Annotated in this window: 45 protein-coding genes (2 of these 45 only partly in view); 20 read left to right on the top strand and 25 right to left on the bottom strand. The window is 60.0% G+C overall.

Going from position 1 to position 57,671, the window contains the following annotated elements; translation table 11 throughout:
• From NG895_RS18335 to NG895_RS18325, 3 genes are all read left to right on the top strand, one after another.
• Positions 1-1,182: the final stretch of a LamG-like jellyroll fold domain-containing protein gene (locus NG895_RS18335; RefSeq protein WP_252853970.1), read on the top strand. 3,540 nt of this gene lie to the left of the window's left edge; only the last 1,182 of its 4,722 coding nucleotides appear in the window; its start codon lies beyond the left edge, outside the window; it ends in the stop codon at positions 1,180-1,182.
• Positions 1,183-1,371: 189 nt separating this feature from the next.
• Entirely contained in the window at positions 1,372-3,417 is a 2,046-nt protein-coding gene (locus NG895_RS18330) for a PEP/pyruvate-binding domain-containing protein (protein ID WP_252853969.1), read from the top strand.
• A gap of 247 nt (positions 3,418-3,664) precedes the next feature.
• Positions 3,665-4,450, top strand: coding sequence for a cyanophycinase (locus NG895_RS18325; protein ID WP_252853968.1), 786 nt, complete (start codon positions 3,665-3,667; stop codon positions 4,448-4,450).
• Here NG895_RS18325 and NG895_RS18320 read toward each other — a convergent pair.
• Together NG895_RS18320 and NG895_RS18315 are read right to left on the bottom strand one after the other, a co-directional pair.
• Positions 4,439-4,903, bottom strand: a complete 465-nt coding sequence (locus NG895_RS18320; protein ID WP_252853967.1) for a LamG domain-containing protein — start codon at positions 4,901-4,903, stop codon at positions 4,439-4,441. The genes NG895_RS18325 and NG895_RS18320 overlap by 12 nt on opposite strands.
• A 19-nt stretch (positions 4,904-4,922) precedes the next feature.
• Positions 4,923-5,600, bottom strand: a complete 678-nt coding sequence (locus tag NG895_RS18315) for an amidohydrolase family protein (RefSeq protein ID WP_252853966.1) — start codon at positions 5,598-5,600, stop codon at positions 4,923-4,925.
• Positions 5,601-5,842: 242 nt separating this feature from the next.
• Between NG895_RS18315 and NG895_RS18310 the strand changes: the two genes are divergently transcribed.
• Positions 5,843-6,874 (top strand): 3-deoxy-7-phosphoheptulonate synthase, encoded by a 1,032-nt coding sequence (locus tag NG895_RS18310; protein ID WP_279676528.1) that lies wholly within the window; start codon positions 5,843-5,845, stop codon positions 6,872-6,874.
• A gap of 52 nt (positions 6,875-6,926) precedes the next feature.
• On the opposite strand, the gene NG895_RS18305 is transcribed toward NG895_RS18310, so the two are convergent.
• Complete coding sequence (locus tag NG895_RS18305; RefSeq protein WP_252853965.1) at positions 6,927-7,499, bottom strand: DUF6985 domain-containing protein; 573 nt, start codon at positions 7,497-7,499, stop codon at positions 6,927-6,929.
• 502 nt (positions 7,500-8,001) lie between these two features.
• Here NG895_RS18305 and NG895_RS18300 point away from each other — a divergent pair.
• Positions 8,002-8,553: a hypothetical protein gene (locus NG895_RS18300; protein ID WP_252853964.1), complete on the top strand. Its 552-nt coding sequence runs from the start codon at positions 8,002-8,004 to the stop codon at positions 8,551-8,553.
• A gap of 28 nt (positions 8,554-8,581) precedes the next feature.
• On the opposite strand, the gene NG895_RS18295 is transcribed toward NG895_RS18300, so the two are convergent.
• From NG895_RS18295 to NG895_RS18280, 4 genes are all read right to left on the bottom strand, one after another.
• On the bottom strand, positions 8,582-10,009 hold the full coding sequence (locus tag NG895_RS18295) for a serine/threonine-protein kinase (RefSeq protein WP_252853963.1): 1,428 nt from the start codon (positions 10,007-10,009) through the stop codon (positions 8,582-8,584).
• Between the two features lie 76 nt (positions 10,010-10,085).
• Positions 10,086-10,877 carry an RNA polymerase sigma factor gene (locus NG895_RS18290; protein ID WP_252853962.1) on the bottom strand — a complete coding sequence of 264 codons (792 nt, stop codon included), beginning with the start codon at positions 10,875-10,877 and terminating at the stop codon, positions 10,086-10,088.
• A gap of 75 nt (positions 10,878-10,952) precedes the next feature.
• Positions 10,953-12,629, bottom strand: coding sequence for a Na/Pi cotransporter family protein (locus NG895_RS18285; RefSeq protein ID WP_252853961.1), 1,677 nt, complete (start codon positions 12,627-12,629; stop codon positions 10,953-10,955).
• Positions 12,630-12,908: 279 nt separating this feature from the next.
• Complete coding sequence (locus tag NG895_RS18280) at positions 12,909-13,616, bottom strand: protein kinase domain-containing protein (protein WP_252853960.1); 708 nt, start codon at positions 13,614-13,616, stop codon at positions 12,909-12,911.
• 259 nt (positions 13,617-13,875) lie between these two features.
• On the opposite strand from NG895_RS18280, the gene NG895_RS18275 reads away from it, so the two are divergent.
• Positions 13,876-14,604 (top strand): PEP-CTERM sorting domain-containing protein, encoded by a 729-nt coding sequence (locus NG895_RS18275; protein ID WP_252853959.1) that lies wholly within the window; start codon positions 13,876-13,878, stop codon positions 14,602-14,604.
• Between the two features lie 184 nt (positions 14,605-14,788).
• On the opposite strand, the gene ggt is transcribed toward NG895_RS18275, so the two are convergent.
• Both ggt and NG895_RS18265 read right to left on the bottom strand, forming a co-directional pair.
• Positions 14,789-16,447, bottom strand: coding sequence for a gamma-glutamyltransferase (gene ggt / locus NG895_RS18270; protein ID WP_252853958.1), 1,659 nt, complete (start codon positions 16,445-16,447; stop codon positions 14,789-14,791).
• Between the two features lie 159 nt (positions 16,448-16,606).
• On the bottom strand, positions 16,607-17,146 hold the full coding sequence (locus tag NG895_RS18265; protein WP_252853957.1) for a hypothetical protein: 540 nt from the start codon (positions 17,144-17,146) through the stop codon (positions 16,607-16,609).
• A 438-nt stretch (positions 17,147-17,584) separates the two neighbouring features.
• Here NG895_RS18265 and NG895_RS18260 point away from each other — a divergent pair, with 438 nt between their 5' ends.
• Genes NG895_RS18260 through NG895_RS18250 form a run of 3 tightly spaced genes read left to right on the top strand, consistent with a single transcriptional unit; the run spans position 17,585 to position 18,641 of the window.
• Positions 17,585-18,121: a DUF4365 domain-containing protein gene (locus tag NG895_RS18260; RefSeq protein WP_252853956.1), complete on the top strand. Its 537-nt coding sequence runs from the start codon at positions 17,585-17,587 to the stop codon at positions 18,119-18,121.
• Positions 18,099-18,371 (top strand): hypothetical protein, encoded by a 273-nt coding sequence (locus NG895_RS18255; protein ID WP_252853955.1) that lies wholly within the window; start codon positions 18,099-18,101, stop codon positions 18,369-18,371. The genes NG895_RS18260 and NG895_RS18255 overlap by 23 nt, the downstream gene beginning before the upstream one ends.
• Before the next feature lie 12 nt (positions 18,372-18,383).
• Positions 18,384-18,641 (top strand): hypothetical protein, encoded by a 258-nt coding sequence (locus tag NG895_RS18250; RefSeq protein WP_252853954.1) that lies wholly within the window; start codon positions 18,384-18,386, stop codon positions 18,639-18,641.
• A 25-nt stretch (positions 18,642-18,666) separates the two neighbouring features.
• On the opposite strand, the gene NG895_RS18245 is transcribed toward NG895_RS18250, so the two are convergent.
• Positions 18,667-20,337: a phytoene desaturase family protein gene (locus NG895_RS18245; RefSeq protein WP_252853953.1), complete on the bottom strand. Its 1,671-nt coding sequence runs from the start codon at positions 20,335-20,337 to the stop codon at positions 18,667-18,669.
• A 160-nt stretch (positions 20,338-20,497) separates the two neighbouring features.
• On the opposite strand from NG895_RS18245, the gene NG895_RS18240 reads away from it, so the two are divergent.
• Positions 20,498-21,628, top strand: a complete 1,131-nt coding sequence (locus NG895_RS18240) for a glycoside hydrolase family 18 protein (protein ID WP_252853952.1) — start codon at positions 20,498-20,500, stop codon at positions 21,626-21,628.
• Positions 21,629-21,715: 87 nt separating this feature from the next.
• On the opposite strand, the gene NG895_RS18235 is transcribed toward NG895_RS18240, so the two are convergent.
• From NG895_RS18235 to NG895_RS18220, 4 genes are all read right to left on the bottom strand, one after another.
• On the bottom strand, positions 21,716-22,198 hold the full coding sequence (locus tag NG895_RS18235) for a SixA phosphatase family protein (protein ID WP_252853951.1): 483 nt from the start codon (positions 22,196-22,198) through the stop codon (positions 21,716-21,718).
• Positions 22,199-22,461: 263 nt separating this feature from the next.
• Positions 22,462-23,457: a hypothetical protein gene (locus tag NG895_RS18230; protein ID WP_252853950.1), complete on the bottom strand. Its 996-nt coding sequence runs from the start codon at positions 23,455-23,457 to the stop codon at positions 22,462-22,464.
• Positions 23,458-23,555: 98 nt separating this feature from the next.
• Positions 23,556-27,620 carry a M56 family metallopeptidase gene (locus tag NG895_RS18225; protein WP_252853949.1) on the bottom strand — a complete coding sequence of 1,355 codons (4,065 nt, stop codon included), beginning with the start codon at positions 27,618-27,620 and terminating at the stop codon, positions 23,556-23,558.
• The gene (locus NG895_RS18220) at positions 27,617-28,033 is read right to left on the bottom strand and encodes a BlaI/MecI/CopY family transcriptional regulator (protein WP_252853948.1); all 417 of its coding nucleotides are present in this window, start codon (positions 28,031-28,033) and stop codon (positions 27,617-27,619) included. The genes NG895_RS18225 and NG895_RS18220 overlap by 4 nt, the downstream gene beginning before the upstream one ends.
• Before the next feature lie 705 nt (positions 28,034-28,738).
• Between NG895_RS18220 and NG895_RS18215 the strand changes: the two genes are divergently transcribed.
• Positions 28,739-29,254 carry a PH domain-containing protein gene (locus NG895_RS18215; protein WP_252853947.1) on the top strand — a complete coding sequence of 172 codons (516 nt, stop codon included), beginning with the start codon at positions 28,739-28,741 and terminating at the stop codon, positions 29,252-29,254.
• A gap of 134 nt (positions 29,255-29,388) precedes the next feature.
• Here NG895_RS18215 and NG895_RS18210 read toward each other — a convergent pair whose 3' ends face one another.
• Positions 29,389-29,643, bottom strand: a complete 255-nt coding sequence (locus tag NG895_RS18210; protein ID WP_252853946.1) for a hypothetical protein — start codon at positions 29,641-29,643, stop codon at positions 29,389-29,391.
• Between the two features lie 76 nt (positions 29,644-29,719).
• Positions 29,720-30,358: a hypothetical protein gene (locus NG895_RS18205; RefSeq protein WP_252853945.1), complete on the bottom strand. Its 639-nt coding sequence runs from the start codon at positions 30,356-30,358 to the stop codon at positions 29,720-29,722.
• A 411-nt stretch (positions 30,359-30,769) separates the two neighbouring features.
• On the opposite strand from NG895_RS18205, the gene NG895_RS18200 reads away from it, so the two are divergent.
• The 5 genes from NG895_RS18200 (at position 30,770) to NG895_RS18180 (ending at position 38,640) form a co-directional block, all read left to right on the top strand.
• Entirely contained in the window at positions 30,770-33,931 is a 3,162-nt protein-coding gene (locus NG895_RS18200; RefSeq protein ID WP_252853944.1) for a protoglobin domain-containing protein, read from the top strand.
• A 120-nt stretch (positions 33,932-34,051) separates the two neighbouring features.
• On the top strand, positions 34,052-35,104 hold the full coding sequence (gene rsgA / locus NG895_RS18195) for a ribosome small subunit-dependent GTPase A (RefSeq protein WP_252853943.1): 1,053 nt from the start codon (positions 34,052-34,054) through the stop codon (positions 35,102-35,104).
• Positions 35,105-35,916: 812 nt separating this feature from the next.
• Complete coding sequence (locus NG895_RS18190; protein ID WP_252853942.1) at positions 35,917-36,468, top strand: 3'-5' exonuclease; 552 nt, start codon at positions 35,917-35,919, stop codon at positions 36,466-36,468.
• Positions 36,469-36,474: 6 nt separating this feature from the next.
• On the top strand, positions 36,475-36,990 hold the full coding sequence (locus tag NG895_RS18185; RefSeq protein WP_252853941.1) for a zinc-ribbon domain containing protein: 516 nt from the start codon (positions 36,475-36,477) through the stop codon (positions 36,988-36,990).
• Positions 36,991-37,275: 285 nt separating this feature from the next.
• Positions 37,276-38,640 carry a YybH family protein gene (locus tag NG895_RS18180; protein WP_252853940.1) on the top strand — a complete coding sequence of 455 codons (1,365 nt, stop codon included), beginning with the start codon at positions 37,276-37,278 and terminating at the stop codon, positions 38,638-38,640.
• A gap of 234 nt (positions 38,641-38,874) precedes the next feature.
• Here NG895_RS18180 and NG895_RS18175 read toward each other — a convergent pair whose 3' ends face one another.
• The 4 genes from NG895_RS18175 to NG895_RS18160 all read right to left on the bottom strand — a co-directional run bounded on the left by NG895_RS18175 (position 38,875) and on the right by NG895_RS18160 (position 46,676).
• A complete protein-coding gene (locus NG895_RS18175; RefSeq protein WP_252853939.1) occupies positions 38,875-40,116 on the bottom strand; it encodes a Gfo/Idh/MocA family protein in 1,242 nt (413 codons plus the stop codon).
• 200 nt (positions 40,117-40,316) lie between these two features.
• Positions 40,317-42,035, bottom strand: coding sequence for a caspase family protein (locus NG895_RS18170; RefSeq protein WP_252853938.1), 1,719 nt, complete (start codon positions 42,033-42,035; stop codon positions 40,317-40,319).
• A gap of 383 nt (positions 42,036-42,418) precedes the next feature.
• A complete protein-coding gene (locus tag NG895_RS18165; RefSeq protein WP_252853937.1) occupies positions 42,419-42,853 on the bottom strand; it encodes a hypothetical protein in 435 nt (144 codons plus the stop codon).
• A gap of 778 nt (positions 42,854-43,631) precedes the next feature.
• Positions 43,632-46,676, bottom strand: coding sequence for a YCF48-related protein (locus NG895_RS18160; RefSeq protein WP_252853936.1), 3,045 nt, complete (start codon positions 46,674-46,676; stop codon positions 43,632-43,634).
• Between the two features lie 264 nt (positions 46,677-46,940).
• Here NG895_RS18160 and NG895_RS18155 point away from each other — a divergent pair, with 264 nt between their 5' ends.
• Positions 46,941-48,530 carry an HDOD domain-containing protein gene (locus tag NG895_RS18155; RefSeq protein ID WP_252853935.1) on the top strand — a complete coding sequence of 530 codons (1,590 nt, stop codon included), beginning with the start codon at positions 46,941-46,943 and terminating at the stop codon, positions 48,528-48,530.
• A 55-nt stretch (positions 48,531-48,585) separates the two neighbouring features.
• Positions 48,586-49,671 (top strand): site-2 protease family protein, encoded by a 1,086-nt coding sequence (locus tag NG895_RS18150; RefSeq protein WP_252853934.1) that lies wholly within the window; start codon positions 48,586-48,588, stop codon positions 49,669-49,671.
• 57 nt (positions 49,672-49,728) lie between these two features.
• On the opposite strand, the gene NG895_RS18145 is transcribed toward NG895_RS18150, so the two are convergent.
• The 5 genes from NG895_RS18145 to lpdA form a co-directional block, all read right to left on the bottom strand.
• Positions 49,729-50,397, bottom strand: a complete 669-nt coding sequence (locus NG895_RS18145; protein ID WP_252853933.1) for a lipase family alpha/beta hydrolase — start codon at positions 50,395-50,397, stop codon at positions 49,729-49,731.
• A 77-nt stretch (positions 50,398-50,474) separates the two neighbouring features.
• The gene (locus tag NG895_RS18140) at positions 50,475-50,732 is read right to left on the bottom strand and encodes a GlsB/YeaQ/YmgE family stress response membrane protein (protein WP_252853932.1); all 258 of its coding nucleotides are present in this window, start codon (positions 50,730-50,732) and stop codon (positions 50,475-50,477) included.
• 27 nt (positions 50,733-50,759) lie between these two features.
• Positions 50,760-52,124: a 2-oxo acid dehydrogenase subunit E2 gene (locus NG895_RS18135; protein WP_341871468.1), complete on the bottom strand. Its 1,365-nt coding sequence runs from the start codon at positions 52,122-52,124 to the stop codon at positions 50,760-50,762.
• 101 nt (positions 52,125-52,225) lie between these two features.
• Positions 52,226-54,961: a pyruvate dehydrogenase (acetyl-transferring), homodimeric type gene (aceE, locus tag NG895_RS18130; protein ID WP_252853931.1), complete on the bottom strand. Its 2,736-nt coding sequence runs from the start codon at positions 54,959-54,961 to the stop codon at positions 52,226-52,228.
• A 194-nt stretch (positions 54,962-55,155) separates the two neighbouring features.
• Positions 55,156-56,577, bottom strand: a complete 1,422-nt coding sequence (gene lpdA, locus NG895_RS18125) for a dihydrolipoyl dehydrogenase (protein WP_252853930.1) — start codon at positions 56,575-56,577, stop codon at positions 55,156-55,158.
• 679 nt (positions 56,578-57,256) lie between these two features.
• Between lpdA and NG895_RS18120 the strand changes: the two genes are divergently transcribed.
• Together NG895_RS18120 and NG895_RS18115 are read left to right on the top strand one after the other, a co-directional pair.
• A complete protein-coding gene (locus tag NG895_RS18120; protein WP_252853929.1) occupies positions 57,257-57,634 on the top strand; it encodes a hypothetical protein in 378 nt (125 codons plus the stop codon).
• Positions 57,635-57,636: 2 nt separating this feature from the next.
• Positions 57,637-57,671 carry the 5' end (the start) of a methyltransferase family protein gene (locus NG895_RS18115; RefSeq protein WP_252853928.1) on the top strand. The gene runs 505 nt beyond the window's last position, so 35 of the gene's 540 nt are visible here — the first part of the coding sequence; its start codon is at positions 57,637-57,639; its stop codon lies beyond the right edge, outside the window.

Below are 57,671 nucleotides of genomic sequence, written 5' to 3'. Positions count from 1 at the left end.
CCCTCCGACACGTTGATCGCCACTGGCACGTCGATGCAGCTTGCCGCCTACGACGTGGACCAGTTTGGAAGTCCGATTGAATTGACGGCGAATCCGGAGTGGTCCATCGTTGGCAGCGGTGGCAATGTCGACATGGCGGGAAAGATCACGGCTTCCGGCACAACGGACACCTTGACGGTGCGCGTCGAATCGAACACCGGCAGCGACGAAGCCTCGTTCGATGTCCTCTCGCCCGCCAACTGGTACCAGGCCGATGCGAGCTTTGGGACAACGCTTACCGATTCGGCTGGTGGACAAGATGGCGTCTTGGTCGGTTCGGTGGGCTGGCAACCTGGCATCGACGGGAATGCGCTGGATCTGAACGGAGGTCATGCCGAATTGCCCACGGGAATTGTCCGTGGTCTGAATCAGGCGACTATTGCCACGTGGTTCTATCTTGACTCGGTCGATACCTGGTCGCGGGTGTTTGACTTTGGTTCTGGAACTGCCGTTAACATGTTCCTCACCCCGCAGGCCAGCAATTTCGGCGGGCCACTGCGGTTCTCGCTCAAGACCGCCACTAGCGGTGGCGAGCAACAGATCAATGGACCCTCGCTCGACGCCGGTCAGTGGTATCACGTCGCGATCACCCTCACCGGCAGCAGCGGCACCATGTACATCGATGGCGTGCCTGTGGCTACCAACAACAGCATGACCGTCAGTCCCGCCGACATGGGGAGAACCACGCAGAATTACCTGGGCGACTCGCAGTTCCCGGCCGACCCGCCCTTGCGAGGCAGGATCGACGACTTCCGCATCTACTCCCAAGCGTTGCCTGCCGAACAGATCCTGAGCCTCGTGCAAGCGTCTTCCGCTTCGCTGCTGGCCCCGCTAGTTGCGATGTCGTCATCTTCCACCGATTCGGGGCAGGCCACGGAGACTCAAGCCGCTGACATCCAGGACTCGGCCTTCGCACTGCTCGCCGCCGAGGACGAGCCCGAGTCGGTCGCAACCGCAGGCAAGGCACTCGACCAGTCCGTTGCGACGGACGATGCGTTGCTGCTATTGCTTACCACCGCTCGCCCCACGAGAGGGACCAGCACCCTGGCCAGCGAACAGCCATGGGAAACCGCCGAAACGGAATCTTCGAGTTACGTACCGGTCGGCGAACTGCAGGAAGACGGATTGGGAGACCTGCTCTAGAGTCTTACGTTGCCTGCCGGCACGTCCAGCGTCCGCTGTAAAGCCGCCCTGCGTTGTGGTCCTCCCATGTGACGCGACCACATTTGCTCCACCACGGAGTTGTGACGTTCGCGAGTCAACGGGTAGGATGGGGCCTCGTTCGTCTTGTCATCGGTGGGGCACCGGCGGCTACTAGGGGAGGAGGGACCAATGTCTGTGTGCTATGCGCTTCGTCTGGACGAAATCGACTACAGCAAGGTCGCCTTGTGTGGAGGCAAGGGGGCGTCGCTGGGCGAACTGGTCCGCTCCGGCATTCCCGTGCCGTCCGGTTTTGTCGTGACACGGCTGGCGTTCGATGCCTTCATGGCCGCGGCCGACCCCGAGGGCAGGGTCACCGAGTGGCTTGCTGAACTCGCCGCGGGGCGAACTACGGCCGGCGAAACGAGCAAGGCGATTGTCGAATACTTGGCCGACAAACCAATGCCACTCGACGTTGCCGCAGCGATTGAGTCGGGAGTCGATGATCTCGCGGCGAGCAAGGTCTCCGTGCGTTCGAGTGCCACCTGCGAAGATGGCACCGCCAGCGCCTGGGCCGGCCAGCTCGACACGTTTCTCGACGTTGCTCCCAACGATGTTGCCACCCAAGTGAAGGCATGTTGGCTATCGATCTACCATCCCCGGGCATTGGCCTACGGGGTGGCCCATGGCTATGGCCATAACCAATTCGGCGTGGCGGTGGTGGTTCAGCAGATGATCTCCAGCGAGGTCTCCGGCATCGGCTTCTCGGTGCACCCCGTCACGCAAGAGCCCGATCTGCGATTGATCGAAGCCTGTTTTGGTTTGGGCGAGGCGATCGTCTCCGGCGCCATCGTGCCTGATCAGTTTGTAGTGCGGCGTGGCGCGGCAGAGATCGTCGAGGCCACGCGCGGCGATCAGCGGCGGGGGCTGTTTCTGGAAGCCGACCGGCCCGAACCCGAGTGGCGGGAACTGGGGCAGCGTGGAGCCGAAGCGAAGTTGACCGACGCGCAGGTGCTGGAGTACGCGCGGCTGTTAGACCAGATCGAAGCACATTACGGCTTTCCTGTCGACACCGAATGGGCCTGGCAGGAAGAGCGGTTCCATGTCTTGCAGTCTCGGCCGATCACGACGCTGGCCAAGGAGTATCGCGAAGCGATTGTCGACACCAGCGAGCCTTGGTGCCGGGGCATGCGTCGTCCCTTGTCGCTGCTGGAGGCCTCGATCATCGCCCATTGGGCCGATAGCCGGCACTCAGGCGGCGACTTTGGTTTTCATGCCGATCGATTTCTGGCCATCGAAGACGCTGCTGGTTTGACGAACATGTTTTTTGGGGCCAGAGCGTTCGAAGCCTCGGCCGAGCACATCCGCACGCTGGAGCGAACCGATCGCGCCCGACTGGTGGCGCTATTGGAGCGTGGCCTGGAGATCTATCGCCGCGGTCATGAACAGATCGAGCTAGGCGAGAGTTTCGCGAGCTTCGATGAGGCCGCCGAGCGGCTCGTCGAGATCGGAAGGTACACCACCAGTTTTCCCGCCATGACGCTGATGGCCTTGGAGGCAGGCCACATTGCTGATCCTCGCGTCTGCGAATTGGCGGAGCAGTTGCGATCGCATTCCCTCTATCCGCCATTCGTTGGCAAGCTACTCGATCCAATGGTCGAAACCTGGGCCGCGGAACTCGGGTTCTCGGCACCGAGTCGTGCGCCGCAGTTGGTCACTTGGCGCGAATTGCATCAAGGCAGCGTTGACCGCGCGACGCTCGAAGGACGCCTGAGCACCGTCGAGGACGGCTATCGCTTTGTGTACCAGGTGTTGGCGGACGAGGAGCGAGTCGATTTCGTCTCCGAGACGGGCTACTTGATCATGCGCGAGGCGGGCGCGCGTCAATTGGTGCCACCCGATGAACCTGACTGCATCTCAGGCATGGGAGCCTGGCCGGGCGTTCATCGAGGGCGGGCCAGGGTGGTCCTCTCTTCCGAACCCGAGGGCTACGAACTGGAGGACGGTGACGTGCTGGTCTCCATCCAATCGAACCCCAACCTGATGCCACTGTTGCGTCACGCCGGAGCCATCGTCACCGACGAGGGCGGAGTCGCCTGCCATGCGGGCATCATCTGCCGCGAGTTGATGATCCCAACCCTCATCGGCACCGGCCGGGCAACCTCTGTGATTCGCGATGGCGATTTGGTGGAGGTCGACACCATTGCGCAGGTGGTGAGGATCCTAGAGCGGGCGTGAAGATCAAAGGTCGGTGGACCAACGAATCGGCCTTCATTAGGCCGATCGCTTCGTAAAGTCCCACCTCGATGCGCCGCGGTTTGTGTAAACATCGGCTGGACCGACGCCGATGCCAACTATTGCGACGGCAGCGTAGCGGCTTCATACTATTCGCCGAGATGTTGGCCACCATCGAAATCCACAACACCTGCGGATCCATTGGCCTTCAAGTAAGTGGATGAGCCAGGGATTGCTAAGGGGAGACGCAATGCAACCATATCGACTGCTGGGCATCGTCCTGGCGCTTGCATCGCTGGTATTGACCAGCGCCGCCCGAGGGAACTCGCCATCCGGGACGCTGCTCATCTGTGGTGGGGGGAAACTGCCGCCGGTGATATACCATAAGTTTCACGAACTCGCTGGCGGCGACGACGCCCGGTTGGTGGTGATTCCCACCGCGGGCGAGAAGGAACCCGACGTCGAATCGATTGTCGAGGCCTGGCGGGGCAGGGGATTCGTTTCGGTACAGGTGCTGCATACTCGCGACCGAGAGTTGGCCGATACCCCTGAGTTTGCCGAGTCGCTGCGGCAAGCGGATGCGGTGTGGATCAGTGGCGGGCAGCAGTCGCGGCTGGCAAAGGTCTACGCCGGTGGGCCCGTGGAACGCGAGCTTCAGGCCTTGGTTGGGCGGGGCGGAGTGATTGGAGGCACTTCGGCTGGTGCGGCGATTCAATCTCGTGTGATGATCGCCAGTGGAAATCCAGATCCCAAGATCAGCACGGGATTCGACCTCGCACCAGGCGTGGTTATCGATCAGCACTTCCTGGTCCGCAACCGCGTGAATCGCTTGCTCACGGCGCTATCCCAGCATCCCGATAAGCTGGGAGTGGGCATCGACGAAGGCACCGCCATCGAAGTACACGGCAACACGGCCACCGTGCTGGGAGAGTCGTTTGCCATCGTGGCAAAGCGATCAATCGATCCACCCGCCTTGTCGATGGAGTCGTTATCGGCGGGCGAGAAGTTCGAGCTGATGGACGCATCAGCAAAATAGCCAGGGCCAACGCCCTGGCCGGGGCAACGCTGCCTGTGGGGGCGAATCAACCGGAGGGCACACGCACCTGCGACGCCCAGCCGTAGGGCCGTGGGCGTCGTTGCCGGACTTCGGCGACAGAAACATGTAGGTCGTCGTAACGTTGCCGAAATCAAACACCCGCTGCCAGTCCCCACTGCCGTCCCACTTCACCCAACTGGCGATAGTGATGTCGGCGCTGCTGGGCAGGCTCACACCATTGTCCAAGCCATCCAGCTCGATGGCCTTGTTGGGTGCGCCGGTGCCGTAGGTTGGGCCGCCGATTGCCGAGCCCTGGTTGGAACCGGCTGAGTCGTTCGCGCCGCCCTGCCACTGAATGAATGTTGTTGCTGCCGAGATTGGCGTCCAGGTGTGCTTGTTGTTTTGGCGCTGCGTACGTAGCAGGCGCTGCTCCCCGCCTGATCGATGAACCACTGCTGGCCCCGGAACCTGGTCACTCCCCAATAGCCGCGGCGTCCATCAATCGGCTCAACGCACCGCACGCGCAGGAAGCGCAGGGGGGCGATGTGAAGGCTCCGCCCGCGCTGGCGGATGGCAAGTTCGCTCCACTCATTTCGAGTAGCAGGTTGGTGAAGACCGCATCTAAATCTTCGCGGTTTGGATGGCGAAGTTCGGCGAGTTGGGAATTGTCGTAACCAAAGCCAACCACCAGCTGAATCTTGTCGACCGCCTCCTTGTTCGCTTCCATCCAATCTTTCAGGGTCTGCTGCAAAGCAGCAATGTCCTTGACCTCTCCGTCCGGCGGCGCCAGCAAGTTCGCCGAGAGTGCCTGCAGTCCACCTCCCATCACGTGCCCATGCGCATCGACGAAGCCTGGCAGCATCGTTCGACCTTCGAGGTCGATCAGCTTGGTGGCGTCGTCCTGGAGCTTGAACACTTCCTCCTCCGTGCCGACCGCGATGACGATCCCATCCTTCACCGCCACGGCTTCCGCAGCTGGCACCGAGTCGTCGATCGTCAGGATTGGCCCGTTCTGGTAAACGATGTCCGCCGATTCGCCCCACGCTACGCCGGAAATTGTTACCAAGCAGGTAGCCACTAGAGACCTGGATACGAGCCCGTTCATGGTGCCGACCTTATCGGAAGAGGAGTTATCATAGAGGGCGGTCATGCGGCCCCTGTCGCGTGCGGCCTGGTACTTTGCAGTATATGGCACAGAGCACCGGCCCACAGTTTTACTGGAATGCCCGGTTCCCCCCCGGAGTAGCCGACCCTACACAAGCCGGTGGGCTCTGCCGTAGGATTTGGCCTGTCCGACCCATAAACCGGGGCGGAATGAAGACTCGCTGCGGAGATTTCGGCTTGTGGGCGGAAGTCGTCGTGGAGCACCCGCTATAACCAGGCGAACTGAAAATGCAGACCGACGACCTTCGCATCACCAAGATTCACCCGCTGCTCACCCCAGCGCTATTGGAGGAAGAGATTCCCTCCACCGAGGCGGCCGGCCGGTTGGTCACGGACAGTCGGCGGGCGATTGAGCAGATCTTCGACGGCACCGACAACCGCTTGCTGGTGGTGGTGGGGCCCTGTTCGATTCACGATCTCCAGGCGGCGGAGGAATACGCCGAGCGGCTTCGCCGGCTGACTGAGGAGGTCGAATCGAAGCTGCTGGTGATGATGCGGGTGTACTTCGAGAAGCCGCGGACGGTGATCGGCTGGAAAGGCCTGATTAACGATCCCGATTTGGATAGTTCCTACCACATCAACAAGGGGTTGCGCCTGGCGCGGCGGCTGTTAGTCGACATCGCCGAGATGGGGCTGCCCGCCGGTACCGAGTTCCTCGATACCACGCTGGGGCAGTTCTACACCGACCTGATCAGTTGGGGCGCCATCGGCGCCCGTACGGCCGAGAGCCAGACCCATCGCGAGTTGGCCTCTGGGCTGTCGATGCCGGTGGGTATCAAGAACCGCACCGATGGCGATATCCAGGTGGCGGTCGACGCCATTCGCTCCGCGCGGCATCGGCACTTGTTCCCTTCGCTCACCAAGGGCGGCATGCCGGCCATTCTCGAAACGGCTGGCAATCCCTACTGCCACCTGGTGCTTCGTGGTGGTCGCGAAACGGGGCCCAACTACTCCGCCGAGGCGATCTCGGCGGCCTGCGAGAAGCTCGCCAGCGCCGGACTGCCGGAGGTGCTGATGATCGACTGCAGCCACGGCAACAGCGAGAAACAACCCGAGCGACAACCGCTCGTAGCCGTCGAGGTGGCCAAACAGCGGGCCGCAGGCCAATCGGCGATCAAGGCCTTGATGATCGAAAGCCACTTGGTCGCCGGTCGGCAGGATGTCGGCAAAGGCGAACTCGTCTACGGCCAGAGCATCACCGACGCGTGCCTCGGCTTCGAAGAGACGGCCGACTTGCTGCGTCGGTTGGCGGAAGCGTAACTCTCACGTGCGATTGCAGGCCTTTTCCCTAACGTAGGCACCAAGCGTTGGGTCACGTGATATTAAAGGGTCTTGCGTCCGATGCGTAGCCCGTGCCGATGATCTTGGTGCCGTCGGTCAAAATGCCGATACCGTGTTCCATCTCGAACACAGCGTCGAAACAGATTTCCGCCAGTGGTTTGTTGTCGTAGTCATAGACTTCCTGGTGAACCAATATCGTTGGACTTCCCAGCAGTCGAGCAAGGTTCTCGGGGGAATCGATCTTCAGGTTCTTGAGCGATCCCGTCTCCAGTGACAGATCTTCGTAGATGCTGGCCACATTGCCATGCCACCACATGCCCGATGCGGGTCCCTCGCCTTGCACATCTCTGAACAACGCCTTCAGCAACTTGGCTGGCAGCACCTCTTGGTTTTTGATGACGCGTTTGGCAATCGTCACAGCAGGCTTCGTAGGTAACTCCTCCTCGTCTTCGACTTCGAACTGCAATGGTACGCGCGAAGTCCCTGCGTTTCTCTTGCCAGGTCCATACTTGAAGGCCTTGAAGGCGGGCAATGTCAGTGTCTTCGTCCAGCAGAACTCGTCGAACGTGAAGATACCCAAGTCGGCGTGAGACCACGTAGCCAATTTTCATCTCCCAAAAACTACCAAGTAGCGTCATGGCGACCAGTGTTGGGATGAGTTCCTGAATCCGTGTGGCTATCAAGATATCCCCTCCGCGCCGACCGGTCTAGCAAGCGACCAGGTCCGAAGGCTCTAACGAATCGACGCGTGCAGCTGTCTTGCGTGCAGGATTGCTGAATGGGAATGATTCTAGCTCACTTTTCGATGACACTCCTCCGCGCGTGCTCAAGATGCCCAGGTGTCTTCTGGGCCGCGGCCTCTTCTATGCGTTTCTGAAATCAAAGAAGCCGTCGAATAATCCCTTGGGCACGCACAACCGGGGTGCCAGGCACCTCGCCAAGAGGCGTGGCAGGTGACCGGCCTCACTGCCGACTGGTAGAATGCGCTGAAACAATCGTAAGCGTGTGCCTCGCGGCGGGGTGCCTTACCCGAGAGCGGGTTGATGCACGCAGTCAGCAGTAGGGACCGCTTCGTATACAGTCGCGGGCCAAATTGAGGGGGAGCGATGAGTGGCACTCTCCGTCCAATCTATTCCTATCAGGTCGACGCTCGTGACATCATGACGAGCGTAAACGCCGAGTGGCTGGCCTTCGCGGCCGAGAACAACGCCCGCGAACTCCAGGAGTCAGCCGTGCTGGGCCGCTCGCTGTGGGATTTTGTGGCAGGTGGAGAGACGATTCGGCTGTATCAAACCCTGCTCACGCGGATCCGAAAGACTCAGCATGCGGTTGTGTTGCCGTTTCGGTGCGACTCGCCCACGCTTCAGCGACACATGAGGATGACAATCACCCCCGAAGATTCAGAGGAAATTCGATTCGACTGCGTGATCGACAAAGTCCGTCCCACGGCTCACCTGGCCGTATTGGATCCGGCGCAAGCGCGTTCGCGAGACCATCTCGACATGTGCAGTTGCTGCAAACGGATTGACATCGAACCTTTAGGCTGGCTGGAGGTGTCCGAGGTCGTGGGCCGTTTGAATCTGTTCGAGGCAGTGCAAGTACCGACGATGCGGCAGACGGTTTGTCGCGAGTGCCAACAGCAGGCGGGAGTGCCGTAGGTTGCGAATCGCACGCGCAGTTGCCTGTTCATGCGTGGCGAAAAGCAGCTCTTACCTTGGAGTTTGTCATCACGGCGAGTACCCAGATTCCGATGGGGGCGGTCAGCGGAACGAATATCGATAGGGGCACTAACGCCATGACCGCGCCAAACAAGGCGAGCCGGCGTGATTCGAATTGCAGCATCTTCAGGCCACTGAATAGCATCGGTATGCCGGCTGCTCCCGTCAGAAAAAATATCCAAGCAGTCGCCTCAGGATTATGGCCGATCAGCAGCGGGAAGTCGTGCCAGTAGTTTCCTCGGCTCAACAGCCAGATCCACAGCAAAAATCCGGTGAGGTTCACTCCGCCACCTACCAGCATTGCGATCGCTGGCCATCGCACCGTGTTGTATAGGTGCTCGTCACCAGCTGCTGGCGGGTCGACAAGGCTTGCTGAATGGTCGGTGGGCGGCGCGGCGTGAACTCCACAGACCTGTTCGACGCCCGTTTTCACTTCGCTGGCATGTTGATACCGACGTGCCGGTTCACGAGCCAGTGATCGCAGGACCACTTCGTCCAATCGAACATCCACTTCTACCTTCTTGGATGGCGGATCAAAGTGCCCCATCGGCGCCTCGCCGGTAAGCATCTCGTAGAACACGACCCCCAACGAATAGATATCCGCACGGTGATCAACGCCATGAGTGCTTTCCAGCTGCTCGGGTGCCATGTATCGGGGCGTGCCCATCACTTGGTGGGTGCCGGTGAGCCTGAACTCTCCTTCCTTTTGGGTGGACAATTTCGCAAGACCGAAGTCCGCAATCTTCACCCGGCCCCGTTTGTCGATCAGGATGTTTTCGGGCTTGATATCTCGGTGCACCACGCCCTCGTCGTGGGCATACTGGAGGGCATCGCAGATTTGCGGCACGATGGCCAACGCCTCGTTCGGCATCAGTTTCCCATCGCTTATCAACTGTCGCAGATTGACGCCGTCGACGTACTCCATGATGAAGTAAAAGAGCGGGCGATTCGGTTGGTCTTCCGCGGTTGGCCATGCTACCTCACCAAAATCGAACACATTGACGATGTGTTGATGGCTTAGCCGCGCAAGTGTTTTGGCCTCGCGGTTGAACCGCGAGGCAAACGTCCGATCGAGCGTGGCCTCGGGGCGGATGATCTTGAGCGCTACCAGTCGATCGAGATTTGTCTGCCGTGCCTTGTAGACGGCTCCCATGCCGCCGTAGCCGAGCAGACTCAAGATCTCTAACTGTGGAAACTCACCGGCGAGCTGCTCGGTTGAGGGAGGCACGAACCCAGAAGCTGCGGGGCTGTCGATCGTTGGTGCCTCGGGGGCCGACTCCGCCAGGACGGCATGGCTCTCCAGTCCAGCCGCCACCAGGCACCTGGGGCAGAGTCTGGCCGGGGCGTCGTCGGGCAATTTAGCACCACAGTTTGGGCATATCTGCGGGTTACTCATCTCGGTTCTCCAACTGAAAGGGCGGTTCTACCCCTCAGTACAGGAATGCTGACCGGGCGTAACACAGTTTTTTGCTCTATTCCCTCAGGGTGGCCAGCAGCCGTCCGATTTCCTCATCCACTTCCGCCTCATCCGCCACGGTGCGGGCAACTTCCTCACGAAAAAGTTGACGATACCGCTTCCGCAGTCGGTAGGCGGCCTGCTTTGCCGCAGCCGGCGTCATTCCCAACGCCGCAGCCGCCTTCTGATAGTCGACGGCTTCAGAATCGCCTGCCAAACCCACCTTCAGGTGTTCGAAGTGGTCTTGCTTGCCAGCGTCCACCAGTTCGGCCCGCACTCTTTCCAGGACGTGCTCCAGGAGTGTTGTCACCCACCTTCGTTCGAATAGTTTCTCAGGTGTGCACTCGTGACTTGGCTCCAGGCGGAACTTCGACTCTCCCGCGTCGAGGTCGAGCGAGAGCTTAAGCCTTTGGCCGCCACGTTTCAGTGCTTGTTCCTTGTGCCACTGGTTGGCGAGAAAGTTTCTTAAAGCAGTGAGCAGAAACGCCCGGAATCGTCCCCGACAGCGATCGGCACGGGCAACAGCACCCGATTCCAGCAGGTGAGCAAAGAACGCCTGCGTCATGTCCTGTGCATCGTCAACGTTCTCTACCTTCCGCCGTACATAGACATACAAAGGGTACCAGTACAGTTCGCACAACTGGCCCAGCGCTACTTGGGCATCAGAATCGTTGGGCTTGCCCGCTGTGAGGACAATACTCCACTGAGTGGTGGCAAAACCACCAGGGTTGGCATTATTCAGGCGATGAGTTTCTTTGCCCGGCATGCGGCCATTGTAGTAGGTCGCCGATGGGGCGGAAACTGACACTACGATGCGGCAGACGGTTTGTCGCGAGTGCCAACAGCAGGCGAAGATGTCCTAGGTTACCGCGGGCCGCGCAGCCTACTTCACTCCCGACACGGCTTCGGCGATGTTCTGCACGTGATCGAGCAGTCGGGTATAGGCGTTGAGCGATGCCAGGTAGGCCACGTTGACCAGCGGCGGTACGTCGCCGTTGGACAGGGCATCGAGATGCTTGCCACGCAACCGCTTGATGTGGTTGCGCATGCGTTTGTCGGCTGGGGCGGTCTCGACCAGGATGTTCTTGTTGCCCTGCTTCAGGGCGCTGTTGATGGAGACGAGTTGCTGCAGCACTTCGTGGTTCAGATCCCTGAGCCCGTTGCGCTGTTCGGGCGAGAACCGGTGGCCATCGCGGCGGAGTTTGCGGTCGAACTTGTCGAGGTCGGCCACGTAGTCGCTCAGCGATTCGAACTCATCGGCCATGCGGAGTTGGCGTCGCGCCTCATCGGCCACAGAATGGGGAACATTGCCTGAGAGCAGGTTGGTGATGAACACGGCGATCTCGTCCTGAATCGAGTCGAGCACTTGCTCGCGGCGTTTGAGACGATTGGCCAACTGCTTGTCGGGATCGTCCTGTTCGCGAAGTTCGATCAGCCACCCCAACATCTTCTCGCACCCGTTGCCCATCCGTTCTAGCTCCACCCGAGACTGCTCGATGGCTATCGTGGGCGTGTCGAGCATCCGCATGTCGAGATCGGTGAGGTGCGGTTTCTCTTTGAAATCCTTGGAGGGAACCCACTTCTCGAGCAGACGGACGATCATCGGCACAAAGGGGAAGAACAGCAGCGTATTGGCGATGTTGAAAATACTGTGCGTGGCGGCGATGGCCGGCGTGGTGTTGGGATAGGTGGCCTGGCCATCGACCATTGTCACGGCGTTTACGTCCATGTGCAGGAACGTTTGCAGCAGCCACTGGATGAACTCGATGTACCAGGCGAAGATCAGCGTGATCCAGAAGACGCCAAGGATGTTGAACACCACATGATAGTAGGCCGCGCGGCGGGCGTTGGTCGTCGTTCCGAGCGAAGCGAGCAGGGCGGTAATCGTGGTGCCGATGTTCTCGCCCAGAATCAGGGCGGCCGCCGTCTCGTAGCTGATCACGCCCTGCGAAGCGAGCGAGATGGTGATGCCCAGCGTCGCGGACGACGACTGCACCAACGTTGTGAGCAGACACCCGACCATCGCGCACTTGAGTACGCCGAAGTAGCTATCGGCCTGGAACGTGTGGAACCAGTCTTCGAAGCCTGGGTTCTCCTTAATAATGGTGCAAGCGTCTTTCATGATCTCCAGGCCGAAGAACACCATGCCGATGCCCATGAAGGCCATGGCCCAGTACCGCCAGCGATCGCTACGGGAGAACAGGAAAACGAACGCGGCCGCGCCCAGCATCGGCAGGCCGTACTTGCCGATCTTGAGGACCAGGATCCAGCCGGTGATGGTGGTGCCGATGTTGGCACCCATGATCACGCCCACCGCCTGCATCAGGCTCATCACGCCACTGTTGACGAAGCCAACCACCATGACCGTGGTGATGGAACTCGATTGCACAACGCACGTGACAAGCACGCCGACAATGATGGCGAACAGACGGTTGCCGGTGACGGTGCTGATGAGTCGACGCAAGCTGCTGCCCGCCACGGTCTGCATGCCGTCGGACATGTTCTTCATGCCAAGCAGGAAGATGCCCAGGCCGCCCACCAGCTCGAAAACAAGCTGCATCAAAGAAGAAAGGTTCAACGACTCGTACCCGCCAGCTGAGCAGTGTTAAGATTGCGTTAAGGGGACAACTGGTTACGAGTATAGGCCGGACGACCGTGTTTTCAACCGCCGGAGTCCCGCGGGCCGTCACATTCCAGGGAACTCCCAGGCACGAGGTCCGGGCAGCAATTTTTGCCGTCTCAAACAGCGGCCAGAAGACAATCAGGTACAGTTGGCCGCCCGTACGGGGTGGGGCTAGCCATGGGCCGCCAGGGGGTGTCCGCAGGCTCGGATGCAGGCTCACCGGTTCTCGGCTTGCCAGGCCTCGATCGCTTGCAGCACTTCCGTAGCGGACTCATCCCGATGCTCCGGCTTTTTCGCCAGCATCTTGCGGCAGATAGCCTGCAGGCCAACCGGTACATTCTCTCGTACCGTTTCCAGGGGCGGTGGTTCATCGGTTTGGTGTTGCAGCAGCCGCTCGGACACCGAGCCAGTAGCGAACGGGGGCCTGCCCACCAGCAGGAAATACAGGACGCAACCCAGGCTGTAGATATCGGCTCGTCGGTCAGCCCGCACTGCACCCAAAGCTTGTTCTGGGGCCAGGTAGCCAGCGATTTCGTCGGCATCGGCCAGGGTTGGTTGCAATTCCACGCGCTTGGAGATAGCCGCTGCGTCGCGGAGGATCACGCCATTGTCCTTGAGCCCGATATTACGGGGCGATAGCCAGCCGTGCATCGCGTTTACCTGGTGAAAGCTTGCCAGTTGGTGGGCGATGGCCCGCAGGATGCCGACAGCTTCTGCTATGGAAAGTGCTCCCTTGGTAGGCAGGTGGTTTGCCAGTGTTTGGGACAGCGGCGGCTCGTCCGATTCGGTCGGGCTGGAGCCGAGGTCATCCTGTAGCTGGCCCTCTACTTTCCCTTCGACGATGGAGCAACCACACCACGGGCAAGTGCCAGCCAGCAGCTTCGCATGCGCCGTTTTGCAGCGTCCGTCCATCTTGCTTGCCATGGTGGGTGAGCCGAGACCGCACTCGATTATACTCGTGTAGGGGCACTTCTGTGGTGCCAAGAACCTGCTCCAACCCCACTTCCTACTGCACAAAATGGCACCCAGTCGGGGCAGCTCAAGTCGCGAAAAAAGGCCAGAAACTTTGCTTTTCTCTTGACTCTGGTTGCGGTGGGAGAATAGTCTAAGGGCCGGGGATGGCTAGGGCTGTCACGTAAAGTAGGCGGTTCATCTTCACTACTTTGGGGAGGGAGTTAGTCTAATGAATCGGTTGATGTGTGCGCGTGCGGCTGCAAGTCTTGCGGTCGTCTTCTTCAGCTTTTCCGCTGCTTTAGGCCAAGCATGGGTCGAAATTGGCGATGCACCTGACGACATTCCCAACCGTCAGGATACCAAGGGGGTGGGTGCCCTTACTCAGATTCGCGGAAGCACGGGGGCGGATGATGATTGGGTGGATGTCTATTCCATCATGATCACCGATACCACCGCGTTCTATGCCACCACCGAAGAGTCTTACGGCAACATGACGGCGTCGGCCACTTTCGACACCCGGCTCTTCCTGTTCAACGAAGATGGTACGCCAGCCGTGGCGAACGACGACTTCATCGGCGAGCCGAATTGGCGTTCGTTCATTTCGGATCCGTCGACCTTCCCCAACACGGTTGCCGCTTCGGCTGCGAATGTCTCGCTCACGCCCGGCAAGTACCTGTTGGCGGTTACCGGGTATGACAACGATCCACTCGACGTCACGGAGTTGATCCTGTTCTCCGACACCGGCAGCATTTCCTCGGACAATCTCGAACTGCATGGTCCCAACCCTGACGCGGGTGCTTTTTCCACTTGGGAATTCGCCGGCGAGTCGGGCGACTATGTCGTGGAACTGGGGGGAGCCGAGTACTGTGCGATTCCCGAACCCGCAACGATTAGCATCGCAGCTTTGGGCGTGCTTGGTCTGTGGGGCGTTCGACGCCAGCTTCGCAGCACCCTGTAGTGCCGCAGCTACAATCCTTAACTATCAACACCCCGGCAACTCATGTTGACCGGGGTGTTTTTGTGCGTGGGCTTCTATTCTTGTGACAACGCGCAATCAAACCCATCTCACCAGCGCCCAGATGAGCATCGTCGGGTTGAAAGCGCCGCAGTGCATTGGATCAACACGGCTTCACGGGTCGACTTCAGAATCCGATCGCAACGCCATCCTTACGTGATTCGGTCGCTCCGTAGTACACGCCGCGCTCTCTGTCGTACCAGATGGCCTGGTAGCCGCCGAAGTCGCCGTTGCCGAGCTTCACCGCATGCCCGAGGCGTGCGAGTTCGCGAAGCGTCTCATCGCCGACGCCACTTTCGACGTATACGGTGCCGCCCTCTTCATCGGCAGGAACACCCGTTGGTGTCGATGAACCATCGTGACGCACCCGCGGGGCATCGCCGGCTTCTTGCAGGCCCATCTCGAAATCGAGCAGGTTGACGAGAACCTGCACGTGGCCTTGTGGCTGCATGTCGCCCCCCATCACGCCGAAGCTCATCACCGGCTGGCCCTCTTTCGTGACGAAGGCGGGGATGATCGTGTGGAACGGCCGCTTGCCCGGTGCGTAGCTGTTGGCGTGGCCCGGCTCCAGGTTGAAGAGCTCGCCGCGATCTTGAAACGAAAAGCCAAGCCCCGGCGGGCAGGGCCCCGCGCCGAAGCCGCGGAAGTTGCTCTGGATCAGCGACACCATGTTGTGATCCTTGTCGGCGGTGGTCAGATAAATGGTATCGCCATCGCGGAGCACAGGATCACCGGCCTCCACGTCTTTCGCAGCCCGCTGGGCGTCGATCAGCTCGGCCCGCTTGGCGCCGTACTCGTCGGAAATCAACGCTGCGACAGGCGCCGGATTGAAAGCCGGGTCGGCGTAGAACCGGGCGCGATCCTCGAAGGCAAGCTTCTTGGCCTCCAGAAAGTAGTGCAGATGGTCGGCACTGCCAAAGCCGGCCTTCGCCAGATCGAACCGCTTGAGCATTTGCAGCATCTGCAGCGCGGCAATGCCTTGCCCGTTGGGTGGAAGCTCCCAGACGTCGTAGCCGCGATACTCGACGCTCACTGGCTGCACCCAATCGCTGCGATGATTGGCCAGGTCGTCGTAACGAAGGTAGCCGCCATGATCGCGCATGAAGCGGTCGATCACTCGGGCGATGTCGCCGCGGTAGAATTCGTCCGCCCCGCCGGTGGCAATCTTCTCGAGCGTCTTGGCCAGTGCGGGATTGCGAAACGTCTGCCCGTGCGCCGGCGGTTTGCCATCGACCAGGAACACGTCCGCCCAGCCCGGCTGATCGCGTCGCGCTGCCACGCCGCCGGCCCAGTACTTGGAGATTACCTCGGTGACCGCGAAGCCATCGCGGGCGTGGGCGATGGCGGGTGCGAGCACCTGCTCGATGGGCAGCTTGCCAAATCGCTTGTGCAGCGTGAACCACCCGTCGACGCAGCCTGGCACCGTGATCGGCAGCATGCCGTACTTCGGAATGGTCTCGTGGCCCAGCCGCTCGAACTCCGCCAGCGTGAGCGCCTGCGGGCTGCGGCCGCTGGCATTCAGTCCGTAGAGCTTCTGTGTTTCGTGGTCCCACACAATGGCAAACAGGTCGCCACCCAGCCCGCACGAGGTCGGCTCGGTCACACACTGCACGGCATTGGCCGCAATGGCCGCATCCACGGCGTTGCCACCGGCACGAAGGATCTCGATGGCCGCCAAACTTGCCAGCGGCTGACTCGTGGCCGCCATACCCCGCGTGCCCACGGCCGGTGATCGCGTAACAAACGTGCGGCCTTCTGGTCGATCGACTGCCGAGCTAGTTTGCATGGCCACTAGGATCCCTAAACCTAACGCAACGATGTATGGCTTCATGATCAAACGAGGTGGGTAGAACGGATGCTGCCTGACGCGGATGAACTGCTGCGGTGGATTATAACCGAGATGGCAGACCGGATGGGGAAGCGGCGAAGAGGTTGCCTGTGGGCTTTAGAGCAAACGTTGCCATTCTCGCGGCACGGAATCAGGCCAAACAGTGTAGTTCAGCGTATCGGGACCGATGAACAGAGCCGCTCCTTGAAACAACGAGTGGAGATGTCGGAAGTACTGGCACGCCGCCACAAAACGTGTATGAGTCTCTGCACGAGGAAGCAAGTTCTCGCGATAGAAGATGATCTCGAGATTTCCCGATCGCTCGAACATCAGTTTGAGGGTGAACGTGTAACCGGAGAAGCTCACGCGGTAGTCCACGTGAAGCATTTGAATTCGCCCTGAGCTAAAGAGGGAGATGTATTCCGACAGCGAGTAGGTGCGATGCCAGTCCGCTTCGGTCGTGTTGTCGCCCCACACACTGTTGGAGCAATCCAACTCGGAATCGGTCAACTGGGCAAGAGAAGACTCGAGTGACTCCGGACCAATCGCAGGAATGTATCCTTCAAAGAAACACATGCCCTGGTTGAACATCTCGTCGAACATCCAAGCGAAATCAGTCCATGCTTGTTCGACGGTTTGATCGAATGGTGAGTGCATAGGTTGAATAGAGGTACGGCTAGTTACATGGCGATACGAAGTGACGTTCGGTCCAATTGTAGCTTTTGGGAGAAGCAAGTGAGAATACATGCCGAAGAGACCGTGCGTGGCCGCGCGATTGCAGAAGGATTGGGAGGCACTGCTGGCGCAGTTCATCTCGACAGACCGTCGTAATCTCTCGACTCGCTAAGGACCTGATTTTGGTGCCCGATGACCGTAGGGCAGCAGAGGCGTACGGGCTCTGTAACATCAGCCATCCCACGGTTCGTCACTCCATACTCGATAGAGAATTGATGCGAAACGAGGGAAACAGGCGGGACGAAACGGCAGCGACGTCTTCCAGTACTGATACTCGAAATGCTAGCAACCTCTCGGAAATCCATCTATATTGACTCGAGTTCATCTGATAACTTTTGCAGGCTCGCCAATCCACCCAAAATGTCCGACACGCCTCGAAGAAAACGACGTACGCGTGAACACGTAATAGAGGACTTGAGTGAGAACCATTTAGAGCGGTTCGTGCTTCTGAAGGGACACGTACTTCGGAGGCCTGAACGCGATTATGGTGTTGATGTCACGATGTTTCATTTCGCAACCAACGGCGAAATTGAGAACGGAGAAGTACGGTTTCAGTTGAAAGCAAGCGAGAGTTTGAAGGTCATCAGCAATGGGTCGGCAATATCGCTACCAATCAAGACGGGAGACCTGCACTACTGGTCATTGGAGGTGTACCCATTTGTGCTGGTCGTATTTGACGTCAAAACCGATACGGCGTATTGGCTTCACATTCAGGAATGCGTAAGTCGCCAACCAGAATTGGTAGATCCTGACAAGGAAACGGTGCATCTCCACATTCCACTGGCAAACAAATTGAATGTCAATTCGATCGATGACTTTCGCCGCAAGTCGCTCGCGACCGTTGACAACCTGAGAAACCAAGGAGGGTATCCCGATGCCTCGCGACCCCCGAAATGAGCTGACGATTGATAGCCTGCAGGCCTTCCTGTTGCGATTGGGATTCGAGCCGTTGGCCAAAGTAAACAGTTCGCTGGCGTTCTTGCATTCTGAATCCGGAACGATCATCTCACTTTCGGTTCCGAGTGATGGTCGCACTGTTCGATCGGCAGATTTGTTGTCCGTACTGACGCGACTGGATTCGGCAGGGTTGGTCAATGAGGCGGATATCGAACAGTTCAGGCTAGGCAAGCTGCCAATAGCCTCGTAGCGGGAGCACGCCGTGACCAGGATTACGTACCAATGGCTGTTCGCATATTTAGAGCAGCTGGGGTTCGTGGATACGTCCCCATCGGACTTTGAACGCGTGTTCGAGCATCAAGAACGCGATATTTTATTGGCGTTTTCGCTGCTAGATGACCGCTCCGTAGATCGCCCAGTCCGCGCCGCCGACTTCGTGTCGGTTGAGTTTCGACTTCAACAAGAGGGGTTACTCTCTGGAACACTGAACGACGCGGAATTGCGGCAGAGCAAAAGCTGAACCCCAAATGCAGCGCGCCACCACGCTACCGCCAATCCCTCAAAATCTCCCCTGCAGCGTTCTTCCCACACGCCCCCATCACGCCGCCGCCCGGGTGGCTGGCGGCGCCGCATAGATACAAGCCTTCGATCGGCGAGTGGTGGTCGGCCCAGCCGGCGATGGGGCGGAAGCAGAACAGTTGGTTGGCGTTCATCGCTCCCTGCATGATGTTGCCGCCGGTGATGCCGTACACCCGCTCGAGGTCCACCGGGCTCAGCACCTGCCGGTGCTCAATCACGTCGGGCACGTTGGGGGCGTACTCGCCGATCACCTGGACGCAGCGGTCGGCGAACTGCTCCTTGATGTCGTCCCAGGTCACGCCCACGCCGACGCTCGACCCGGTTCCCTCGCCCGCCAGTGGAAGATTCGACAGGTGGTACGGCGCAAACTGCACGAAGCACGACAGGATGTGTTTGCCGGGCGGGGCGATCGTGTCGTCGACGCTCGAGGCCATGGTCATCTCGATCACCGGCGACTCGCTCGGCCGGCCGTACTTGGCGTCGTCGTACGCCCGCTCGATGTACTCCAGCGACGGCCCGATGTGCATCGTGCCATGGTGATGCGGGGCGATGCCCGTCGACGGCAGCGCGGTGAAGTTGGGCGGCTCGGCCAGGGCCAGGTTGATCTTCATCGAGGCCGACGCATAGTCGATGTTCTCGATGGCCTGGCGGAAGTTCTCGGGCAGCACGCTGGAGTCGAGCAGCTTGAGGTACGTGAGGTTGGCGTCCACACTCGAGGCGACCACCGGCGAGTCGAGCTGCGAACCATCGGACAGCGTGACGCCAGTCACCTTGCCACCTTCGGTGTGAATCTCGCTGACGGCCGTTTCGCGCAAGATCTCGACCCCCATCTCGGTGGCCGAGCGGGCCACGGCGTCGCTCAGCGCGCCCATGCCGCCGCGGATGTAGCCCCACACGCCACGGGCGCCGCCCGCCTCGCCCATCACGTGATGCAGCAGCACGTACGCGCTGCCGGGCGAGCTGATGGAGAGGAACGCGCCAATGATGGCGTCGGTTGCCAGCGTGGCCTTGAGCGCGTCGGACTCGAACCAGCGATCGAGAATCGGCCGCGCGGCGCCGGTGAGTATCTCCACGGCGGCCGGCAGGTCTTCGCCCAGCGCGGCCATCGCCTGGTACAGCGACCACATTTTCTTGGTGTCGCGCATCTTCTTGGTGAAGCTCGCCTTGCGCCATTCGTTCGGCAGCGGCAGCGGATCGGGTGCGGTTTGGCTGAGCACCGGCTCGAGCACGCTCGCCACGCGTTCCAACAGTGCCTCGTAACGCGGGAAGGCCTCGGCGTCGGCGGCGCTGAACTTGGAGATCTCGCGGTGGTTGAGTCCCGGTTCGGGGCCCATCAGCAGGCTGCGACCATCCGGCAGCGGCGTGAACGACGAGGGGGTCCGCGGTAGGATCTCCAGGCCGTGGGCGCGGAGCTTCAGGTCCTGAATGATCTCGGGCAGCAGCAGGCTCACCACGTAGGCGGCGGTGGAGACTTTGTAACCGGGCCACAGTTCCTCGGTCGTGGCGCAGCCCCCCAGCACACCGCGGCGTTCCACGACGGCCACCTTTTTGCCTGCCTTGGCCAGGTAGGCGGCGCAAATCAGCCCATTGTGCCCACCACCAATCACCACCGCATCGTATGCCGCTTGTTTTGCCATCGAACTCGAACTCGGAAACTGAGGAATGCTTCAATCAGGCCTGTTGCAGACGCACCAAAGGGCCTCTTTTTCCATCGGATGCCGGGTAGCTGGTGGCACGGTGAAAAACCGTAAGACACAATAGGACAGCCGAGTTCAGGTGAAATGGGAGGAGTTGCGCGTGCACGGCAATTGGAAAACCTTGGCGATTGTGGCGATTGGTGCGATGGTGCTAGTTGGTGCGCGCCCCGCGTCTGCGGACGACCGAGTGATGATGGGCTACTACGCCACGTTCGGTGATCTGCCGGTGGCGGACATTCCCTTCGCCCGTCTGACGCATATCTCGCACGCCTTTCTCACCACCGACGAGCAGGGTCAGCCAGTTACCGGCAAGGAGGTCCCCAATCGCGAGCTGACCGACGCGGCCCACCAACACCAGGTGAAAGTGCTGCTCAGCCTCGGCGGCGGCAACACCACGGCGGCCATGAAGTCCATCACGGCCGACAACGATCGCATGACCAAGTACGTGGACGAAGTGGTAAAGCTGGTGGTCGACAACCACTACGATGGTGTCGACATCGATTGGGAGCACCCCCGCACCGCTGCGGAGACCAGGCAGTTCGTCGCGCTGGTCAAGGCGTTCCGCACGAAGCTTGACCAAACGGCCAAAGCCAGCGGCCGCAGCGAACCCTATATTCTAACCGCCGCGGTAAGTGCCACCGAGTACTTTGGCAAGTTCATCGATGTCGACGCGGTGCTTGGTGACCTCGATTGGTTGAACGTGATGACGTACGACTTCTCCGGGCCATGGGACCGCGTGGTGGCGCACAACTCGCCGCTCATGCCTTCGCAGAACGATCCCGGCCGCACCTGGCGCTCGGTGACCTCGGCCATGGAGTACTGGCAGCGCGAACGCGGCGTGCCGGCCGACAAGCTGGTGTTGGGGCTGCCGTTCTATGGACGCGGCTTTCCAGCCAGCCAGAAATACGCACCTCTCGACCGCGCACAGCGAGCCGACCATCAGGTGCTGTCCTACGTGCAGATCCGCCAGTTGCTGAAGAAAGACTGGAAGGCCGAGTGGGACGACGAGGTAAAAGCCCCCTGGATGATGTCGCCTGCCGACACCAGTTTGTTGATCGCCTACGACGACCGTAACTCGATCTATCGCAAAACGGTCTGGGCCCGCGGCCAACAGTTCCGCGGCGTTTTCTTCTGGGCCCTACACCAGGACCGCATGTCCGACGGCAAAAACTGGCTGGTGGAAGCGTCGTACAGGGCGTGGCCGAAAGGGGAGTCAGCTGCAAAGAAGTGACTAACCACAGCGGACACAGAGTTCACGGAACGAAAGAATCAGTTTGGTGTTCCAAAAATTCGTGCTCTCTATGCTCTCCGTGGTTACCTAGACCCCCAGCAACTTCGCCGTTGCCAGCCAGTAGAGCTCGCCGGTGCCGAGTTCAACCTGGTCGTAGAACCTGATGGCGGCCACCGCGCCTTTGGCGAAGCGGATCGCGCTGTTGTCGCCGCCCAGCAGTGCGGCGGCCAGGTGGGGCATATCGGGGTTGTGGCCCACCCAGCAGACTTGTTCGGCCGCGTGGTGGTTGGTCCACTCGACCAACTCATCGAGCTCGGCCCCAATCGCCAGCGAGTCGAGCGTCGTGATATGCCCGCCACATGCTTCGGCAATCAACTCAGCCGTTTGCTCGCAGCGGACGTAGGGACTCGTGGCGATGGCCTCGAGGCGCATCCCGCCGCGGGAAAGTTTGCGGAGTACGTGCCGGTACCGCTCGACTCCCTCGATGGTGAGCGGCCGCTCGCTGTCGTCCGGCCATTCCGGATCGCCATAATGCCCCGCCCAGGCATGCCGTGCTAAATAGAGATACATATTTTGTATTTGCTACTAAAACGCGAAGTTCTCAAAGAGGTTGTCTCTAGACTATTTACCACAACGACACGACGGCCACTACGAACTCTCATGAATGCCCGTCTTTCGACCGAGGTTTGAGATTTGGTGGGAATGCCTGGAATACGACTTTCCAACTTGACCTGCTAGGTCGTGACTCTTTCACGTTGCGAGTACGTCGTGCTCGTTGTGTCGTCGTGGTTCCATTTATCTTAGTGCCCTTTGTGCCTTTGTGGTTAGCCCCGCTACCGTTCCCGCCACAGGATGTCATCATCGATCGACAACTCTCGTTGTTTGTCTGCGATGTCCGCTTTGAACCGCTTGGCGTCCATCGGGTAGCCGGCCGTTGGCTTCAGGTCGGGCTGGTGCGATTGCCAGTAGCCGTTAAAGGCGTGCATCGCCAGTTCGCGCAAGTATTTGGCGGTCATCGACGCCAGGGCCGCTTCGAGTTGCGACTCGCCCTTGCTGCGGAACTCGATGCGGATCTCAGAACCGTCGCGCTGCAGCAGGTATGCGCTCCGCGGCCGGCTTTCGACGATCACTCGGAGCATGTAGCCGGGGAAGTACTCCGAGAGCAGCCCGCCGTAATGGTTGCGGCCGCCATGTTTGTCGCAGGTGACATGAACCAGGGGCGAGGATCGAGGGGCGAGGGACGACGAGGTTAGTTCATCGAGCGTGCGGGCTACCAGGTCGAGGGTCCAGCCGGAGAGCGCGCGGCCTTTGCTGCCGTGGCGGCGCGACTCGGTGTTGAACTCGGCGGGGTATACCAGCCGCGCCTTCATCGCCCGTAGCGCCACCTTGTCGGGCAGGTTGCTGCGGAGCATCGAGCGGGCCGTGTCCAAGCGTTCGACCGAAGCATCGCAGGGCAGGGCAGTGTTGAGCTTCTTGTTGTGCCAGGGCACTTCGTGCCGCGCGCCGGCCGGATCGGCGTCGAGTCCATCGACGAGCGTCTCCCAGCACTGGGCCTCTGGACCATCGAGCAGCGCGAGCATCCCCAGCACGCCGAGCTCGAGCGCCTCGAGACCTCCACCCGGCTTGTAGAGCAACTTTGAGTCGGCCACCGCCAGCCGACCTTTTGACGCTTTCGAGCAAACGACCGGCTTGAGCAGTTGAAACAAACTAAGTCCCTCGCCCCGAGCCCCTCGCTCCTCGCTCCTCACCTCCCACGCCGACAGACCAATGCACAGCGGCCCCAAATTCGGCCCGTACCCCGCTTCGTCGACTCCAATCACCAGCGTCATGCGGTGGATTGTACCGCGAGCTGGGGCGACGCGTCAGCGCCTGGATTGTTTCCGAGGGAGGCGTAGCTCCGCGGCTGTTGTGTATCGAGTGTGAAAGCCTAGAAGGCTCCGCCGCCGCCGACATCGCCGTCTCCACCACCGAAACCGCCACCGAAGCCACCGCCGCCTCCCAAGCCACCTGCCCCTGCTTCGACACCGGGGGGAAACAGTTCCTGCCGTTCCTTCTGATGATCGATGGTCGTATCCAGCGTTTCACCACCGAGCGACTCCTCCACGCGATTTATGATGTCGTCAGGAATCTGTGTCGCGGGGCCTCCAAAAGGGTCCGGTCTTCGGTAGATGCTGTGCAGGACGTCCTCTGCCAGCGTTTTGGCGTCGTCGTCATCGCCATCGAAGAGGTCCAGCAGCCGTTCGGTCATCGGTTTGGCTTCCGCTCCAATTGCCCTCAGGCTGCGGAGTGCGTTCAACTTGCGTGACTTTTGAGTTCCTGCGTCGCTGGTAGCGTCTACCACCTGCACTCCCTGATAGCTGGCCGCAAGTGCGGGTTGTTCCACGATCGTCATCAGAATACTCGGTAGCTCGCCAAGCTGCTCTTGGCTCGCCTTGCTCAGCGCCCAGCGTGCATACTGCCGCACTCGGAGATCGTCGTGGAAGAGCAGGCTGGGCAGTACTGCAGGAAGGTCCCGCAAAGCGTATTCTGCGACAACTGTGTTATCACTGCCTGTGTGAACTGAACGCATCGAGGCAACCAATGCATAAATCGCGCTAGTAATGTACTCCGCATGATCCGAGGTAAGGTGCTTTCGCATCGCTTCACGAGTAACAGGCGACTCGAATTCGGGGTCGGATCGCACGAGAAACCCGAGTGCCGTGCGCGCGACTTCAGTATCCGTCGAATCGACGAGCTTTGCGACTTGTTCTCGCAGGGGCTCGTTGGTGGACTTCGTGCCACCTAAGGCCCAGTACAGCAGATAGGGTGATTTGCTGGGATCCTCTTCATAGCGGTTTATGAGCAGCGAAAGCGCGATTTCGGTAGGAAGCCCCGCACTGCCGTGGATACCAGTAAACGCCTCGATGATGGCTTGTCTCAGCTTACCTTCCGGCGTTTCTTCGATGAGCAGGAAGTTGTATTCTTCCGCCACGTCCAGAATCGCCTCGGTTGCCTCCTTGCCATACCCGGCCCGCCCGAAGGCTCGTAAAGCCTTGATGGCCTCGGTTCGGTTCTCGACTTTCAGTTCGGTCTCGAACGAATCACGCCAGTCGTCGAACGTGCGGCCGTCGTACAGCAGCTTGGGTTGGCGCGATTCAATGACCTTCCGCTTGTCTTCTTCCGACATGTCGATCGGCACCGCCACGCCGGGAGCGACTTGGGTGAACACCCGGCCGCCTTCCTCGTTGTTGGCAGTTCTTTTCAGCCGGTTCTGCTCTTCCTCCCAGGCAGAGGGATTGAAGTGGACCCGCCCGGTTTGCAGTTTCCAGACGTAGCGGGGTTGGGGAGCCGGCTGCTCTTCTGCACCTGCCTCGTCTGGATCGACGGCCTCGAACGGACTTCTCCCTTCGCGCACTCGCTGTTGTTCTCGTTCAGTTTGTCTCACCCGCTGCTGGTGCAACTGTTCTCGTTCCCACTCGGGATCCACCTGCTTGCGCAGCATGTAGTACTTCAGCGGATTGAATTGATCGAGGTCGTCGCGGCGGAGCACTTCGCCCAGTTGCTCGAAGCTCGCGGTGGGCCAGACGTGCAGGCCGACCAGGATGTCGCCAGCTTGACCAACCGATCCATACGTCGATGCCACCACCTGGTCGACACGCACGCCCCCGGCAAAGCCGTTTTTCTTTACCGCCTCGAGCTGCTGGTCGTCCAACCGGGCGATCTCGACACTGAGCATTCTGTACGCCAGGTCCGCGACTCGTTGATCTTCGAGCGGCAGGAAGGGGAGGTCAACGTCTTGGCGTTTGTCAACCGTTAGCTCCACCACCTCAGTGCCGTCACGGGCGACGATGCGATCGGGGTAGATGTCGGCACTCTTGCACATCAGCGACAATCCTTCGTAGTGAATCTGCATATAGTTGTCGACGGTGCGACTGGACTTGAAGTCTTTGCCTCGCTTGGCCAGTTCTATCGCCTGGGCTTGCATCACCATGGGCGACATGTTGACGTCGAACTTCACCGGCCACTCGGCGTCGTCGGTCGCGGTTCTTGCATCCGGTGCGGCAGCACCATTCGGCGTGACGATCACTTCCGCTTCGTCACCGTCCCGCTTGATTTTCACCTGGTGCCCGGCCTTTTCGTGTGCTGCGATTACCTTGAGCACCTCGGCGTACGGAGTCTCGGCCTTGAAGTGGTAGGTCTTGCTAGTGCCATTGATCGTGGTGTCGATCTCGGTGGAATCCTCCGCGCTCTCTGTGTCCTCCGTGGTTCGCTCCTCCCCAGGGCCAGTGGAAGCATTTAGCCCCGAGTAGCTCTCAAGCAAAGGTCGCAATAGCCAATGGGCATGCCGTGGAGCCTCAAGCTCTATTCTGTTGTCGTCCACCCATCGCCAACCGAAGTCGACCTTGGGGCCAAACGGGTCTTTCCGGAGTGCATCGAGAATGGCGCTTAGCGGATGATCGCTGTTGCGGCCGAAATCTGCCGTGACATCATAGCTCTGTTTCTCGATCGGATTGCTCCTCTTGTCAGCAAACACGAGTTTCCACAGCAGCGATTCCGCCTCGCTTTCCGTTAGCTCCACCGGCGGATTGACCTGCGAGTGTCCGGAAGCAAATAACGTGAACTTGCCCTCCATGGTGCCAAGCCTGAAGTTCCGGCCCTCCGCCTTGAACTTCTGCAGTTGCCGAATCACTTCTGCGTCAGGAGACAAGCCGAACTCGACATCGGCGCGATTGTCGTCGCTATCCTCAGAGTCCTCCGTGTCCTCCGTGGTTACATCGTCTACAGCTTCCTCCGTTGCGGTAGATGCCGCTTCCGCCTCGCCTTGGGGTTCGTCGGCCGAGGTGTTCGTCCAGAACGCCGCCGCGGTGATGGTGATGAACAGTGCGGCTACCAGTAGCACAGTTCGCTTCGAGACCAGCATCGGATCGTCCTCCAATTGCAGGATGAGACGTACCCGCCGCGCTAGGGGATGTTGGGCCATCGCCACAGCCATCGACGGAGGTCGACGGTCGGAAGTTGTCCGCGCGACAGCAATCAACAGCTCGGCGTAGCCCTCGCGGTCGCCGCACTCGGACACCACCACGGCGTCGCAGCGTTGTTCGCGGCCCTCGCGCAGCCAGCGGCTCATCAGCCATACCGCGGGGTGAAAGAACAGCAGGGCTTCGACCACTCGCTGCACGAAGTTCACCAGGTTGTCCCACCCGCGGACGTGAGCCAACTCATGCACCAGGGCCATCTCGATCTCTGCCGGCGACCAACCGGTCACCGCCGCCGAAGGCAGCAGCACCAGCGGACGCACGATGCCCAGCAGCACCGGTTGAACCACCCGATCGCTCACCGCCACGCTCACTTGCCGGGCGATGCCGAGCGACTGGCGAAGCCGCGCAGCGGCGTCGCACACGGGACCCTCGGTCAGCAGGGTGGCTTGCCGCCGCAACCGCTCGCTGCCCACAAGCCCGGTCGCCAACAGCAGAAACGTAACCGGCGTGCCGACCAGCCACAGCCAGGGAAGGTAGTGAGTCGCCAGTTGCAGCAGGACGAGCGGATCCCAGGCGGCAAACGGTTCGGGTTCGGCGACCGGCTCGAAACTCGCCTCGGCAGCGGGCGCGACGGGCGCTGGCTCCCGTTCGGCAGCATTCTCGGTCGGCAGCACGATCGGATTGTGCTTCAAGTCGATCACCTCGACGGCCGGTTGCGGCGTGGTGACCGAGTCGGATGGCGGCGGCGAAACGCTCGCCATCGGCGCCGGCTCCCCTACGGGCTCCGAAGCTGCGGCGAAAGTTGCCGGGGTCGTTGGATTGATAAACTCGCCATGGGCATGCAGCCAACTGCCGATCGCCAGCGGCGAAGCGGCCAGTAGCACGAAGCCAACCAAGGTGGCCGCGTAGCGCACGTTCGCCGAGGTTCGTCGCAGCGCCAGTCGCACGACTGCGAACAACAGCGCGATGAATGATCCGATCCACAGAAAGTGGAGCATGGTCCAGCCGCTGAGTTGCCAGTAGTAGGCGCTCATGATTTGCCCCCTCGTTTAGCGCCGTTGGCTTCGCGCCGCTTGGCGTCGACTAGTTTCTCGAGTTCCGCCAGATCTTTGGCCGTGAGCCGTTCGGTTTCGACAAGATGGGCGACCAGTCGACTGGCCGATCCATCGAACACCCCATCCACCAGCTTACCGACCATGCCGCCGGCAGTCTTCTCCTGCGTGGCGGCGGCCGACCACTGATATCCCCTGCCGGTGGACGCCTTGCGTTTGACCAGTTTCTTGTCGAGCATCACTTTGAGCATCGTGGCCACGGTGGTGGTCGCCACCTCGCGGCTGGCGCGCAGGGCGTCGCACACCTCGGCCAGGGTGCAACTGCCGTTGGCCCAGAGGATGCGAAGTATCTCGAGTTCCCCATCGGTGGGGTGCTTGCTTGCCGGACGAGCCATGGCGCGAGCTCCTTGTTTTTTAGGACACCGCGGTGCCGCGGGGTGAGGCTGACGCCGCCAATTCTATAGAATTAGAATGCCGGGTCAAGCATATTTTCGGCCACCGGGTGGGGTTTATTCCCCGGAACCAGAAGAATCCAAGGCCGCAGGTCGCGGGCCGCGGAAAGATATGGAGCCACAGATCGCCACGGATCCGGCCGTGGCGGGAGACGCGTGGGGCCCCGTCGATCCGGTCCGATGGGTCGCACTCAGGTCGCCCAACCTTTCCACTTTGTGGGGGGCAAAGTTGTCTGGTATCACGAATCTCTCAAGGCCCAACGGGCGGGGACCTTTGCCTCGCGAATCAACGCCGCGCTAACCGACCTGGTCGATTCGAGCCACGAGATGGAAGCGACGATTCAAACTCCACGAGTTACTCTTCAAGTCAAAAAACGAATCCGAACTCGACATCACCCCAAGCGTCAGAAAAAACGACGTGCCATTGGTGCTTTTCGCACGGAGTTGGCCCTCCCGCCAGGTGCAGGACGCGTATTCCACCAACGGCACCGATAGTCGCGGAAGCGCAGGTGCGGAGTTTCACCTCGTTGCTGATTGCCTATACTGAGTAGAGTTGCAGTTCGACACCAGGTTGTTCCTGGCCAGGCCGCCTTATCCAGGAAGCTTACGCTTCTATGACAAGTTCACCAGCCATGCATGGATAGTTCCATGAACAACGACCCACCTATTCAAGAAATCCGACCGGTTGTAGTTCCAGCACAGTACTACCTGTTTGGCCCTTTGGCTGCTGCGTTCCTGTCCTTGTTCCCTGGCATGTTCGCTTTTGTGATCAGTAATATGATCATCCAATCCTTTGATCCGGTCATTTACTTCGGCTTGATTGTGTATGTTTTGTCGTTTGTCGCGATAATGTTTTTAATGTACTTGAAGTGCTTTATGGAGCCGCGAAAAACGGTTTATCGAATCTTCGAAAATAAGCTTGAGTACTACGAGGGCTTTTTGAAAAGACAGCAAAGGACTGTTGTGTTTGACCAGGTAATCGATGTCCAACTCTCGGAAGGTATTCTTCAGCAGACGAAGCAAGCAGGGTCTATCGCATTGATTACACAGCAACTGGTGTCTTCTGGCGAAGGTAAGTTGTCCAACAGAAGGATTGTCTTGAGCAATGTCCCCAAGCCGCAAGAGACATATGAACTTCTTCGTAGTTTGGCAATTCCAGGCTAGGGCACCCACGAACAGCAACGCTCCAAAGGGAGGCACGCGTTGCGTTACGCTCCATGAGGTTTCCGGGGGCCTGGCGTCGGACGCCTAGGGCCACGACATTCCGACCAGTTTTCCGTACCTTAGCTGCTTCGGCCTCAGGGACGGTCTGGTCGGTCGCTACCTGCATCCTGATCCGTCAGGGCGTGCCAGCGTCGTAGAACGGCAAGCAACAGGCCGAGGACTTGCTCTCGGCCGAGAGACTCAATCCAGTTCTCCAGTTCCGGCGCCGGCTCTTCCCAATCGACATCGACCGCTTGCGACGAGTCAATGAGCTTGGCGAGCATGGTGCACACCTCGGCATCGGCTCGAAGGTGGCCATCTGGATTGTTGTTTGGTTCGGGCGCGGTCAATGATCTTTTCCTTCGAAGTAGCGGCTCGATTCGACGACTGCGTTGCCCGTGCCGAACACGGGCAACGCGCGGAACCTCAGCGTTCGATCGACGTCAGCAGCAGCAACTTGCGGAGCAGCATCGCTTCGAGCGAACAATCGCCGGGCATCGCCCGATTGCTGTTGGAATCTTCACAAGCCGGAAGTCCGCGATTGGCCGTGGCGGCGATGAGGACTTGTGACGTTCGTTTGGCGAGGGCTTGAATCGCACGTTTGTAGGCCCGTTGCTGCTCGTCCCGGGTCCACAACTGGCCACCTGCATCCTCGAACGCTGCCCGCACGATACTTCGCATGCTGGTCATCCCCGACTCTCTTTCGCGGCAGTCGTCACAGGTCTCTTCGGCGGCAATTTCCTCCATGACCTCATCTTGAATCCACTGAAACAGGGCGTCGGCGACCAGTTCTGCAGATACGAAATCGACATCGACGAGTTCTCCCGTCTCAGGGATCAGCCACGTCATCATGGCATCGTGGAGGCATCTCAAACGATCCACATACGGCAGACCGTCAAGGAGCTCGTGGCCGATCTGGCCTTCGCCATCGCGCAAACTATCTACCATTACACCTGCCGCTACCTCGAGTAGGGCTTTCTCTCCGCGATGCAAACCTTGCTGCACCGGATGCGACTGTTCCATGGCCAGCTGCGCTGCTTGTTGCCCTAGATTGGATTGTTCCATGACCTGTTGCACTCCTTGTGAGAATTGAGAAGGGTAGCCACCGTACCCACTGAACTTGTATCGGACAAATTGCCACTCAAGAATGGACTGCTTCTCGCTTCTTTTTGTCGTTGCTTCAAGATGTGCAACCCGATTTTCTGCATTGGCATTGTGACGCGAAAAGTAGATCGCAGATCATGGTGCTTCAATGCGGGCTGTCCCGTACTTCGAGTGCGCGCGACGACTGTTGCATCGCGCAATCACCGCATGCGGGCTAGCCCGTACTGCGTGCGCGTTCCGCATCGGATGACAAACTTGCTACCGTGACACTGTTGCAGGGCGCGCCTAGAATGGGCTTCTCATGTGCTTGGCAGAGCATGTAGAAACGAACAACTCAGCAGCGCAGCAATCTGACATCGGAGAGGCGGCGGAATGGATCGGCAAGTCGAAGGCGAGTCTCATGACTCCTGGCGTGTGGACGCCGCAACGATGCACTCCCGCCTGTCGTTGATCGGCATCTCGCAGTCAGATCGCGCCACGCTGCAAGAGTTTTGGCCACGCGCAGAAGTCGCTTCGGGGGCGCTGTTGAACGACTTTTACCAGCGGTTCATCGCCACACCCGAACTTGCCGCAATTCTGGGTAATCCCGAACGCGTGAAGAAACTCGTCGCCCTGCAGACGGACTATCTGCGCAGCGTATTCTGCGACACCATGGATGAGAAGTACGCAGGCAACAGGCTGCGGATCGGCGCGCGCCATCATCAATTGCATGTTGCTCCCCAGTGGTACCTGGCGGCCTGCGCCCACCTGATGTGCGGGTTTGCTTCGCTGGCTTTCGCGACGGGCAGATCGCCGCAGGATGGAATCGCGATTACGGATGCCCTTGTGAAGGCACTTCTGTTCGACGCGTGTTTGATGTTGGAATCGTACGGTCGCTGCGAAGACGTGGACGTCATGGAATCGATCCGGAAGGAAACGGCCACTTCTCAGTTGGTGGAAGGAGACACACAGGGCGGATCTCGCAGGGATACGACGGCGGAGGACGCGAGCTTTGGTATGACCCGGGTCCAACTGGACGAGAAGGAGTTCAACCAACGGGCCAGTTTCCTGGGACTGGACAAGGCGCAGCTGGAGTTGCTGCCGACGATTGCACCCGCCGTTTCCAAGGCGATGCCTGGGGTGCTCCAAGATTTCTACGATGTCATCCAATCCACGCCCGAGCTGGCTGGTCATGTTTCGAGTGACCGATTGGAGCGTTTGCTTGGGCAGGTGGCATCCTACTGGCAAGAGCTCCTTCGCGGTCAGATCGACTCTCTGTACGCGACTTCCCGAATACGGATTGGCGTCGTGCACGAGCAGATTGGCCTCGCTCCACAGTGGTACCTGGCTGGGCTGGCGCGGCAGGTCAGCGGCCTGCTCCGCGCACTTCCTGCGGATAAACCGACAACGGCTCCAGCCATCGATGCGCTCTTGCGAGTGGTGATCATGGATACGACATTCGTGATCAATGCCTACATGGAAGCCCGCGCGAACCGACTGCTTCAACTTCGCGGGTTCGCCCAGCGGCTGATTGGGCGTCTCACGTCGGCCGTGGCGATTCTGGACAGCGAGTGCCGCATTCTTTTTGCCAACGAAGAGCTTGTCTCCATGGCGGGAATCGACCCAGGGCTGTTGTACTTCATGAAGTTGGAGGACGCGGTGCCGGTCAAGGGACTCACGCAGACAGTCAACGACATCTGCGAGAAACGCCAGGAACGCGCCACGATGGTGCAGAAACTGGGGGAACGAAGCTTCCGATTGACCGTCACCCTGCTGGAGGGCTCTCCGTCGAAGGATGATCGCAAGGTCGCTGTTGTGCTGGACGATGTCAGCGAAGTAATCCGGATGGGCAACTCCATCGAAAGCTCGACCCAGCACCTCAACCGCCTGGCGAACGCCGTGGCCGCGGTGCTCTGGGAGATGGATGGCAACACGCAGGTGCTGACCTCTCTCTCACGAGGATCGTTCGAGCTGCTCGGATGGCGAGACGTCTCGCTGTTGGGACGCCCACATGCGTGGGTCGACGTGATTGTTCCCGAAGACCGCGACATGTTTCTGGCGGCTTGCGATAGCCTCCACTCGCTACCACAAACCAGTTGCGAATATCGGATGGCCACGGCCGAGGGGCGAATTATTTGCGTGTCCAGTCGTCTGAGCCGCATGCCTTCCAATTCCAGCGGCCTGCGCATCGCCGCCGTGACGACGGATGTCACGCACACCCGCCAGGTCGACCGCCTGCGGCTGGCTTCGCTCGAGGCCTTCACCTCCAGGATGTGCGGTGTCACCCAAAGCGCGATGTCCGCCATTCAATCGAACCTGGAGGAATTGCAGCGAAGTGATGCGGCCCAGAATGGCAGCCCCGGAAGTCTGAACCACACACTCAACGAAGTCAAACGTGTATCCTCCATCCTTTCAAGTCTGACCGCCTTCACGGGACGTCAGCCTCTTCAGGTTCGCGACTCGAACCTGAACGCGACGCTCAATGCGGTGCTTCCCGAACTCCGCATCCTGGCGGGCGAGGAGATGGAACTCGACTCGCAACTGGGCTCCGAACTGCCATTGTGCCGCCTCGACCCAGATGAGTTCCTGCTGATCGTGAGTCAGCTGATCGACAATTCAAGGCAGGCAACATCCGGTCGAGGTCGCGTCGTACTGAGTACGTCCTGCCGGGAGCATGGAGAGCAACCCTCGTCGGGAACACCGCGCAGCCAGTCCTGGGTGGAGCTTAGCGTTACTGACAACGGTGTCGGCATGCCGGGTGAGGTGCGTCGACGTGCCATCGAACCCTTCTACTCCGCGTTTCGGCAAGAGAACCGCTATGGCCTGGGGCTGAGCATGGTGCATGGTTATGTCACCCAATGTGGCGGCTACCTGACCCTTCGCAGCATCCGGTCCAAGGGTACTACCGTCACCATGCATTTCCCGATGAGCAACCGCGAGGTACCCTTGGTACACGTTGGCATTCACGCAGTCGCGCCGGCGAAGGTCCTGGTGGTCGACAGCGACCCTCAAGTTCTGCAAAGTACGGCCGCCATTGTTAGAGACCTCGGCTATAGCATTCGTGTTGCCAGCGACGTCGCCGAAGCACTCGATGTGGCCGAGAAGGAAGAGATCGATGTGCTGATTACGGAGTTGTCGCTCCCCGGTGCGACGGACGGCATTGGCCTGTCCAACATGGTGGCCTCCATCTCTCCAGACGTCGGTGCTATCTTGATCTCCGATACACGGGCCGTGGACATCACTTCGCAGGGGGCAGAAGTCGTTCAGTTTGTGATGCTGAAGCCTCTGCCCCCGGAAGACCTGAACAACTACATTCAGGAGATCGTCGCCGGAAAGGTGAAACGTCTCGGCGAGTTGGTGCGATTGTCGGCCCGCGAGCGCGAGGTTCTGCAATTCATCGCGACGGGCAAGTCCCAAGCCGAAGTGGGGCGGATGCTGGGAATCTCGGAACGCACCGTGGAACAGCACGTCAGGGGAGCCCGGCAGAAACTCCGCGCCGCCAACACGATCGACGCCGTGGTGCAAGCGATTCGCCAACGAGAAATCGTTCCCTAGTGGATTGCACCATGGCTACTCCTCCCGCCTCCGCGATCGGTGGGCCGAGGTCCACTGTCTTGCCCGCGCGAACCTTTCTCTCCCGAGGTGTGTCGGTTGCTGCGGTACGGATAAGGACCCATGAAGATGGACTATCAACAACTGCGGGCGATTGGGTGGAAGCCGTTTTTCGAGCAGCAACTGCCCGACGACCAGCCCGAGGCGACCGTGGTTGCCCGGGTGTCGGCTCACCACGGCAGTCAGGTGCTTCTGCTGGGCGCCGCGGGCGAGTTCCCCGTGCACACGCAGTTGGCCGAGTCGGCCGGCGAGGTGGCGGTCGGCGACTGGCTGTTGCTGTCGGCCGCCGACCATCGTGCCGTGCGGCGACTCGAGCGACAGACGTTGCTCTACCGCAAGGCGGCCGGCGCCGAGGTCAAGCCACAACTGATCGCGGCCAACATCGATACCATCTTCATCGTCTGTTCGTGCAATGAAAACTTCAATCTGTCCCGCATCGAACGCTATCTCGCCCTGGCCCTCGAGGCGGGCACCACGCCGGTGGTGGTGCTGACCAAGGCCGACCTCTGCCGCGACGCGGCCGCGCTGCGCCGGCAGACCGAGCAACTGCACGCCGGACTGTTGGTCGAGACGCTCGACGCCCGCGAGGCGGCGGATGCTGAAGTGCTGCAGCCGTGGTGTGGGCCGGGGCAAACCGTGGCGCTGTTGGGCTCGTCGGGCGTGGGCAAATCGACGCTCGCCAACACGATGGGAGTCGGCAATCTGGCCACCGGCGAGATTCGCCAGGACGACGGTCGAGGACGACACACCACCACTTCGCGCTCGCTCCACCAACTCCCCTGGGGTGGTGTGCTGATGGATAATCCCGGCATCCGCGAGCTGCAATTGCCCGCCTGCGAGGAGGGACTGGCCGATGTGTTCGACGACATCGTCCAGCTGGCCACTAACTGCCGCTTCAACGACTGCAGCCACAACGGCGACGCCGGCTGCGCCGTACAGGAGGCCATCGAAGCCGGCGAACTCGACCAGCGGCGCCTGACCAACTACCAAAAGCTGCTGGCCGAGCAGGCACGCAATTCACAAACACTGGCCGAGCGCCGCGAACAGAGCCGCAAGCTGGGGCGGTACTATAAATCGGTGATGAAGGCCAAGAACCGCTTGCGGGAGGAGCCGTGAGAGACACGTCCCCTGGAAAGTAGGCTGCAGATCAACCACGGAGAATACAGAGGGCGCGGAGTGAGTTGATGGCTTCGTGATGCTGCAGCCGCCCAAAGGTCGCACCTGCCTCTGGTGCGAGGGAGTTTTGACGGTCCGCGCAGGAGTGTCAGGCCGAGAGACTTTCGCCACCGCGGATGGAATTGGCTACAATTTACTAGCACGTCCAAGTTGAAAGATGCTTCCTGTTCTAGTCGCTGCACCCCTCAATGCCCCTCGAACTTCCAAATAGACTGTGGAGGCCACGTTTTAGCCTAAAAGTGGTGCTACTGATATTCACGGTGGTAGCGTGCTGGCTGAGTTGGAGAGTACACGAGGCCCGTGAGCGTCTACAGCTCTTGAGTCGGCTTGAGCATGAAAAGGTGTCGGGGCTTGCCGTCGTCACATATTACGAGACGAGAAGGGACCCCAGGCCGTTCAGGTTTTGGTACTACGGAGCCATCCCAAAACACATTGGGCAAGAAGTCGCCCAGCCCTTCGAAGCGTACAGAGACGTCTATGTACCAGTAGAAAGTGTCAGGGAATCCTTCCGGCCAAGCCTGATGAGGTGTTGCTTGGACGAACCCATTGTTGATGCAATTTATCTTGACGACGCCGAGTGGGCTTCGGAGTACCAAGCCGCATTTCCCGAGGCGTTGATCTCTGTACTCGATGCAGCCAGTACGGGGAGTGAGTTGCATCGCTAGCCTCCCCCGGCCACATCGTCCAGCGCAAAGCAAGCTAAGGGTAGCGCACAATCGCCAACGAATCCAACTACTCAAGTACCCAGCACCATGCCCACCCATTCCGTCATCGTCGACCTCGAAGCGACCTGTTGCGACGACAATTCGTTCCCGCGGCATGAGATGGAGATCATCGAGATTGGGGCGGTTGCTGTCGAGTCGGCGACGGGGGCCGCGGTGTCTGAGTTCCAGTCGTTCGTTCGGCCCGTGCGAAATCGGGTGCTGACCGATTTCTGCAAGTCGCTTACCAGTATTTCGCAGCAACAGGTCGACGGGGCGGACGAGTTTCCCGCGGTGATCAAGCACCTCGGCACTTGGCTCTCAGCGCTGGCCGACTACGATTTTTGTTCGTGGGGCTATTACGACCGGCGGCAGTTCGAGCAGGACTGTGAGTTTCACTCGGTGTCCTACCCTTTCGCCGGTCCTCATCGGAACCTCAAGGTCGAGTTTGCCGAGGCGCTGGGGCTGAAGAAGAGACTTGGCGTCGGCCAGGCGGTGCGGAAACTCGGCCTGGAGTTCGACGGCACGCCTCATCGCGGGATCGACGACGCACGCAATATCGCGGCCATCTATCGCCAGACGCTGGCCTCGTCAGGGAGTTGAATAAGCATGACCCGAAAAAGAAAGATACCCAATTACATGCGGGCTACTCCCAGCATATCCCGCGAAAGAGAATTTGAACTATTGAATAGTTTTGGGGGCTACAAGTACCACCGAACCGATCTATCGGAAGTCATCGAGGCCGATGTCAGCAAACAGAACTTTGTATACGGGCCGAGAGGTTACTACATCACGACATTGCACGTCTGTCGGAAGTGCGGCACAGAGTTCAGATTCACGGCCGAGGAACAACAAGTCTGGTTTGAAGAGTATGGCTTGTCTGTCTGTGCCTTTCCCGACTGGTGTCTCACTTGCCGAAGAGAGATAAGGCAGGAGAAGGCAAAGAGAAAACTCTACGACGAATACCTTACGGACGACGACGCCAATCTAACGGCCCAGCAGTGCAGAGAACTGGCCGACCTGATCATGAATCTATTCGGCCCCGAACTGAACGAGAAAAGGAGAAATCGATACAATCGAATGATGAACCGCATCAGCAACGTCGACGACAACCGTGCCAGCTAGCTGCCTCATCCACATCGTCCGAGGCTGCTTATCACGTCTACAGGCAACCTCCCGGGTGTGTCACGCTTGCGCACCCCAAGATTTCGGGCCTCGCGTGCCGAGGTTGTGTACACCTCGGTTAGTTGGTGACCGATTTCTCAGGGCGTCCAAAGCACCATAGGGAGCAAGGAAGCAGGGACTTAGAATGTCGAAATGTCTTGATCGAGGCACGCTACAGCCTTAGACTGACTGACGGTGCTCCTCTGCTTATCGCTAATCTCTAACTCGTGCTGAGAGGGTGCGGTCATGGCCCCGAAACTGATTCTATTCGTCCTCGCCTTCGTGCTGCCTTTATCTCAGGCATGGTCAGCCGAAACTGACCGGCCTCAAGACGAAGCGGCCATCAAGCAGGTTATCGACAAAAAAACCGACGGCTTCAACAGACACAATGCGGCTGCTCAAGCCATGTTGTTTACAGAGGGTGCGGACTTTTATGCGTCGAATGGAACGGTCCATGTCGTCGGAAGGGACAAGATCGAAGGCGTCTTCAAGTTCATTCACGAGGGGGAAAACGCTGTCTTTAAGAACGCTAAGTTGGATCAGACCGTATCCAAAATCGCGTTCCTGTCGCCGGACATCGCAATTGTCAGTACCGATCTGACAGTGAACCGCGCCGAAAAAGATGGCGGCACTTACAGCAGCCGAGGCTTGCGCGTTATGGTTCGCCAGGATGGGCAATGGAAGATTCGCACTTACATGAATCAGTTGATCGTCCCCAGCCGAGTGTCTCCAGAGGACATCGAAACGGCGACCGAAGGCGAGTCTTCCCAGTATCGCTTCACTCACTCGACTGTCGTACTGTCAAAACCGTGGCAAGAGGTAATCCACGACTTTGAAGACTCGACAATGCAAACGATTCGGAAGGCTGGGGGGATAGAGTTTGGAATCTGGCACTCGATTCCTTTAGAAGAGGGATCGCCTGCTCCTGAAATGTCCCCTCAGACCCTCATCGTTACGATTGCATGGCCCAAGTCTTCGGCTACAAACGCAGTTGCGGTCACTGACGAGGCATTTAATGACTTTTCTGCTACACGGTCTGTGCGTACACGGCTTTACGAACCGGTCGTGCTACCTCACGGGATGACGATCTCAACGGGGCAAGGATTTTATGTGCATCGCCTCAATCAGTATTCATCTGACAACGTCGAACGTGTTACGGAGTTAAGTCAAAAGGCATGGCTGCTAATGGATCAGCCATACGGAGAAGTACATTCCGTGATTGGACTCTTCAGAGAAGTTCCTGATCGGGACGGCGTTGCGACTTTGATGCGTATCGTCTGGTATCCAAGTTTTCAAGGCTGGCAGAAGACACGGGGTGCTAAGGACGAAGTGCCAGAAGCAATTGAACTCTTCGAGGAGAGAGGGAAAATGGCGATAGGCAACCCGTTCGGAGAGGGAACAGTGACGGGTCGTTACACTCACTCCGATCGTCTCGGCGAAACCGTCAATCAGGGCGGCACTCCGCCCCGGCGAGATTGTTTACCTTACCGACATACTAACTACAGAGAAGCTGTGGTGGTGATGACACCTCGGTGCCTTCGTGAGGGGGTGAATCTGCGTCGGTGCAGCTCCCCTCGGCGGCTTCGAGCGGTTCGAAAGATGCTGAGGTGATGTACACTTCAGTGGCTAAGAACTTCAGCCAACCAACAGCGGTTGGGCACCCCGCTGCTAATTCGAGGCCTGCCGGCGACCCGCCGTTGCACCCTAACGTCGAGGTGTGGTACCGGCTACCGGGAGCGCCACTCCTCAAGAGAATTAAAGGTTTTAGTAAAGAGAGTCATTTCGACTCGGGGCGGGTAGCCGGTTGTCCACCACCGTTTTGTGGTCCTGTTCTTGTGTCGCCGCTTACAAATCATACTGCGTAATCTTCATCCAAACGCCGCCCTTTAGTGCGGATTTGTGTGCAATCGTCCCAGCGAGAGTCATGTTCAAGGCATCTCCGATACCCACGATGGGTTTTCGATCCAGCAGAATCGATTCGATGAAGTTATTGGTCAACCTCCCGTGAGAACCACCATGGCCGCCAGCTCCAACGCTGGGAGGGAGAGGCGGTCGGCTGCCGACGATTGAGTTGTCATGGGGCTTCTCCCCGTAGACGCGTCCCTGTTCCCCCTCGGCGTTCTTCATGTCCCAGCTCACTCCCATGCGTGAGATTCCCCCCTCGCTCGTCTTGAGCATCGCAATCTCCGTGCCGAAGGAGTTGTGATACTGGTTGTCAGCCTCCTGGAAGACCGGGTAGTAGCTCGCAGTTCCGAGACCGGACACCTCCGTGAACCGCTTCCCGGTCACCGAAACGTAGTAGGCCGTGGCGTGGGTCGGATACCACATCGGGGGCAAGGCACGGCGCCACCCAAACTCGTCAATCTTGCCGTTCTTCGCATTGTAACTTCCGAGAGTGCCGATGCCATCGTGCCAATACTCACCCTCTGAATAGATGATCTTTCCAAGGGCTCCTGCGTGGTACTGCAGTCTTTTTGAGTAGAGATCCTCATGAAACGTCGATGTTTCGTTCATCATGTATTTCAATCCGCTCTTTTTGACGGCATTGAACAATTTCTCCGCTTCATCTTCCGCCTCAAACCCGAACACAGCCGGAACAGCGGAGCAAACATGCTTGCCGTGTTCCAGCGCCATGATGGCCAGTCGTGCGTGGCTCGGGGCATCGGTGGCGATGTAGATGGCTTCGATGCTCTTGTCCTTGATCATTTCTTCGCAGGACGGATAGGTCTTCTTCGCACCCACCGCCTTGGCCAGTTCGGCACACCGCCCGGGATCGAGATCGGTAGCGGCCACCACTTCGACGTTGGGATGGGTCTGGTAAAAGAAAGCAGCACCGAATTTGCAGAGTCCGTATCCGGCGATTCCCACCTTAACCTTGCGATCGGAGACCGGCTGCCAACCCTTCGCACGAGTCGGCTCATCCTTGGTTTTTTCGAAACCGGGAATCACTTTCCCATCTGCATCCGTTGGTGCCTTTGGAGCTCCCGACGCAGGCACTCGACTCATTCCCCAGATAGCACCTGCCACCCCGAGCATCCGCCCAAATTCACGTCGATCCATCGGCATTTGCTGCTCGTTTTCGTTCATCTCTTCTCTCATATTTCTAGTTTTCTTGGCCAACCCGTTCAACGAGCATGGATGCTCGCTGAACAGCTGAGGTAATCGGGTTGACGGACCAACGCGGCTGACGTTGGCACACCGGAAATTGTAGACGAAGGAAACGACGTTGAAACACCGAGTGGCGAGCCAACTCCGGTTCACCGTTTGGTTAGGCCGATGTTCGTGTATTAAAACCACCTGAGTTCTTCAATTGTCGGTCTGAATTGTTCAACACTTTTCTTGAGAGTGTCTATCGACCCATCAAACAAGCCACCTTGGATTGGTTCCCAATTGTTACCCGCCGCTTCTGCTTCGGCAATCAATGCTTCAAGTGGACTGGCCAGCCCACTACGATTTTTATGCTTCCATCCGAATCTTCCGATGGGTCCCCAACCCTCGGTAACCGTGACACTTTCAAGCGCAATTAGCAGTTCGAGACGGTCAAATTGAGTTTCGTAGTCCGCGCCGAGAAACAGCACATCATCCGCGACAGGCTGCAACTCTTTGAATAAGTATTCACTTACTGGCACGTAGTTCTGCTTGTGACCTGGAAGAGCCTTGAAAGCTTGACTGATTTCTGCAAAGTCTCCGAACATGGAGTCAACAAGTGAAACAGTTGCGCTGCGTTGCCGCTGATCAGGCAATTGGGCGCGCAGGACTGCGCGTAGATTTGAGTAACGTCGAGATGCGACGGCACCCAAGCCGCAACAATAAGTTAGAGCCACAACGGGGTACCAACGCAGTCCCAACCAAACATTCAATCCGGATGACAGGGTCACTTGCTCAGCGAGCCGCTTTACCGGAAGTGTTATCACATCGTGATGAGTATCAGTTCCCCAAAACCCAAGTAGCATTTCCACGGCTCGTAGGTCGGCGATAGCTTGGTTGTATTGACTAATACGCTCTGAGAACTCCTCTTCGGACCATGTCCCTTGAACTTTGAAGGTATTCGTTGTTACGGCCGCGAGAACGTCGCGTGTCTCTTTAACAACGAGTTCGTGCAGCTTGATTCGGTCTTCGGGATTGGCGACAAGCGATTTTGCTTTGTCAACTAAGGTTAGTTCCGATTGCTGTTCTTCCGCGCCGGCGGAGCCGGGGATGGCTACCAAGATGTCCTCATCTTTGGATTCGTCGGTGTCAATGTCGTCAATATTGGGCGGATTGAATATGAAGTCTCCGTCTCCATGGAGGTAGCCGTAATGCGGCGTCTGGTTCGATTCGTGATCAGCAGCAACCTGCTGGTAGACGTACGCCATAACTCCGTTTGCGGTCAGCACGCCTTCGGACGTTGCGGCACCGTCAAGTGCATCGAGAAAATGGCCCGTAAAGACTGAGTGATCAGGACGCGGCCCCCCAAGGTCTGCGACCAATTCGTCGGCTTTTCCCGCAGTTAATACTTGACGGGAAACACGTTGCAGCATGTCCTTTAGAAAACGAATTGAACCCGGTTTCAGGGCACGTGTGATGGCGAGTCCGCCATAGCACGCGTCCATTACAAACAGTATGTGCTTCGCCTCAATTAGGTCCGAATCGCGTGTGAGTGTGTCCCAGCGAATGAGTGTCGAGAGATCGTCTGGGTCGCCATCCGAAGGTACGAGGTATCCGACGTCACCCCGTTTAGAGCGTTCGGTATGTCCGTGACCAGCGAAGAACACGAACAATCGGTCATCGACATGTGTTGCTTCTCCCGAAAAGCGAAGGAACGATTTATGAATGGCGGATCTTGTTGCATCTTGATCAAGCAATACTTGTACGTCCTTCGACGCAAAAGAAAAATTTGTGCGCAGAAAGTCGGCCACGGAATTCGCATCATTGACAGCGTAGCCTAGAGGTGATGCGTGTTTGTAATCATTGATTCCAATTACAAGTGCATGACTACGCCGGTATTTGGGTGCGGTTGCAGGCATTTTTGGAATAGGAAAGTCGGTGTTGGTCGGTCGAACGGGTTGGCGGATGAGCTGCCAAGCATGGATGCTTGTCCTCGATCCACGCGGTGTGCTTGGTCAGTTCCATCCGCCTTGTTCGGCGCGCATCCATGCGGGCCAAATCCAGACGTTCTCCGCGCGGGAAAACGTCCGCCGAGGTAAGTGCGACTTGGGCCTCCAAGTCCCCAGGTCGTAGTTGCGCGGCGGTGCGCCGCACCAGCAAGGTCAGCGGCTCATCCGCCAACCCGTTCAACGAGCATGGATGCTCGCTGAACGACCCGCATCACGGGGCGGCGGGAGTTGACGTTGATTTCAAAATCCGCTGGCCACCGCCGCTCCCGTGCATGCGATGGTTCGCCGACATTCTACGGATCACGTTTATTGACCACGATATCAAATTCACGATAGTCGCGGGAGTCAGGCAACCAACGCCTGTCTGAATCTCGGACTGCATCAACAAAAAGCTGACCCGCGCCATATGCCTGCCAGATCCGCTGTGCTTGCCAAAACGAATGTTCGTGAATCCCAATCCGGCGTTCGAAGATTTCACGTGCCGTATCAAGAAAGACTCTTGCCCAGAATTTCTGTTCCTCGATGTCGGGGAAGTCGTCTTCGATCTGAATTCCTCGCCCCGGCCAAAATTCCGTTTCGTTTAGTTGGTTCATCCGGTCAACGTACCGCTCCTCGTCGGGTGTCCGTGCAGTCGTGCGTCCTACCTGAATTACAAAGTCGATCAACGACGAAAACTGCATGTTGTTCGTCGGGACTTCTTTGTCTTTGTATGCGATTTGAGAAGCCATTTGCTGTCGGCGAACTTGTTATTAGACACAAAAATGTAGATAAGTCCGGGCAGGACTGCTTATCCACAAAAAGTGTGAATAGGCCGTCCCTCGATTGTAGCAAAACCGCACGCCTTTTGTGCCCCCGAAACTCCCCGCGGGGGTCATCACGTACCGCAATCTAGTGGGCGTCTACGCCGCTGAGGATGTCACAACCTCTGTCGGAAACTCAACTTACGAATCCGCATCGGTGTAGCTCATTGCAGCTAGTTGGCAGTCGTCAGAAAACCAGTCCCAGTCGCATTGTCCCGTGTGGGTACGAATGGGGGCACCCGCGCAGCATTTGCAACGAAGGTGATTCTTGTGGGGGGGCGGTCGCCTGATGTGCTCTGGGGAATGGGTGGGGAAGCGTGGATGGTGGTGGCGCGGGCGGGCGCCAAATCTTGGCTGTCAAATAATCGCGGTAGAAATCGTGCGGGCGGTTGATCTAATGAAGGTGCCGCACGGGCTGGGTGCATAGGCCGAAGGTGCGCTCGCCACTTGAGTAGGTGAGTAGGTGAGTAGGTGTTTGCTGGGGGCTCGTGGAGTTATGGGCCAGCTCGGTGAGTTTTGGGCCAACCTGGGAGTATTGGGACAACTCGCTGTATAGGTGGGGACTACTCTCGGGGTTTTGTCGCACCCTGCGGATGGTTTGCACTGCAAAACAAGGGGTTTCACCACCTGGGGGGTGACCAAAACCCGTTGAGTTTTGGGCCCACGGATGTAAATCCCCAAGAGTTGTACCACTACTCGCGCGGCTCTAGCGGAACAGCAGCAGGCCGAAGCTCTCCGGCGAGTCGCCGGCGGTGCCGGTCCAGCTGGTGGTGTGCCCGTGGGAGGTTTTTCGGGTGATGCCCAGGCACCAGGTGTCGAGCAGCGCGGGGGCGGGCTCGGTGAGGTCGCTCCAGGCGATGGCCACTTCGGCGGTCCAAGCGGTGTCGGCGAGGTGATGAGCGACGAACCAGCGGGGGTTCCAACTCGCATCGCCCCAGCAGGCGTCGTTGGTCCAGCCGCGGCAGTCGACCGTGAGCTCGTACGCCGTGGCGTAGTCGCGGTCCATGTCGATGCGGAGCTTCACGCGATCGAACTGGCTGAGGTCGGCATCGCGGGTGCGGCGACTGTCGTTCGGCTCGTACTTTTCATCACGCAGGCGAGGGGCGCTGATAGCGAGGTACAGGAACTTCTCGTCGCGGGCGAGTTTGACTTCCACCGCGGTGGGATCGTTGCGCTGGTTGGGATGAGCGACGCGGGCCACCTCGGCCGATTGCCAGAACGGTTCGTCCAGCAGGCCGTCGAGGTGGGGAACGTCCTTGGTTGCCTTGCAGGTGACCAGCGGTTTCTGGGGAGGCAGCTCGTCCGGCTTGGCGAGCCAGTTTTCCACGTGGCCGGCCGAGACCCAACCTTGCTCGACGCCCGACTTGCTGAGGACGGCGAAGTAGCGTTCGGCCGTGTTGTTGAAGCCGAGTTTTCGGGACGCGGTAGCGAGTGGGAAACGCAGCTCGGGTTCGGCATAGAGCGCGGGGCGTGCTTTTTCCATGTACCCGCCCAGCAGCGTGGCCCGCTCCAGCCGTTGGTCGACGGTAAGCGTGGCGGTCGTGCCGTCGGAGTGCTGTGGCAGTTCGGCTTGCGGTTGCTCGGCAGCGGGCGCTTCGTCCTGATACTGTACGTTGGCCAGGGGCCGGGTCCGCGAGGCATGGGCCTGTTGCCGACCAGCGACATGGGCCACCTCGCCACTGGCGTAGTAACGCACGAGCCAAACCAGGGCTTGTTCGGTAAGGGGGTGATCAGGATAGCGACGGGCGAGCAAGTACAGCGTATCGGCAGCCATGGCATGCCTGGCGGTTGCACGGTAACCCTCGGCGAGCTGGAACAACAGCTCACCGCCGGTCTGGGCATCGAGTCCGCCAGTCAGGTTCACCACCTGGGCGCTCCACATGGGGCTGCCTTCGGCGTAGTCGAGCAAACGCACCAGCTGGCCGCGCTTTTGAGTGAGCTTGCGCAGCCGGTCGAGGTCGCTGGGATTGCTGGCCACCAGCGGGCGGCGGGCTTCGCTGCCCGAGGCGAGCTGCAAACCGGCGAACAGGTCACGCGTATTAGTAGGAAGGCCAGTTAATTGCGAAATCAACTCCAACTCGTCCAGCGGCGGCGGCACCGTGTGCTCGGAGAACAGCAGTCCCCGGGCGGGCGAACTCCACGCGGCGGGCGAGCCGCCGAGCGACGCGACGAAGTCGTCCGTCGACAGCCGGATCGAGCCGCGCTCGCCGGCCGGCAGCAATCCCACCGTGCGTTTCACCTGCCAGGCAGGCAGACCCACGGTGGCCAGTTGCACGCCGTAGGTCGGATCGGCTGCAAGCTGCTGGGCTTCGATGGCCAGTTGTTCGATCACGGCACTGGCCGCGTTCTGGTTGGGCTGGCGCTCGTGCGGTACCAGCAGCAATTCGGGTTGCCAGGTGCGGATGGCCAGCACCAGGGCCGCCAGCAGTTGCTCGCGCGCCATGCCGTCCGTCTGACGATTGAGTTCGGCCATGAGCTGCTCGGGCGAATCGTGAAAGCCAATGGGTGGCGTGTGGTCCGACCACAGCGACCCGGTGTAGTTGGTGCCGCAGTGCGCCAGGGCCTGGGCGGTGCGATGCTGGTCGAGCGAGTCGACCGCGGCGGGCAGTGTCGCGAACAGCGGCAGCACGGCCGTGCGGTAGCCTTCGCCCGCCGCGTAGCGTGTAGCGATTTCCAGCGGAAGTTGTTCGGGGGTCGCGGCCAGGGCAAGCATCGCTGCGCGGCCGCCACCACGCTGCCGCTGCCAGGTCCGCCCACCGTCGTCGGTAACCAGAATGGTACCGAGTTCGCCCACCGCCCAACCACGCTGGGCGTCGGCAAACACGAGTCGATGCAGGGGAGTCCGCGTGCCGGTGGGCGTGAGAGTCCAGGTGGTTCCGCCATCGGTCGAGTGAGCCACCACGCTGCCCGGCCCGCCGGCGATCCAGACATGTTGCCCCGTGGCGGCCACGGAGTTCCAGTGCCAGGCGCGACTGGTGTGTTGGTCGAGCGGCAGTGGCTGACCGGTCGGCGGCTGCCAGGTGGCGCCCGAGTCGGTGGTCTTGAGCAACAGTCCATCGTCGCCGACCATCCAGCCCTCGCTGGTGGAGGTCATGGCAATGTCGCGCGGCGTGCGGTTGTCGATGGCCGCCGCGGGGCTGGTGCGGAGTTCGCGATCGATCAACACGGCGCGTGTGCCATGCGGTCCGGCGAGCAGTCCCGCGCCGGGGCCGAGGAAGTCGCACGCCAGCCACGTGGAAGGTTGCCCGGGGGCGAGCGGCTGCCAGCTCTTGCCGCCATCGGTGGAAGCGAACAGTCCCGAAGGATAGAAGCTGCTGCCGTAGCCGGCGGCCACCCCGCGGGCAGCGTCGAAGAACTTGACGTACGTGAGGCGTGGCTGCGTGGGCGCGATTACACGTTGCCACGAGGTGCCACCATCGATGGTCCGCAGCATGACGCCTTCGGTGCGATGGTTGATGGGAGTGGAGCGGCCGCCAACAATCCAACCGCGCTGCTGGTCGACAAAGCTGACCGACAGCAGCGGACACTCGACACCCGAACGCTGCGGGTACCAATGCGTGCCGCCATCGTCGGTGACCAGCACCACGCCACGATCGCCCACAGCCCAGCCGTGCTGCGCATCGACGAACGTCGCATCATGCAGCGTGGCGTCGTCCGCCAGCACTTCCGCCAGGGTGGCGGTACGAGCCAGAATGGTCGAGGGGATTGCCAGGGCGACGAGGCAACAAACAACTAGCGGGGAGCATCTCATCGAACGAGCATCCTTGCTGTCGACGGAAAGTACGGGTGAGACAAGCCGAGATTGTAAACCATGCAGGGAAAAGGGGGAATGCGAATGGCGGCTCCGACTCACGCGGCGCACGTCGGTTGGATGGAGCGTCGAGACCAGGTCGCCGGGCGCGTTATAGCGATTGTGCTAGCAGTGCGGGCATCTGGCATCGGCGCACCGCGCCGACGTAAGCTAGATTTCGGTGCCGACTTGCGCGCTCCTTTGGCCACCCCAGTTCCTGTCCCCATGCCCAGTTCTCGCTCGCCCCTTGAATCGATGGTCGCCAAGGCCGAGTCGTTGTACTCATTGCCGGCTGTGGCCATGGAAGTTGTGCGGCTAACCGACAGTCAGCGGGTCGATACGCGGGCCTTGAAGGAATGCATCGAAAACGACCCCGCCTTGGTCGCCAAGCTGCTGAAAGTGGTCAACAGTTCGCTGTTTGGTCTGTCGGGCAAGGTGGAGAACCTGACGCAGGCGCTGGCGCTATTGGGCATCAAGCCGCTGAAGCTGCTGGTGCTGGGGTTCAGCTTGCCCGAGAAACTGTTTGGCGGCCTGGATGCCGAGCAACTGCGCGGCTACTGGCGGGCAGCGCTCACCCGAGCCGTGGCGGCTCGGCAGCTAGTGGAAACGCGCTGGAACGGTCCCGGCGACGACGCCTTTCTGGTGGCGCTGCTGCTCGACATCGGCAAACTGGTGCTGCTGCAGCAACTGGGTGAGCCCTACGCACGGTTCCTCGAACAAGTGCACAGCGAAGAGCGTCGGCTGGCCGAGCTGGAGCGACGGTCGCTGGGCTTCGATCATGCGCAGCTTACGGTCGAACTATTGCGTAAGTGGCACCTGCCCGAGATGTACACCGCAGCGGTTCGCGATCGACCAACCAACGAGAACACGGCGGATGCCTACGATCCGGAGGTCGTCTTGCCGCAAGTCATGGTGCTATCGAACTTACTGGTCCGATTGGTGGGGGATCATCAATTGCAGGTGCTTCCCGAACTGTTGGAGCGGGGCGAGACCTACTGTGGTTTGAGCAGCGAAGACTTGAGCCGACTAGTAGCGGAGATCGATCCGCAAGTGGCGCAACTGGCCGACGTGCTGGATGTCGATTTGACCGACACCGAGGCGTACACCAAGGTGCTCGCCCAAGCCCAGCGGCAGATGGCCAGTGTGAGTGAGGAAGCAGCTGGCCTGCTGGTAGAAAGAGAAGATCGGCTGTGCGACGAGTTGCTGACCGAGTCGCGGGAACTGCAGCAGGCGATGAGCGACTTTACAAACAAGACCGTCGAGCCACCCAGCACCGCAGAACTCGGTGGCCGTGCGGACGCCGCGGAAACGACCACACGAGCTCCCCGCGGCCGCACCACGACCGATACCGCCGGAGTCGACCAGCGTCAGCGGCTCGCGGCGGCCGTCACCCAAACCGCCTTGGAGTGTCGCAACGGTCGCCTGGCCCTGTCGCTCGTGTGCATGGAGGTCACTGGCGATACCGAAGAGCAGCTGTCGACCGATGCGGCCGAGTCGCTGCGGCGAGCGCTGCAGGTGCTGGTGACCGAGTACGACGTGACAACGTCGCAGTTGTATCGTCTGGCGCCGGCGAGTGTGGCCCTGGTGTTGGCGGGAACCGAGCGCCGCGAAGCGGTGGGGCTCGCCCAGTGGCTGGGCAACCTGATCGAGCGAGATTCGGGGCCGCTGCCGCTGGCATTGAAGGCGGGCGTGGCCTCGATTTCCGCGATTCCCAAATCCTACGACGCGGGCGGCCTGCTGGCTGCGGCCGAGCGCTGCCTGTCGGCGGCCTTGTCGTCCGGTGGCGGGGCTATCAAAAGCATCGAAGTGTACTGAACCTGTGCTTGTCCGCCGCTCGCGGCCACGCGGGCAGTTTGATAAGATCGGCACCATGAGCGACCAAACTACGCCTGGAGAATCCGCCCCACAACAGCCGCCGGAAAAGGTGCTGGCGGATGCGCCCGCGGAGAAGCCAACCGAGCAGTCCACAGCAGCGACCGGCACCGAGAAACAACCCGCTGGTGCAACTTCCGAGCAGCCGTATCCCGAGTTGAAGCGGTCGGACCTCGAAACCGCTCCGCCTGCTGCCCCCGAGAAGGCTACCCGCAATCGCATGCTTCCGATCCTGCTGTTCGTGGCGACGTGCCTCAGCACGTTTTGGGTGGGCGCGGCGAAGTACGAGCCCGTGGCCGCCCTGGCCAGCACGCAAACCATCTGGAACACCATCCAGAGCAACTGGCTCGAGGGGCTAACCTATATGGGCGCCGTACTGGCGATTCTGCTCACGCACGAGATGGGACACTTCCTGCAGACGGTCCGCTACCACATCCCCGCCAGCTATCCGCTTTGCATCCCGGTGCCGTTTAACCCCATCGGCACCATGGGCGCAGTGATTAGCATGGACGGTATGCGGGCTGACCGCAAACAGATCTTCGACATCGGCATTGCCGGCCCGCTGGCCGGTCTGGCCGTGGCGATTCCTATCTTGTGGATTGGCGTCGACAAGCTCGACCTCACCACCGAAGTCGGCGTCCGCGAAATCCAACTCAACAGCCCGCTAATCGTCAACTGGATGATCGACCACCTGCACCCCGAGTGGTCGGGCAAGGCCGATTGGATTGGCATCTCGCAAGTGAATCCCTGGTTCATGGCCGGTTGGGTCGGCATGCTGATCACCGGGCTCAACATGATGCCCATCAGCCAACTCGATGGCGGACACACGCTGTATGGCTTGTTCGGCCCACGGGCGCACACCTACGCGCGGGGGTTTGTGGTTGTGGCGATTGGCTACGTGGTGGTCAACATCGATCAGGCCGCCATCTGGACGCCCATGCTGATCCTGGTGATCTTGATGGGCATCCACCATCCCAAGACCGCCAACGACAAGGTAGAACTCGACGATTTCCGCTGGATCCTCGGCATCGCTTCGCTATCGATCCCGATCCTGTGCTTCCCGTTGTTGGGATTGCGGCAGTAGGCCAGCCCCGAGCGACGGCAGGCACTCCTGTGTGAAACAGTACAGCTGCGCGACGCTCTATTGCTTGGTGAATCGACCCGTGCGCAAGAACCGCGCTACGTACTCCGCCGTCCGGGTGCGCCAAAGAATGCTGGTGTGCAGGCTGGGCAGCGTAATCTCGTCGGTGTGGTCGTCCAGCAGCGTGGAGCCGGCTGGCACCATGTAGTCGTGCTCGGCGGTGACGATGCCCACCTCGTTTTTGCCGACGGAGCGGGGCAGGGCGTTCACGAAGCTGTCGGGCGTGTCTTGCAATTCGGTGAGCGTGGGCGAAATCCATCCCAAGGGTGGCGTGAGTTTGCGGGCAACGTCCGAACCACGGTTCGGCGGGCCGACCATCACGATCCGCCCCAGATTGTCCGGCATACCATCGAGCAGCGCACAACGGGTGACGATGCTGCCCATGCTGTGGGCCACGACATGAATCGTTTGATCAGGATTTTGTGCGGCCAGTCCGTGCAGCTTCGCGGCGAACTGGTCACCCAGATCGCGAATCGATCCCCGCAGACTGAAGTATCCGTACAGCTGTGGTTCGAAGCCATCGCGCCGCAGTCGTCGCGCCAGGGGAAGCAGCAAGTACTTCGTCGAGGCGATGCCGTGAATCAGCACCACCCGGTCGCGGGGGAATGCACTGGTCGACGGTTCCGGCTTAGCGGCCGAGATGGGTTTTTCGAGCGTTTGGGAACTCATTGCTACCTCGCGTGAGTGACCCTTAACTCTACGCATCGGCCGCCCAGACGGCGAGGGCAATTCTTCCGCCGCCCGGTTTACTGGCGCTTCTTGCGATACCAACCCAGCAGGTAAAGAAACAGCACTGCCCCGCCAGTGGCCGTGATCAGCTCGGCAATCGTGCCGTTGGCCGAGAAACCGATCAGCCGGATCACCAGGCCCCCCAACACGGCTCCAATCACGCCCACCACCAGGTTGCCAACCAGCCCGAAGCCACCGCCGCGGGTAAACTTACCCGCCAGCCACCCGGCCGCCAAGCCGATCAGCAGAAACCAAAGAATGTGGAAGAGGAACATCGTTCACTGCTCCGTCGGGAGTCGCGACTACGGTGCCAGCAGCAAACGTCCTGGGGCCGACAGGAAGCCCTTGATGTCGTTCACGAACCGCGCGGCGTCAGCTCCGTCGACCACCCGGTGGTCGTAGGTCAAGGAGAGCGGCATGATCAACCGCGCCTCGATGGCGTCGTCGATGATGGTCGGCAGCATGCGGCTGCGGCCCACCAGCAGAATGGCCACTTCGGGCGAGTTGATCAGCGGGGTCGAGTAAGTGCCCCCCACGGCGCCCATGTTGCTGATGGTGAAGGTGCCGCCGCGCATCTCTTCGATCGACAGCGTCCCCTCGCGTGCGGCGAGGATCAAGCGATCGAGCTCGCGGGCGATCTGCGATATCGACAGGCGATCGGCGTCACGCAGCACCGGAACCATCAAGCCCCGCTCGGTATCGACGGCGATACCGATGTTGACGTACTCCTTGTAGATAACGTTGCCGGCTTCCATGTCGACCGAAGCGTTCACCACTGGGTGCAGCTTCAGGCTCGAGGCGATCGCCTTTACGAGGAACGGCATGTGCGACAGCTTGAGGCCCCGCTTCTGGTAATCGTCCTTCGACTGCTGCCGCATCTCTTCGAGCTCGGTCACGTCGACATCGTCGAAGTTGGTGAGCTGCGGAATGGTGGTGTAGCTGGCCACCATGTTGGCCGCGATGGTCTTCCGCATGCGGCTCATCTTCTCGATCCGCACGGCGCCCTGGCCGTCGGAGTTCGGCGCACCAGGCGGGGTGACCGATGGCGATGCGGCCGCCTTGGCCTTCTCTTGTTCGTGACGGATGTGATTCCGCACGTCGTCTTCGGTGATGCGACCACCCGCGCCGCTGGGACGCACCCGACGCAAGTCGACACCAAGCTCGCGAGCCAGTCGACGCACACTGGGGCCGGCGGCCGAGGAGGCCACGCCATCGCCCGGGATATCGGCCTGCGGTGTGGGGGCTTCAGGTCGGGGAGCGGCTGCCGAAGTTGCTGGGGCCGTTGCCACCGCTTGAGCAGCAGGTTCCGGTTCCGCTGGCGGGGCTTCCGCCTTGGGGGCCTCCTCCTCTTTCGCGGGTTCTGGCTCTGGTTCTGGCTTCTTTTCCTCCGCCTTCGGTTCTTCCTTGGGTGGCGCGGCAGCGGCGCCCGCTTCGATCTGGAAGATCGGCGAGCCGACGTTCACCGTGTCGCCTTCGGAGACCAGGATCTTGACGATCGTACCCGACTCAGGACTCGGCACCGCGGCTGTCGCCTTGTCGGTTTCGATCTCCAGCAGGTCCTGGTCCTTCTCGACCGAGTCGCCTTCGGAGACCAGGATCGAGAGCACGTCGCCCGCGTCGATGTTTTCGCCAAGATTCGGAAGGGTGATTTCAGTTGCCATATTCATGTGCCCGCTAAATATTTACTTGCCCGCGCCGATGTTCTACTCGTGAACGGCGCGGATCGTCGCGAATTGAATTATAGGTTGTAGGCGGTGTCGTCGTGGTCCTAAGCGTACAAAGCCGACTCTTTGTCCGGGTTGATGCCCAAGTCGGCGATCACCTGCTTCAGGCACGGCAGATCTTCTTTGCCGGCCTTCTTCAGCTCGTTGAGCGTTGCCAGGGTGACGAACTCGGCGTCCACTTCGAAGTGGCGTCGCAGGGCTTCGCGGCTTTCGCTGCGGCCCATGCCGTCGGTGCCCAGGGCGAAAATGCCACCGGGGACCCACGGGTCGATCTGCTCTGCCAGCGCCCTGATGTAGTCGCTGGCGGCGATAAACGGACCTTCGAGTCCTTCGAGTTGACGCTCCAGGTAGCTGACGCGGGGCTCTTCGCCGGGGTGCAGCATGTTCCAGCGGCGGCACTCCTGCGCTTCGCGGCGGAGTTCCGTGTAGCTGGTCACGCTCCACACATCGGCCGAGGTGTCGTACTTCTCGGCCAGCAGCTTTTGCGCGTCGAGCACGCCGCGGAGGATGGCACCGCTGCCGAACAGCTGCACATGGTGCTTCTTGCGTTCGGGCGCGGGGCTGACCTTGTACATGCCCTTGATGATGCCTTCTTGCACCTCCTTGTTGGGACCACCGTCTGGTCCCTCAGGCATGGGCGGCATCATGTAGTTCTCGTTCTCCAGCATGATGTAGTAGATGCACGTTTCGTTGTCGACGTACATCCGCTTCATGCCTTCGAACATGATGACGGCCGTCTCGTAGTTGTAAGCCGGGTCGTAAGCCTTCACGGTGGGAAATGCGATGGCGTTTACCAGACTGTGGCCGTCCTGGTGCTGCAGGCCTTCGCCGTTGAGCGTGGTGCGACCGGCAGTACCGCCCAGCATGAATCCCTTGGCACGCATGTCGGCCGCGGCCCAGACCAAATCGCCGATTCGCTGGAAGCCAAACATCGAGTAGTAGATGAACATCGGGATCATCGGCACGCCGTGGGCGCTGTAGCTGGTGCCCGCGGCGTTGAAGCTGCTCATGCTGCCCGCTTCGGTGATGCCCTCTTCCAGCAGTTGGCCGTTCTGAGCTTCCTTGTAGAAGGCCATCTGGTCGGCGTCCACCGGTTCGTATAGCTGACCCGCATGGGCATAAATGCCGATCTGGCGGAACAAGCCTTCCATACCAAAGGTGCGCGACTCGTCCGGCACAATGGGCACGATGAATTTGCCCATCTGCTTGTCGCGCAACAGGTCGGTCAGCAGGCGGACGAAGCCCATGGTGGTGGACATCTCCTTGCCCTCGCCTTGCGACACCATTTTGGTGTTGAGCGTCTTCTCGTAGGCGGGCAGTTCCGGCACGCTAATCGTGCTCCGCGAAGCGTTGCGCGACGGGACGAATCCGCCGAGCTCTTGACGGCGGGCCCGCATGTATTTCATTTCGGGGCTGTCTTCCGGCGGACGGTAGAACGGCGCCTCGGCCACTCGTTCGTCGGAAATCGGAATGCCAAACCGGGTGCGGAACTCACGAAGCTCTTGCTCGTTGAGCTTCTTCTGATTGTGGGTGATGTTGCGGCCTTCGCCACCTTCGCCCACGCCGTAGCCCTTGACCGTCTTGGCGATCACCACGGTTGGCTTGCCGTTCTTCTGGGTCACGGCGCGATGGTACGCGGCATAGACCTTCTCGGGGTCGTGGCCACCACGGCGCATCTTGGTGAGCTTCTCGTCGGAGAAGTTCTTTACCATTTCCCACAGCCGTGGGTCGGCGCCGAAGAAGTGGTTGCGAATGTAGCTGCCAGGGGCGACGGAGTACTTCTGGTACTCGCCGTCGACGATCTCCATAAAGCGAGATGCCAGGATGCCGTCGTCGTCGTGCTCGATCAGCGGATCCCAGTCGCTACCCCAGATCACCTTGATCACGTTCCAGCCGGCGCCACGGAAGGTGCCTTCCAGTTCCTGGATGATTTTGCCGTTGCCACGCACGGGGCCGTCGAGTCGCTGCAGGTTGCAGTTGATCACGAAGATCAGGTTCTGCAGTTGCTCGCGGGCGGCCAGCGAGATGGCGCCCAGGGTCTCGGGCTCGTCGCATTCGCCGTCGCCCAGGAACGCCCAGACGTGCTTGTTCGACAGGTCGGCCAGGCCGCGGTCGGTCAGGTATTCGTTGAACCGCGCCTGATAAATGGCCATGATCGGTGCCAGGCCCATCGACACGGTGGGGTATTCCCAGAAGTCGGGCATCAGCCACGGGTGCGGATAGCTGCTCAGGCCACCCCCTTCGGACAGTTCGCGGCGGAAATTCACCAGGTTCTGCTCGGTCAGCCGACCTTCGAGGAACGCCCGGGAGTACATGCCGGGGGCGGCGTGGCCCTGGAAGTAAATCTGGTCGCCGCTGAAGCCGTCTTCGCCACGGCCTTTGAAGAAATGGTTCTGCGCCACTTCGTACAGCGTGGCACTCGAAGCGAACGTCGAGATATGACCGCCCGGCGCCGCAGGATGGCGGTTGGCGCGGGTGACCATGGCCATCGCGTTCCAGCGGACGTAGCTCTTGATGCGGCGCTCGAGTTCGCGATCGCCCGGGTAGGCGGGCTGCTCGCTGCGGCCGATGGTGTTGATGTAAGGAGTCGTGGCGGTGAATGGCAACTCGACGTCGTTGCGGACCGCGGCTTCCTCCAGCGCACCGAGCAGTTGCTTCACCCGATCGGGACCTTTGTGCTCGAGCACGTAGTCGAGCGATTCGAGCCATTCGGCGGTTTCCGTAGGATCGCTGTCTTCGGGAATGGGCGAGTGGTTTACTTTCGCGTCGACGCTTGCCATGGCTACAGCTCTCTAAAAACGACTTGGTTGAACCACGGAGGCACGGAGGTCGCAGAGAATCGGCCGCCGCCAGGCAGGGCCGCTCTCAGCGTCCTCGGTGTCTCCGCGGTGAACATCCTAATATTCTGAGGGGGGACCGATTTCGTCCGCCCCGACATCTCAATCCTAACGCTTTCCCGCGGCCGCCCTAAAATTTATTTCTTCCGTTTTGGCCGATACACTTCGGTGGCTGTTCCCAGGTGCACTTCGCCAGCAAAGGCGATCGTCTCGCTCATCGTCGGGTGCGGGTGGACACTGTCGGCGATGTCGCGGATGTGGCAGCCCATCTCAATGGCCAGCACCGCTTCGCCAATCAACTCGCCAGCACCATAGCCCACGACGCCGCAGCCCAGCACGCGTTCGGTTTCGGGATCGATGATCCATTTGGTCAAACCATCGGTGCGTCCGTTGGCCATCGCACGACCACTGGCCTGCCACGGGTACTGGGCCACTTTGATCTTCCGTCCCTGGGCCTTCGCCTCTTCGGCGGTGAGGCCCGCCCAGGCGATTTCCGGGTCGGTAAACACCACCGCGGGGATAGCCACCACGTCGAACGCGGCCGGCTCGCCCGCTAGCACCTCGGCCGCCACTTTCCCTTCGACAGCCGCCTTATGCGCTAGCATAGGATCGCCCGCCACATCGCCAATCGCAAGGATGGACGGGTCGCTGGTCTTTTGCTGCTTGTCGACCTCCACAAAGCCCCGCTCGTTGATGGTGACCTTGGTGTTCTCTAGGCCAAAACCCGAGGAGACCGGGCGGCGGCCAATCGAGATCAGCACGCGATCGAACTTCTTGGTGGTGGTGCCTTCGGGGCCTTCCAGCTCGACGTCGACCCCATCGCCCACGTCTTTCAGGCTGACGACCTTGGTGTTGGTTTGCACGCTGGCAAACCGCTCGTGCACGCGATTGATCAGCGGCTTTACCAGGTCGCGATCAGCGCCTGGCAGCAGGCCGTCGGCCAGTTCGACTACCGATACGTCGGTGCCGAGTTCCGAGTAGACGGTGCCCATTTCCAGGCCGATGTAGCCGCCGCCCACCACCAGCAGCGAGCCGGGGAGTTCTTCGAGCTCGAGCGCACCAGTGGAGTCCATCACCCGCGGCGAGCCGATGTTGAACGCCTTGGGCATGGCTGGTACCGAACCGGTGGCCAAGATGCAGTGATCAAACGTGAGCCGCTTGCTCTCGTAGGTGTCGGGGTTGCCGCCTTCGAGCTCCAGCGTGTTAGAGTCGACGAACACGCCGCGGGCATGAATCTTCTTGACCTTTCGCCGCTCGGCGAGTTGCCCCAGGCCGCTGGTCAGGGCGTCGACGATCTTGTCCTTGCGCGCGCGAACCTTGTCGATGTTGACTTGTGGTTTGCTGAACTCGACGCCCCAGTCGGCCATTTCCTCGGCTTCGGAAATCACCTTGGCGACGTGCAGCAGGGCTTTCGAGGGGATGCAACCTCGTAGCAGGCAGGTGCCACCAAGGCGAGGATCGGCCTCGACGATGGCTACTTCCAGACCGAGATCGGCGGCGAGAAAGGCGGCCGCGTATCCACCGGGACCACCACCTAAAACAACAACTTGCGAGTGCATAGACGAACGATTTTTCTACAACGGATGGGGGGGGCCAATTTTCGGGATGCTTCGCCCAATCCGAAAGAGTGAGACAAAGCAATAGTGTCGGCATTCCAGGCTGCCGATCACGCATTAAACTGTGAAGCGAAGACGGTTAAATACGTAGAAGTCCTCTAGTTTACCCCTCCCTCATCAACTGACAAAGGTGCGGACCGCCCCGCCATCATGACTAGTATTTGGTGGGAGATCTAAAGTGCTGTCGCGTAAGGGGTTAGGGCTGATTGAGGCGGTCTGCTCAACCCCAGGCGAGCCGGAAGCGTCAGCGACCGGAGCACAGAATGGCGGCGGTACTTTACTTTGGGCGCTGACGCTTCCGGCTCGCTGGATACATGATGAGCAACTCCAAGCACAACAACCAACCACCCGTCGGGCCGCGATTTCGGTTCTCGCTCCGCCGGCTCCTGGTGTCGATGCTGCTGGTAATTTTCAGCGTCCAGTGTTGGCTGGGCTTGGTGTGGTGCATCAACAACGACAGGTCGCTTTTGGTGCTGTTCTGCTGGATCGGTGGTTCCGCGCGCGGGGACGGCTGTAGGTGTGCTGTTCCGAAGTACGGTCGCCGGAATGCAAGCAGGGCTGCTCCTGGGAATCGTGCTGCCTCTTGTAGCCCCATGGTTCAGCTGATTGAGAAGTGAAAAGCATGCCCCTACGACTACTCATCGCTGGATACTTCTCCGTGCAGGCCACGGCCGGCGCATTGTGGTGGGGCATGATGTGGCTGTGGCCTGCGAGTCGAAGCTGGTTTTGGCCAACCGACACGAGCAACTCCGTGCTACTCGCGTTTGCCACGGCGGACCTGGTTTGCTTTGTGGGTGGATCTGCCCTGGCGGCGTTCATGGTCGCCAGGCACCATGCATGGGCGCGAGCGGTGCTGTGGTTGGTAACCGGTATGGTTAGTTACGCGGCGCTCTTCGTATTGGCATCGCTAATTGCAACTGGCGAAGCCCCTCTAGCCGCGGCGCTGATGGTCGCCGCGGCCGCAGGTACCTGGCTGGCCACGACCTGCTATCGAGTTTGAGCATGTCTTTCGTACCCTACTTTCGCCAGGCGCGGGC

It is taken from the genome of Aeoliella straminimaris (genome assembly GCF_024054565.1).
Classification (GTDB): domain Bacteria; phylum Planctomycetota; class Planctomycetia; order Pirellulales; family Lacipirellulaceae; genus Aeoliella; species Aeoliella straminimaris.
This window is presented reverse-complemented; position numbering and strand designations above follow the sequence as displayed.

Coding starts and splice junctions, on each gene's coding strand:
- NG895_RS18330 (WP_252853969.1), top strand. CDS start 1,372: ATGTCTGTGTGCTATGCGCTTCGTCTGGACGAAATCGACTACAGCAAG.
- NG895_RS18325 (WP_252853968.1), top strand. CDS start 3,665: ATGCAACCATATCGACTGCTGGGCATCGTCCTGGCGCTTGCATCGCTG.
- NG895_RS18315 (WP_252853966.1), bottom strand. CDS start 5,600: ATGACCGCCCTCTATGATAACTCCTCTTCCGATAAGGTCGGCACCATG.
- NG895_RS18310 (WP_279676528.1), top strand. CDS start 5,843: ATGCAGACCGACGACCTTCGCATCACCAAGATTCACCCGCTGCTCACC.
- NG895_RS18300 (WP_252853964.1), top strand. CDS start 8,002: ATGAGTGGCACTCTCCGTCCAATCTATTCCTATCAGGTCGACGCTCGT.
- NG895_RS18295 (WP_252853963.1), bottom strand. CDS start 10,009: ATGAGTAACCCGCAGATATGCCCAAACTGTGGTGCTAAATTGCCCGAC.
- NG895_RS18285 (WP_252853961.1), bottom strand. CDS start 12,629: ATGCAGCTTGTTTTCGAGCTGGTGGGCGGCCTGGGCATCTTCCTGCTT.
- NG895_RS18280 (WP_252853960.1), bottom strand. CDS start 13,616: ATGGCAAGCAAGATGGACGGACGCTGCAAAACGGCGCATGCGAAGCTG.
- NG895_RS18275 (WP_252853959.1), top strand. CDS start 13,876: ATGAATCGGTTGATGTGTGCGCGTGCGGCTGCAAGTCTTGCGGTCGTC.
- ggt (WP_252853958.1), bottom strand. CDS start 16,447: ATGCAAACTAGCTCGGCAGTCGATCGACCAGAAGGCCGCACGTTTGTT.
- NG895_RS18265 (WP_252853957.1), bottom strand. CDS start 17,146: ATGCACTCACCATTCGATCAAACCGTCGAACAAGCATGGACTGATTTC.
- NG895_RS18260 (WP_252853956.1), top strand. CDS start 17,585: ATGTCCGACACGCCTCGAAGAAAACGACGTACGCGTGAACACGTAATA.
- NG895_RS18255 (WP_252853955.1), top strand. CDS start 18,099: ATGCCTCGCGACCCCCGAAATGAGCTGACGATTGATAGCCTGCAGGCC.
- NG895_RS18245 (WP_252853953.1), bottom strand. CDS start 20,337: ATGGCAAAACAAGCGGCATACGATGCGGTGGTGATTGGTGGTGGGCAC.
- NG895_RS18235 (WP_252853951.1), bottom strand. CDS start 22,198: ATGTATCTCTATTTAGCACGGCATGCCTGGGCGGGGCATTATGGCGAT.
- NG895_RS18230 (WP_252853950.1), bottom strand. CDS start 23,457: ATGACGCTGGTGATTGGAGTCGACGAAGCGGGGTACGGGCCGAATTTG.
- NG895_RS18225 (WP_252853949.1), bottom strand. CDS start 27,620: ATGAGCGCCTACTACTGGCAACTCAGCGGCTGGACCATGCTCCACTTT.
- NG895_RS18220 (WP_252853948.1), bottom strand. CDS start 28,033: ATGGCTCGTCCGGCAAGCAAGCACCCCACCGATGGGGAACTCGAGATA.
- NG895_RS18215 (WP_252853947.1), top strand. CDS start 28,739: ATGAACAACGACCCACCTATTCAAGAAATCCGACCGGTTGTAGTTCCA.
- NG895_RS18205 (WP_252853945.1), bottom strand. CDS start 30,358: ATGGAACAATCCAATCTAGGGCAACAAGCAGCGCAGCTGGCCATGGAA.
- NG895_RS18200 (WP_252853944.1), top strand. CDS start 30,770: ATGGATCGGCAAGTCGAAGGCGAGTCTCATGACTCCTGGCGTGTGGAC.
- rsgA (WP_252853943.1), top strand. CDS start 34,052: ATGAAGATGGACTATCAACAACTGCGGGCGATTGGGTGGAAGCCGTTT.
- NG895_RS18190 (WP_252853942.1), top strand. CDS start 35,917: ATGCCCACCCATTCCGTCATCGTCGACCTCGAAGCGACCTGTTGCGAC.
- NG895_RS18185 (WP_252853941.1), top strand. CDS start 36,475: ATGACCCGAAAAAGAAAGATACCCAATTACATGCGGGCTACTCCCAGC.
- NG895_RS18180 (WP_252853940.1), top strand. CDS start 37,276: ATGGCCCCGAAACTGATTCTATTCGTCCTCGCCTTCGTGCTGCCTTTA.
- NG895_RS18175 (WP_252853939.1), bottom strand. CDS start 40,116: ATGAACGAAAACGAGCAGCAAATGCCGATGGATCGACGTGAATTTGGG.
- NG895_RS18170 (WP_252853938.1), bottom strand. CDS start 42,035: ATGCCTGCAACCGCACCCAAATACCGGCGTAGTCATGCACTTGTAATT.
- NG895_RS18165 (WP_252853937.1), bottom strand. CDS start 42,853: ATGGCTTCTCAAATCGCATACAAAGACAAAGAAGTCCCGACGAACAAC.
- NG895_RS18160 (WP_252853936.1), bottom strand. CDS start 46,676: ATGAGATGCTCCCCGCTAGTTGTTTGTTGCCTCGTCGCCCTGGCAATC.
- NG895_RS18155 (WP_252853935.1), top strand. CDS start 46,941: ATGCCCAGTTCTCGCTCGCCCCTTGAATCGATGGTCGCCAAGGCCGAG.
- NG895_RS18150 (WP_252853934.1), top strand. CDS start 48,586: ATGAGCGACCAAACTACGCCTGGAGAATCCGCCCCACAACAGCCGCCG.
- NG895_RS18145 (WP_252853933.1), bottom strand. CDS start 50,397: ATGAGTTCCCAAACGCTCGAAAAACCCATCTCGGCCGCTAAGCCGGAA.
- NG895_RS18140 (WP_252853932.1), bottom strand. CDS start 50,732: ATGTTCCTCTTCCACATTCTTTGGTTTCTGCTGATCGGCTTGGCGGCC.
- NG895_RS18135 (WP_341871468.1), bottom strand. CDS start 52,124: ATGAATATGGCAACTGAAATCACCCTTCCGAATCTTGGCGAAAACATC.
- aceE (WP_252853931.1), bottom strand. CDS start 54,961: ATGGCAAGCGTCGACGCGAAAGTAAACCACTCGCCCATTCCCGAAGAC.
- lpdA (WP_252853930.1), bottom strand. CDS start 56,577: ATGCACTCGCAAGTTGTTGTTTTAGGTGGTGGTCCCGGTGGATACGCG.
- NG895_RS18120 (WP_252853929.1), top strand. CDS start 57,257: ATGCCCCTACGACTACTCATCGCTGGATACTTCTCCGTGCAGGCCACG.